The organism is Streptomyces sp. MA5143a (genome assembly GCF_900290235.1).
Lineage (GTDB): Bacteria > Actinomycetota > Actinomycetes > Streptomycetales > Streptomycetaceae > Streptomyces.
Map to the genome: position 1 here is coordinate 166,188 of NZ_OLMK01000068.1, position 43,193 is coordinate 209,380.

Genomic DNA, 43,193 nt, shown 5'->3' on the forward strand with positions numbered 1-43,193 from the left:
CACGGGGTCCTTGGCCAGCATCGCGGCCAGCAGTGGCTCCAGGGCGCCCGCGCGCAGCACCGGACGCGGTTCCTCCAGGACGACGGCGGTCAGGGCGGCGATCCCGGAGTCCCGGTCGAAGGGGCCGAAGCCCTCCACGGCGTAGTACAGCGTGCAGCCCAGCGAGAACAGGTCGGCCGCGGCGGTCGGCGGCCCGCCCTGGGCCCGCTCGGGCGCCAGATACCCGGTGGTCCCGACCAGCATGTGGGAGCGGGTGTACCGGGTCTCCTGGGTGTCGGGCTGCACGGAGATGCCGTAGTCGGTGAGCAGGACGCGCGCGTACGGCGATCCGGTGCGGTCGGGGGCGAGCAGGATGTTGGCCGGTTTGACGTCCCGGTGCATGATGCCGCGCTCGTGCCCGGCGGTCAGCGCGTCCAGGACGGCGAGCCCTATCCGGGCGCACTCGGCGGGCGCGAGCGGGCCGCGCCCGGTGACGAGCGCCTTCAGATCCAGGGCACCGGGTACGTATTCCATGACGATCCATGGCAGCGCGTCGTGTTCGAGGACGTCGTGCACGGTCACGACGTGGGGGTGGCCGCGCAGCCCGGCGGCGTGCCGGGCCTCCGCGCGGGCCCGCGCGACGCGGGTGGTGCGGTCCTGCTCCTCCTCACCCGGGTCGCGGAACACGATCTCCTTGAGCGCCACCTCGCAGTCCAGCTGCTGGTCGTGGGCGAGCCAGACATGGCCCATACCGCCGCTGCCCAGGCGGTTCAGCAAGAGGTAGCGGTCGGCGATGACCCGGCCGACTCCCGACTCCGGTGCTTCAGACTGCATCGGTCACTCCCCAGGGTTCAGATCCATACGGGCTGGGCCGGGTCCTCGACGGGGTCTCCGTTGTCGCCGCCGGTGCCCCCGGCGGGCCCTCCCGGACCCCCACGCCCTCCCGGACCTCCCTGGTCCTCGGACGGGATGCCGCCGGACGGCTCGGGATCAGTGCTCGTCGGATCGACCGGCGAATCGGCGGGCGGGTCGCTCTCCTCCGTCGGAGTGGGTTCCGGTGAGGGAGGGGCCGCACTCGACGTGGTGGACGTCGGGGTCGGTGTGGGTGTGGGTGTGGGAGTCGGCGTCGGTGTGGGTGTGGGTGTGGGTGTGGGAGTCGGCGTGGGCGTCGGAACGGGCGTGGGCGTGGGCGTCGGAACGGGCGTGGGCGTGGACTCGCTCGGCGAGGGGATCCCCCCGCTGGACGACCCCACCGAACCCGAATCCGACCCTGAACCGGAGCCGGAGCCGGAGCCGGAGCCCGAGTCGGACCCGCTGTCGTCTCCCCTCGAACCCGAGTCGGTGCCGGTGCCGCCGTCCGACGGCGGCCCATCCGTCGGCTTCCAGTCCACCGTCAGCGTCACCGCGTCCCCGAACTCCCGCTTCGCGCCCGCTCCGGGGCTGGACCCCGTCACAGGAGCGTCGCTCGGCGGCATCTCGTCCCCCTCGACGACCACCGCGAGCCCGTCGTCCGCCAGGGCCGCGCTCGCCTCGCCGAACGACTTCCCCGCCACCTGCGGCACCGTCCGCCGTTCACGCGCGTCGAACGTCTCGTCCGACTCTCCCGCAGTGCCGACGTCCCGGTTGATGCCCCGGCCCGGGTCCTCGACGTCGACGAGCTTGATCTCCTTCAGCTGCTCGGGCGCGGGCTTCACCACGACCGTCGCCGACTCGTCGTAGCCGTCCCACTTGTCGTTGCGGTCGTCGAACTTCACATCGACGCGCTCGGGGTCGTCGTCGAACGCCCGCAGCGGATTTCCGCAGCTGCACTTCACGGCGGGCAGGCCCTGTGCGTCCACCAATACGGCGATGCCCGCTTCCAGTAGCGCGTCGAAGGGGACGCCTTCGCCGTTCTTGTAGTCGTGGTTCTTCACGAGCGTGTCGTGGCGCAGGAGAACGGGGGTGAGGTCGTCGAGATAATCGCTGATTCCATCGACTTTCACCCCCACGATGTCGGCCCAGACCTGAGCCTTATTCCGGTTTTCGGGATCGGTCAGAAAACGCTCGAGTTTGTCGATGTCACAGATCTTCGGGCGCTTCCGCGTTCCGCCGTAGAGGCCGGGCGCGTTCCCCTGCTGGAGTCCGCTGTGCGGCTCGCGGGACGTGAGGTTCCTCTGGTCCCGGCCCAGCCCGGCCTCCTCGTCGAAGAAGGGTGCGAGGGAGGCCACGCCCGCGGCGACCGCCCGCACCGGGAGCAGCGCCGGACCGGAGTCGCCGCATCCGCTGAGGACCACCACGCCCACCAGAAGAACGGCGATCCTCCGGACGGCTGATTTCCCGGCATTTCGCAAACACGTTCGCAGGCATACGTGAATTGTCATGACCGCTCCCCCCGGCGGTTTCCCCCGTCACCCCGCAGGGCGGAAGCGGGGCTCACGCATCATGCTACTGAAGGCAAAAGCCTTTCAGTCAAGAAAATTATGAATGTGCGGTCGTGAGGTCGAACAAAAGAATAGGGGTCACGGAAAGGGGGAGTGACCCCGAGACCATGAGAAGGGCTCAGCGGCCGCGTGCGTCGAGTGAGGCCAGATAGGCGTTGTACGCCTCGAGTTCCTTGTCGCCGTCCCGGTCGGCCGCCCGGTCCTGGCGCCGCGCCTGGCGCTGTTCGGAGCCGTACCACTGGAAGAGCAGCGCGAGCAGCACCAGCACGGACGGGATCTCGCTGAACGCCCACGCGATGCCGCCGGCCGCGTTCTGGTCGGCGAGCGCGTCGATGCCCAGCGACGCGGGCGGGTTCTCGTACGACTTCACCATCGGCGTGGACGCCATCATCAGGGCGATGCCGAAGAACGCGTGGAACGGCATGCCCGCGAACAGCTCCAGCATCCGCATCAGATAGCCCGGCCGGTGCGGGCCCGGGTCCACGCCCATGATCGGCCAGAAGAAGAACAGGCCCACGGCGAGGAAGTGCACCATCATCGCGATGTGACCCGGCGTGGACCCCATCAGGAAGTCGAACAGCGGGGTGAAGTACAGCGCGTACAGGCTCGCGATGAACATCGGGATCGTGAACGCCGGGTGCGTGACGATCCGCATGTACCAGCTGTGCAGGAACATCAGCAGCAGCTCGCGGGGCCCCTTGCGGCCCTTGCCGGCCGTCGGCAGCGCCCGCAGCGCCAGGGTGATCGGCGCGCCGAGCAGCAGCAGGATCGGCGCCAGCATGCTGATCACCATGTGCTGCACCATGTGCACGCTGAACATGACCATCCCGTAGTCGTTCAGCCGGGTGCACATCACCAGCAGGATCATCAGCACACCCGCGACGAACGCGACGGTCCGCCCCACCGGCCACTTGTCCCCGCGCCGGACGAGCCGGACGACGCCCCACGCGTACAGCGCGAGCGCCACCAGACAGCCGACCAGGAAGAACGGGTCCGCCGACCACCCGAGCCCCCGCCCCAGGGTGAAGGGCAGGAGATCCGTGCCGTGCCCGCTGTGATCCATTCCGTCGGCTCCTGATTCGTGGGGGTTGAGCGCTGTCTGTCCGGCACCAGACTAGAACCGCCCCCGGCCGCGTCGGCGACCGGGGGCGGTACGGCGCTCATCTCACTCAGAGCACGCACTCGGCTTCGTCGTACCGCTCCTTGGGAACGGTCTTCAGCGTCTCCACCGCCTCGGCGAGCGGCACCATCACGATGTCCGTGCCCCGCAGCGCGGTCATCCTGCCGAACTCCCCGCGGTGCACGGCCTCCACCGCGTGCCACCCGAAGCGCGTCGCCAGCACCCGGTCGTACGCGGTCGGCGTACCGCCCCGCTGCACATGCCCGAGGATGACCGGCCGCGCCTCCTTGCCGAGCCGTGCCTCCAGCTCGACGGAGAGCTGCCGGGCGATGCCGGCGAACCGCTCGTGGCCGTAGATGTCCTTGCCGCCCTCGTCGAAGTCCATGGACCCGGCCTTCGGCTTGGCGCCCTCGGCGGCCACGACGATCGCGAAGCGCTTGCCCGCCTCGAAGCGCTCGCCGACCCGCGTGGCCAGCTCATCGATGTCGAAGGGCCGTTCCGGTACGACGATGGCGTGCGCGCCGGCCGCCATGCCGGAGTGGAGGGCGATCCAGCCGGTGTGGCGGCCCATGACCTCCACGACCAGCACGCGCTGGTGGGACTCGGCGGTGGTCTTCAGACGGTCCAGGGCCTCGGTGGCGACACCGACGGCCGTGTCGAACCCGAACGTCACATCGGTGACCGCGATGTCGTTGTCGATGGTCTTCGGCACGCCCACCACGGGCAGACCGTTGTCCGACATCAGCCGGGCCGCCTTGAGCGTGCCCTCACCGCCGATCGGGATGATCGCGTCGAGGCCGAGCTCCGCGAGATGGCCCTTCGCCCGCTCCACACCGTCCCGCAGATGCGAGGGCTGGACCCGGGAGGAACCGAGGATCGTGCCGCCGCGAGCCAGGATGCCGCTCACCGAGTCGAGGTCGAGCTTGAGGTAGTCGCACTCCAGGAGGCCTTTCCAGCCGTCCCGGAAGCCGATGACCTCGTCGCCGTGGTCGACGACGGCGCGGTGCACGACGGACCGGATGACGGCGTTCAGCCCGGGGCAGTCGCCGCCGGACGTGAGGACACCAATGCGCATAGCCCGAATTACCTTCTCAACGTGGGCAGGATCCGGACCACGCTGTCCGGCGGAATCCCCGCCACCCTACCGGCGCCGGGGGGCCGGACCGTAGCGGGCGTCCGCCTGCTGGACGCCCCCGCACAGGTGAGCGCACGCCTGGTCAGACGGGCTGTCACAGCTGAGCGGGGGCGGTGTCAGACGGGCTTCGGTACGGGCACTGAGGAACCGTTTCTCAGGCTCCTCGGCCCGCCTCGCCGAAGGTGCGCGGACCTCGGCCGACGCCGTCCCGGCCGGCTCCGCGCGGCGGCGTCACGCCGGCTCGGTGGCCGCCGCGATCCGCTCGTTGCGCAGAGCCTCGAACCAGCGGTCGTCGGTCGGCGGCAGTGCGTTGACGTCGAGCGCCAACTTCAGCAGCAGATCGGCGATCAGCGGGTTCCGGGCGAGCACCGGACCGTGCATGTAGGTGCCGAACACGGTGTCGTTGTACGCGCCCTCCGTGCCGTCGCCCGTGCCGTTGCCCTTGCCGAGCCGCACGTTCGCGAACGGGCGGGCGGTGGGGCCGAGGTGGGTGACGCCCTGGTGGTTCTCGAACCCGGTCAGCTGGGGCAGGCCGAGACGCGGGTCGATGTCCGCGAGGACGTCGCCGACGCACCGCTCGCCCTCGCCGCGGACCGTGGTCACGTCGAGCAGGCCGAGGCCCGGCTCGCGCTGACCGAGGTCGTTGACGAACTCGTGGCCGAGGATCTGGTAGCCGGCGCACACCGCGAACACGATCGCGCCGTTGTTCACCGCCTGGTACAGATGCCCGTCGCGGCGCAGCCGCTCGGCGGCGAGCCGCTGCGGACGGTCCTCGCCGCCGCCGATCAGGTAGATGTCGCCGGAGGTCGGGATCGGCTGGTCGCTGCGCACGTCCAGCCGGGCCACGTCCAGGCCGCGCTGCCGCGCCCGGCGCTCCACGACCAGCACGTTGCCCTGGTCGCCGTAGGTGCTGAGCAGGTCCGGGTAGACCCAGACGACCCGCAGGCTGTTGTCACTCATGAGTTCCCCTCGAGTCCTCGTGGTCAGTTGCCGACGCGGCGGCGCAGGTCCTGGAACGCGGTGTAGTTCGCGATGACCTCGATCCGGCCCGGCGGGCACATCTGCACCGCCTGGTCGAGGCTGTCGCAGACCTGGAAGTGCTGGTTCGCCACTTCCAGTCGCACCGCGAGGTCGAGCTTCCGGTCGCCCAGCACGAAGATCGGGTGTCCGGTCAGCCGCGTGTAGTCGACGTCCCACAGCCAGGAGGTGTCGGTGCCGTCGGCGCCGCGCGCGTTCACCGACAGGATCACCGGCGACGGCGGCGGGTCGATCAGCGAGAACGTCTCCAGCCAGCCCGCCGGGTTCTTGGCGAGCAGCAGCCGCAGATCACGCTGCATGAACTGCACCACGTCATAGCGTCCGGCGACGGCCTGCACCTGGTACATCCGCTCCAGGGCGACCTGCGGGGGCACCCCGAACACGGCGGCGACGGCGGCCGACGAGGCGGCGTTCGCCTTGTTGGCGCGGCCCGGCAGCTGGAGGTGGATCGGCCAGGCCGAACCGTGCGGGTCGAGGACGTGGTCGCCGGACAGCGCCCAGCTCGGGGTGGGCCGGCGGAAACCGCACTCACCGCAGAACCAGTCGTCGCCCGGGCGCTGCATCACACCGCCGCACGCCGGGCACGACCAGGCGTCGTCCTTCCACATCTGGCCGACGGCGACCCAGACCACGTTGGGGGAGGACGACGCGGCCCACACCACCAGCGGGTCGTCGCAGTTGGCGACGACGACGGACTTGGTGCCGGCCAGGCCCTCACGCCAGGCCTCCGCCATCATGCGGGTCTCGGCGGCCCGGTCGAGCTGGTCGCGCGAGAGGTTGAGCAGCGCGATGCACTTGGGGTCCGTGTCCCGTGCCACACCGGCGAGGTACTTCTCGTCGACCTCGATCACACCGAACTTGGAGTCGGAGTTGCCGGCGAGCGCCGAGGTGATGCCCGCGGGCATGTTCGCGCCCAGCGCGTTCGACACGACGGGTCCCGCGGCGCGCAGCGCCTCCGCGATCAGCCGGGTCGTGGTCGTCTTGCCGTTGGTGGCGGAGACCAGGACGACGTCCAGGTTCTGCGCCAGTCGTGCGAGCAGATCGGGGTCGAGTTTGAGGGCCACCCGGCCGCCGATCACCGATCCGCTACCGCGTCCCGCGGCACGCGATGCCGCCGCGACCGCCTTGCCCGCCGTCACGGCCAGCTTGGCCCGCGGCGTCAGCGGGTCCGAGTTGCCTGCCATCAGTTCTCGATCCTCCTTGCGTACAGCGCCGCGCCCAGTCCCGGCAACGTGTGGACCAAAGCCTATCGAGATCCACTCACGCGCCCGAATCTCGCCGGGCCGGTAGCACCGGCGGGACCGGCTATATCGGGTCCGAACGTACTCTTGCGCCCATGCGAAGCGGCTCGATTCCCGGCGCCCGAGGGCGCGTTCTCCCCATGACACTGCTCGGGGACCCCGTCCTGCACGCCCCTTGTGAAGAAGTCACGGAGTTCGGTCCCGAACTCGAGCGGCTCGTGGAGGACATGTTCGCGACGATGTACGCGGCGCGGGGCGTGGGTATCGCCGCGAACCAGGTGGGCCGGGCGCTGAGGGTGTTCGTGTACGACTGCCCGGACGACGAGGACGAGCGCCATCTCGGTCATGTGGTGAACCCCCGGCTGGTGTCGGCGGACGGGATCCTGCTGCGCGGGCCGGAGGGCTGTCTGTCGCTGCCCGGACTGGAGGCGGGGGTGGAACGGTACGACGAGGCCGTGGTCGAGGGGTACACGGTCGACGGGGACCGTGTACGGGTGCCGGGGACCGGGTTCTTCGCGCGGTGCCTCCAGCACGAGTGCGATCACCTCGACGGCCGGGTGTACGTGGACCACCTCTCGGGGTGGCGCCGTTCCCGGGTGCGGCGCAAGATCGCGAAGGCGCCGTGGGGCGGCTGACATGCCGACGGGCGCGGGTACGCCGTCGCGCGTCGCGCGGCGCACCGCGCCCTTTCCGGCGCGGCCGGGGTCAGAAGCCCGGGCCGCCCACCTTGTCGCCCGCGGCCGCCAGGCGGCCCCATAGGAGGTCGGCCATGCTGCGGACCAACTCGGCCCTGGTGCAGGGGCGTTCGCCGAGCCACCAGTCGCCCGCGGCGTGCATCATGCCCACGATGCCGTGGCCCCAGATCCGTGCGAGCCGGCGGCTGTCGGGACCGAGGTCGAGGCGCTCTTCTATGACCGTGCCCAGTTCCTCGCCCATGCGCCGCAGCAGGGGCGCGGAGTGCTTGCCGACGTCGAAGCCCTGGTCGCCCCCGGGCTGACCGCCCTCGGCGGGATGCATCAGGAAGCGGTACACCTGAGGGCGGGCCTCGATGGCCGCGAGATAGGTGTCGAGGGTCGCCTCGACGCGTTCCCGGCGCTCCGCCGGGGCGTCCAGGGCGGCCCGCAAGGAGTCCAGGAGGGCATCGGTGTGACGCTGGGCGAGCGCGGCGTAGAGTCCGCCCTTGTCGCCGAAGTGGCGGTAAAGGATGGGTTTGGTGATGCCCGCCTCGGCGGCGATGGCGTTCATCGACGCCCCGGGGCCGTCGCGGAGCACCACACGGTCCGCGGCCTCCAGCAGCTCGCGCCGACGGCGGTCGGCGGACCGTTCCTGGTCGGTCGACTGCGTGGTGTCCATGTCTCTCCCCCAGTACAGATTTCGGTGACGCCTGCGCAAAGTAGCACTGACGTACACGTCACGACCGAACGGGCTACCGAGGGCGGCCCGGGAGTTGACTTTTCCTACCGACCGGTAACAGACTCACGTTACCGCAGGTAACATCTTAGTGCAGTGCTGGAGGCGTCATGGCCGAGTTCACGATGGAACTCAACGAGGAACAGCGAGAGGTCCGCGACTGGCTGCACGGATTCGCCGCCGATGTGATCCGGCCCGCGGCCGCCGAGTGGGACGAGCGCGAGGAGACGCCCTGGCCGGTCATCCAGGAGGCCGCCAAGGTGGGCATCTACTCCCTGGACTTCTACGCCCAGCAGTACTTCGACCCCACCGGCCTCGGCATCCCCATGGCCATGGAGGAGCTGTTCTGGGGTGACGCCGGCATCGCGCTCTCCATCGTCGGCACCGGCCTCGCGGCGGTCGGCGTCCTCGCCAACGGCACCGAGGAGCAGATCGGCACCTGGATCCCCCAGATGTACGGTGACGCGGGCGACGTCAAGGTGGCCGCGTTCTGCTCCTCCGAGCCCGACGCCGGCTCCGACGTCGCCTCCATGCGCACCCGCGCGGTCTACGACGAGGCCAAGGACGAGTGGGTCCTCAACGGCACGAAGACCTGGGCGACCAACGGCGGCATCGCCAACGTCCACGTCGTGGTGGCCGTGGTCGACGCCGAACTCGGCTCCAAGGGCCACGCGTCCTTCATCGTCCCGCCGAACACCCCCGGCCTGTCCCAGGGCCAGAAGTTCAAGAAGCACGGTATCCGCGCCTCCCACACCGCCGAGGTCGTCCTGGAGGACGTGCGCGTCCCCGGCTCCTGCCTCCTCGGCGGCAAGGAGAAGCTCGACGAGCGCCTGGCGCGGGCCCGGGAGCGGGCCAAGGCCGGCGGCGAGCGGGTGAAGAACGCGGCGATGGCCACGTTCGAGGCGAGCCGGCCCGCCGTCGGGGCGATGGCCGTGGGTACCGCCCGCGCCGCCTACGAGGTCGCGCTGGAATACGCCAAGACCCGCGAGCAGTTCGGGCGGCCGATCATCGACAACCAGGGCGTCGCGTTCCAGCTGGCGGACATGCGGACGTCCGTGGACGCGGCCCGGCTGCTGGTGTGGCGGGCCTCCTGGATGGCGATCAACGGCAAGCCGTTCACCGCCGCCGAGGGGTCCCAGTCGAAGCTGTTCGCGAGCGAGACGGCGAAGAAGGTGACGGCGCAGGCCCTGCAGATCCTCGGCGGCAACGGATACACCCGGGAGTACCCCGTGGAGCGGATGCACCGGGACGCGGCCATCTACACGATCTTCGAGGGGACGAGCGAGATCCAGCGGCTGGTGATCGCCCGCACCGTCTCGGGGATGTCCATCCGATAACCCCCCCGGAACCGTCGGTGAGACGCGCCGCGCCCCCCGGGGGGATGGTCACCAGGTGACCGGGAGGGCCTCCGGGCCGCGGATCAGGGCGCCGCGCCGCCAGCGGACCTCGGCGGGCGGCACCGCCGGCCGCAGGCCCGGCACCCGGTCCAGGAGCGCGTCCACGACCAGTTCGGCCTCCAGCCGGGCGAGGCCGGCGCCCACGCAGGCATGGGCGCCGTGCCCGAAGGCCAGATGGGGGTTCGGGTCGCGGTCGAAGTCGATGCGCTCGGGGTCGGGGAAGACGTCCGGGTCACGGTTGGCAGCCAGGTACGACACATAGACCGGCTCGCCGGCCCGGATGCGGACACCGTGGAGGACCACGTCCTCCAGGGCGATCCGGGACAGGCCGACGGCGTTGCGGTGCGGTACGTACCGCAGCAGTTCCTCGACGGCGCGCGGCCGCAGCCCGGGTTCCTCGCGCAGCCGGGCGAGCAGGTCGGGGCGGCTCAGCAGGACGAAGCACATCCGGCCCGTGTTGTGGGTGAGAGCCTCACCGCCGATCTGCAGGGAACCGGCCAGGGTCGACGCCTCCTCCTCGGTGACGTCCCCCCGGGCCACGGCCGCGCCGAGCAGGGAGACGACGTCGTCCCCGCCGGAGCCCCGGTGCTCGGCGACGGCCCTCGCGAAGTACGCCGTCATGTCCCGCTCGGCCCGTTCACCGGCCTCGGTGCCGTCCGTCAGGGACAGGATCCGCCGGGTCCGAACCCGCATCTCCTCGCGGTCCGCGTCCGGGACACCCATCAGGTCGCTGATCACGGTGACCGCGAACGGCTCCAGCACCCGTGCGACGAGGTCCGCCGGCGGGCCGTCGCCCAGCATCGCGTCCACCGTCGCCTCCAGCTTCCGCCGCGCCGTCGCCCGCAGCCGGGCGATGCCCGGGGCGTCGAAGACGGGGGCGAGCGCGCGGCGCAGCCGGGCGTGGTCCGGCGTGTCGGCCAAGGTCATCGCACCCGGCCGCGGGGCGAAGTGCGGCGCCCACCGGGTGACCTGACGACCGGCCACCTCCGCCCGGCTGAACCGGGGGTCGTCCGTCACCAGCCGTACGTCGTCGTGGCGGGTCAGCAGCCACGCCCAGCCCTCGCCGTTGGGCAGCTGGATCCGGTTGATCGGGCCCTCCCGCATCAGCTCGGCCAGCACGGGGTCGAAGTCGACCCCGGTCAGCCTCAGGACGGGCCAGTGCCGTACCGGCGGGGCGCCGAGGGTCTCTTCGCTCGTCGTCATGTGTCGCCACGCATGGGGAACGCCTGCTTTCGCTGTCCGGAAGGGGCCTTCGGGCCGGGCACGCGGTGGTGATGCGGTGGAGTACCCACGATCACCCGTCGGCCCGGCGATCTCGCGCCGGACTACTCCGGACCGGCGAAGCCGGACGGAGCACCGCCCCCTACTCCGGACCGGGCGGCCGTGCCATGGTCGAGGAGGCACAGCGCCGCCGGAACCGACGGGAGTACGCCATGACGCGCACGGCAGGGCATCTGCTGGACACCCTCACCGCGAAACTGGCCCCCGACCCCGGCGACAACCCGCTGCTGCCGCTCATCGCCGCCGGGACGGCCGACCCCGCCACCCTCGCCGTACTGGCCCTGGAGCAACACCAGGTGATCGCCTCCGACCACCGCTCCTTCGCCCGTCTGGCCCAGCTGGCGGCGACCGAGGCCCCCGCGAGCGCCGCGTTCTTCCGGCTGCTCGCGGACGGCGAGGCCGTCGCGGCCGGCCACCTCACCATGTTCGCGCGGGCCTGCGGCGTGGACGAGGAACGCGCCGCCGCCCATGAACCGCTGCCGGGCTGCCAGGCCTACCCGTCGTACGTCGCCCGCCTCGCGCTGGAGGCCGCGCCGGCCGACGCGGTCCTCGCCCTGACCGCCAACTTCGCCTCCTGGGGCGGCTACTGCGCCACGATCGGGCGAGCCCTGCGCCGGCACTACGACCTCACCGACGACGCGTGCGCGTTCTTCGACTTCTTCGCCGAGCCGTCCCCCGACCTGGACAGGAGCGCACGGACGGCCGTGGAGGAGGGATGGCAGGCGGGCCGGCTCGACGAGAGGCTCGCCCAGCGCCACGGCCGACTGCTGCAGAGCTACGAATCCATGTTCTGGAGCACACTCGCCCGCCTGTGAGAGGGGGCGGAAGGGGGCCGGATCAGCCGGAGACGGCCCCACTGCTGTGCGCGATGCACGCCACGTCGATGCGGTCGGCCAGCTTCGCCAGCTCGATCGTCAGCGCGGCCACCGTGTCCTCGTCCAGGTCGTCCGCGCCCGCCTCCACCAGGTGCAGCCACCGTCCGCCCAGCGTTCGCAGCAGCTTGCTGACATCGGCGGCGGCCACCTGAAGGGTCCCGCGGTCGTCGACGATCAGAGGAAGAGTCACTTCGCGGTTCACAACGGGGATGGTAACCGCGGAAGGCTCACGCCCCGTGCCACACGGTGGTGATGTTGCAGAACTCCCGGATTCCGTGTCCGGACAGCTCACGTCCGTAGCCCGACCGCTTGACCCCGCCGAACGGGAAAGCCGGGTGTGAGGCGGTCATTCCGTTGACGAAGACGCCTCCCGCGTCGAGATCCCGTACGAAGCGGTCGACCTCGGCCGCGTCCTGTGTCCATACGTTCGAGCTGAGCCCGAAGGGCGTGTCGTTGGCGATTGCGATCGCTTCGTCGAGGTCGGCGACCCGGTACAGGGTGGCGACAGGACCGAAGGTCTCCTCGCGGTGGACGCGCATCTCGGGAGTGATGTCGGCGAGGACGGTCGGCGGGTAGAACCAGCCGGGCCCGTCCGGGCGCTCCGCGCCGCACAGCACCGTGGCACCGCTCTCCACGGCCTCGTCGACCAGGCCCTCCAGGTCCTCGCGGCCCTGCTCGCTGGAGAGCGGCCCGACGTCGGTGTCCTCGTCCAGCGGGTCGCCGACCTTCAGCGCCCTCATGCCCTCGACGAAACGCTCGGCGAAGGCGTCGTACACATCGGCGTGCACGAGGAACCGCTTGGCGGCGATGCAGGACTGACCGGCGTTCTGCGCGCGCGCCGTCACCGCGGTGCTCGCCGCACGGTCGACGTCCGCGGACGGCATCACGATGTACGGGTCGCTGCCGCCCAGCTCCAGCACCGTCTTCTTGATCTCGTCACCGCCGACGGACGCCACGGACCGGCCTGCGGGCTCGCTGCCGGTGAGGGTGGCGGCCCGGATCCGCGGGTCGCGCAGGACGCCCTCGACGGCGCCGGACCCGATGAGCAGGGTCTGGAAGCAGCCCTCGGGGAACCCGGCCCGGCGGAACAGGTCCTCCAGGAAGAGGGCGGTCTGCGGCACGTTCGAGGCGTGCTTGAGCAGACCCACGTTGCCGGCCATCAGGGCGGGCGCGGCGAAGCGGATCACCTGCCACAGCGGGAAGTTCCACGGCATCACCGCGAGGACCGGGCCGAGCGGGCGGTAGCGGACCAGGACGCGGGAGGCACCGGAGTCCTTCACGTCCGCGTCGGAGGGCTCCACGTCGGTGAGCAGCACCTCCGCGTGCTCGGCGTACCAGCGCATCGCCTTCGCGCACTTGGCGACCTCGGCGCGGGCCTGCTTGACGGGCTTGCCCATCTCGGTCGTCATGACACGGGCGACGTCCTCCGCGTCCTCCTCCAGGAGGTCGGCGGCCCTCCGCAGCAGCCGCGCGCGTTCCGCGAACGACGTCGTCCGGTAGGTGCGGAACGTGCGGTCGGCCGCCGCGAGCCGACGCTCGATCTCCTCCTCGCCCAGGGCCTCGTACGTTTTGAGCGTCTCGCCGCTCGCCGGATTCACCGTCGCGATGGGCATGCCTGACCTCCTGCGTGAGCTGTCCCTCGACCTTCCCGCGCGGCGACGCGCGCCGCAACGCGGGCTCAGCCCGAGTGCTCAGCCAGCCGGTCGAGAAACTCGGTCTGTGCCTGCACGAGCACCGCGCGGGCCCGCTCCGGGGCGCACCACTCCACCCGGTCCAGTTCGGGGAACTCCTGGATCCGCCCCGACCTCGGCGGCCACTCCATCCGGAAGGTCCCCGGCACCACCGTCGACGGGTCGAGGTCGGCCTCGATCGCCCACACGGTGACGATCTTGCCGTTGGTCTGCCGCACCTCACCGAGGGGTACGGCCTCCCCGTCGGGCGGCTCCAGCCCGAGCTCCTCACGGAACTCGCGGCGCGCCGCCTCCCAGGCGGGCTCGTCGGGCTCGTACTCGCCCTTCGGCACCGTCCACGCGCCCGCGTCCTTCCGCTCGAAGTACGGGCCGCCCATGTGCCCCAGGAGCACCTCGACGCCGTGCTCGGTGCGGCGGTACAGCAGTAGACCGGCACTGCGCTTGGGTGTCGTCACCGGGTGACCTCCGGGTGTGCGGCGAGCAGGGTCTCGACCGTATCGGCCTCGGCGGGGGTCTTGTCCTCGCGATAGCGGATCACGCGCGCGAAACGCAGGGTGACACCGGCCGGATAGCGGGTCGAGCGCTGGAGGCCGTCGTAGGCGATCTCGACGACGAGTTCGGGGCGGACGGTCACACCCCAGCGTTTCTCCTCGACGGCCGACTCCCGCAGCCGTTCGGTCTGCCAGGTCAGCATCGCGTCCGTCATGCCCTTGAAGGTCTTGCCGAGCATCGCGAAGCCGCCGTCGGCGGTACGCGCGCCGAGGTGGAGGTTGGAGAGCTTGCCGGTGCGCCGCCCGTGGCCCCACTCGGCGGCCAGCACCACCAGGTCGAGGGTGTGCACGGGCTTCACCTTCAGCCAGGAGGCGCCGCGGCGGCCCGCGCTGTAGGCGGCGTCCAGGGCCTTCAGTACGACGCCCTCGTGGCCCCGGGCGAGCGTGTCCGCGAGGAAGCGCTCCGCCTCGGCGAGGTCGTCGGGGCCGTGGACGAGGGCGCGCCGGACCCGCATCGGCTCCGGGACGAGCCGGGCCAGCTCGGTGTGGCGTTCGGTGAACGGCAGGTCGAGGAGGTCCCGGCCGTCCATGGAGAGCGCGTCGAAGAAGACCGGCGACACCGGCACCTGCTCGGCCGCCGTCGCCACGTCCAGCCGCGAGCCGACCCGCCCGGCGGTCTCCTGGAAGGAGCGCGGCCGTCCCGTCTCGTCGAACGCGATCACCTCCCCGTCGAGGATGAACCGCTCGCCCGGCAACTCCAGTGCCGCCGCCGTCAGTTCGGGGAGGCGGTCGGTGATGTCGTCGAGGGTCCGCGTGTACAGGCGTACGTCGGGGCCGTCACGGTGGACCTGGACCCGGATGCCGTCCAGTTTCTCCTCGACCGCGCAGGCGCCCAGCTTCTCCACGGCGTCCGCGACCGAGGAGGCGCTGTGCGCCAGCATGGGCAGAACCGGTCGCCCCACCGTGAGCCGGAACCGCTCCAGGGCCGGCGGGCCGTCCGCGAGCAGCGCCTGCGCCACCGTCTGGAGCGAGCCGGCGAGCATCACCGCCCGGCGGACGTCGGCGGGGGGAGCGCCTGTCGCCGAGGCGAGGCCCTCGACGGCCACCGCGTCCAGCGCGCCCTGCCGGACCTCGCCCGTGAGGAGCCCGAAGAGATAGCGCTGCTCGACATCGGTGGCCGCGGCGAGCAACTCGCCCACGAGGCGCCGGCGTTCCGCCTGCGAGCCGGCGCCCGTGACGCCGCCGATCTCCGTGAGACGGGCGTCGACGTCGCGTACGGTCAGGGTGGGCTCGGCGGCGGGGGCGATGTCCTGGTCGAGGACCTTCCAGCCGATGCCGAGACGGCCCTGGGGGAGTCGGCCCGCGAGGTACGGGATGACGATCGGCACGTCCTCGGCGTCCGCCTCCCGGAACAGCTCGGCGAGCAGCGCGGTCTTGCGGGAGCGGGCCGAGGTGGCGGCTACCTGGTGGGACAGGTGGGCTAGCTGGGCGAACAGCATGCAGCCATGGTCCTACGGAGTTTGGCCGGGTGCCTATTGGGTGGGGGTGCGGGGGCGTGTTGGCGGGTGCGGGTGGGTGGGGGCTGGTCGCGCCGTTCCCCGCGCCCCTCGATGGCCCTTCGGGCCGATCGGTCGCGCCGTTCCCCGCGCCCCCGGCGTCATCCCTCGGCTCACGTGTTCACGCCGGTCGGTGTCTGTCCAGGTCTGTCATCAGGAGGTCTCCGTTGATCGTGGCTCCTGCTCGGTAGCCGGAGGAGGCCGCGTTGATGACCTGTTCGGAGAAGGCCATGGCGTTGCCCGCTGCCCAGATGCCGGGGATCGAGGTCTGGCCGGTCGCGTCCACCACGGGGTAGGCGCCGAAGGGCGTCTCGTGGAGGTCGGCGCCCAGGTGGTCGAGGAGGGCGGTCTGGGGGAGGGGACGGGGGGCGGCGAAGAGGACCTGGCGGGGGTGGGTGGTGCCGTCGGCGAGGCGTACGCCGGTGAGGCGGTCGTCCTCGGTCAGCAGGGCCGCCACCTCGCCGGGGACGACCGAGACACCGGCCGCGGCGAGCCGGCGGAGGTCGTCGTCGGAGAGGTCGGTCTCGGGGACGGTGTGCAGGAACAGGGTGACGTCCTTGGACCACTGGGAGACCATCAGGGCCTGGTGCACGCTCATGGGGGTCGTGGCGAGCACGCCGAACGCCTGGTCCCGCACCTCCCAGCCGTGGCAGTACGGGCAGTGCAGCACGTCCCGGCCGAAGCGCTCGGCGAGGCCGGGTACCGGCGGGAGCTCGTCCTGGAGGCCGGTGGCGACGACCAGGCGCCGGGCGTGGAAGGTGCGGCCGTCGGCCAGGGTCACCGCGAAGGCGGCGTCGTCCGCGTCCTCGTCGCGGGTGACGTCCACCGCCCGGCCCCGGACGAGGTCGACGCCGTAGCGGGCGATCTCCTCGCGGCCCACGGCCAGGAACTCCCGCGGCGGCATGCCGTCCCGCGACAGATAGCCCTGCATGTGGGCGGCGGGCGCGTTGCGGGGCTCCCCGGCGTCGACGACCAGGGTCCGGCGGCGGGCCCGGCCGAGGACCAGGGCCGCGGACAGTCCGGCCGCGCCGCCGCCGATCACGATCACTTCGTACTGCTGGGTCATGGTGACCACCTCCACGGACAAGGTCGCCCGAGAGCTGCCGTATTGACAAACCTCTTTGCCGAAACTGCAATGGCCGCATGAGTGAGAAGAGTGACGGGGCGGGCGGCACGGACGAGGTGCTCGCCGGGGTCGGGCCGAGGCTGCGGGCCCTGCGGAAGGAGCGCGAGGTGACGCTCGCGGGCCTGTCGGAGGCGACCGGGATCTCCGTGAGCACCCTGTCCCGGCTGGAGTCGGGGCTGCGCAAGCCCAGCCTGGAGCTGCTGCTGCCGATCGCGCGGGCCCACCAGGTCCCGCTGGACGAACTGATCGGCGAGCGGCCCGTCGGTGATCCGCGGGTCCGGTCCAAACCGATCGTGCGGCACGGGCGCACGTACTGGCCGCTCACCCGCCAGCCGGGCGGCCTTCAGGCCTTCAAGGTGCGCGTCGAGCCGGAGGGGCCCCAGGTCCCCGACCCGCGCACCCACGAGGGGTACGAGTGGCTGTACGTGCTCTCGGGGAAGCTGCGGGTGGTGCTCGGTGAGCACGACGTGGTGCTGACCGCCGGGGAGGCCGCCGAGTTCGACACCCGGGTGCCGCACTGGTTCGGGGCGGCGGGCGAGGCTCCGGCGGAGTTCCTCAGCCTGTTCGGGCCGCAGGGGGAGCGGATGCACGTCCGGGCCAAGCCCGCCCGCCCGTGACGCACGCTACTGTCCGCCGAGTGTTCCCCGGAGGGCAAGCGACCGCTTAGTATGCGGATGTCAGTCGACCCCGGTCCGACGAAGCAGTCCCGTGGAGGCACCGCATGCAGGCATGGCAAGTGCACGAGAACGGCGAGCCGAGCGAGGTGATGCGGCTCCAGGACGTGGAGCGGCCCACGCCCGGCGACGGCCAGGTCCTGCTGAAGGTGCGCGCCGCGAACATCAACTTCCCGGACGCCCTGATGGCCCGGGGCCACTACCAGGTCCGCCCGCCGCTGCCGTTCACGCCCGGCGTGGAGATCTGCGCCGAGACCGAGGACGGCCGCCGGGTCATCGCCACCCCGGCACTGCCGTACGGCGGTCTCGCCGAGTACGCCGTGGCGGACGCCGCGGCCCTGCTGCCGGCGCCCGACGCGCTGGACGACGCGGAGGCCGCCGCGCTGCACATCGGCTACCAGACCGGCTGGTTCGGCCTCCACCGCCGGGCCCGCCTCGAAGCGGGGGAGACGCTGCTCGTCCACGCCGCCGCAGGAGGGGTCGGCAGCGCGGCCGTGCAGCTCGGAAAGGCCGCCGGCGCCACGGTCATCGGGGTCGTCGGTGGCGCCGACAAGGCCGCCGTCGCCCGGGAGCTGGGCTGCGACGTGGTCGTGGACCGGCGGAGCGAGGACGTCATCTCCGCAGTGAAGGACGCCACCGGGGGCCGGGGCGCCGACGTGATCTACGACCCCGTGGGCGGCGAGGCCTACACGCAGTCGACCAAGGTCGTCGCCTTCGAGGGCCGGATCGTGGTCGTCGGCTTCGCCAGTGGGACCATCCCGAGCCCCGGCCTCAACCACGCCCTCGTCAAGAACTACGCGATCCTCGGCCTGCACTGGGGCCTGTACAACACCAAGAACCCGAAGCTGGTCCAGCACTGCCACGAACAGCTCACCGAACTGGCGGCGCGTGGCGTCGTCAGGCCCCTGGTGAGCGAGCGGGTGCCGCTCGACGGGGCCGCGGCCGCCGTCCAGCGCGTCGCGGACGGTGTCACCACCGGCCGGGTCGTCGTGGTGCCCGCACCGGAGAACGGAGCCGCAGCATGACCGACGCAGCCGAACTGAGGCGCCGCACCGCCGAGTTGCTGGCCGCGCACCCGCCCGCCACCACCGACCGGCTGGACTTCCTGCGCGCCCGCTTCGACGCCGGGCTCGCCTGGGTGCACTACCCGGAGGGCCTCGGCGGCCTCGGCGCCCCCCGCTCCCTCCAGGCCGTCGTGGACGCGGACCTGGCGGCGGAGGGCGCCCCCGACAACGACCCGCGGCGGATCGGCATCGGCCTCGGCATGGCCGCGCCGACGATCCTCGCCTACGGCACCGAGGAGCAGAAGCAGCGCTTCCTGCGGCCCCTGTGGACCGGCGAGGAGGTCTGGTGCCAGCTGTTCAGCGAGCCCGGAGCCGGCTCCGACCTCGCCGCGCTCGGCACCCGCGCCGTCCGTGAGGACGGGGGGGACTGGGTGGTCAACGGGCAGAAGGTGTGGACGTCCAGCGCCCATGTCGCCCGCTGGGCCATCCTCATCGCCCGCACCGACCCGGACGTGCCCAAGCACCGGGGCATCACCTACTTCCTCTGCGACATGACCGACCCCGGCATCGAGGTCCGGCCGCTGCGCCAGATCACCGGCGAGGCCGAGTTCAACGAGGTCTTCATCACCGACGTCCGCATCCCCGACTCCCGCCGCCTCGGCGACGTCGGCGACGGCTGGAAGGTCGCCCAGACCACCCTCAACAACGAACGCGTCGCCATCGGCGGTATGCGGCTGCCCCGCGAGGGCGGCATGATCGGCCCCGTCTCCAGGACATGGCGCGAACGGCCCGAGCTGCGCACCCACGACCTCCACCAGCGGCTGCTCAAGCTCTGGGTCGAGGCCGAGGCCGCCCGCCTCACCGCGGAACGGCTGCGCCAGCAGCTCGTCGCCGGACAGCCCGGCCCCGAGGGCGCCGGCATGAAGCTCGCCTTCGCCCGCCTCAACCAGGAGATCAGCGGCCTGGAGGTCGAACTCCGCGGCGAGGAGGGCCTGCTGTACGACGACTGGACCATGCGCCGCCCCGAGCTGGTCGACTTCGTCGGCCGCGACGCCGGCTACCGCTACCTCCGCTCCAAGGGCAACAGCATCGAGGGCGGGACCACCGAGGTCCTGCTGAACATCGTCGCCGAACGCGTCCTGGGCCTGCCCCCGGAGCCGCGCACCGACAAGGACGTCGCCTGGAAGGACCTCGCCCGATGACCGACCTGCTGTACTCGGAGGAGGAAGAGGCCCTCCGCGCAGCCGTCCGCGACCTGCTCGCCGACCACTGCGACGCGGCCGGAGTCATCGCCCGCGTGGAGACGGACGCCCCGCACGACCTGGCGGCCTGGAAGGCGCTCGCCGAGGGCATGGGTCTCGCCGGACTCCTCGTGCCCGAGGACCGGGGCGGCCAGGGCGCCACCCACCGCGAGGCCGCCGTCGTCCTGGAGGAACTGGGGCGCGCCGTCGCCCCCCTGCCGTACCTCACGAGCGCCGTCGTCGCCACCGAGGCCCTGCTGGCCTGCGCCGCCGACGACCTGCTCGCCGAGCTGGCCTCCGGCCGCAGGATCGGCGCCCTCGCGGTCGCGCTGAACGTCCCCGCCGGCGGCGCCTACAAGGTCGTACGGTTCGAGGGCGGCGCCCTGCACGGCGAGCTGACCGGCATCGCGGACGCGGCCGTCGCCGACGTGCTGCTCGTGCCCGCCGACGACGGCGGCCTGTACGCGGTCGACGCCTCCGCCGCGACCGTCACCCCGCAGCCGTCCCTGGACCTGACCCGGCCCCTGGCGACGGTCGCGCTCGACGGGGCGCCCGGCCGCCTCCTCGGCGACGCCGAACCCGCCGTACGCCGGGCCCTGCGCGCCGGGGCCGGGCTGCTCGCCTCCGAGCAACTCGGGCTCGCCGACTGGACGCTGACCGAGACGGTCCGCTACCTCAAGGAACGCAAGCAGTTCAACCGGCCCGTCGGCGGCTTCCAGGCGCTCAAGCACCGGCTGGCGCAGCTGTGGCTGGAGGTCGTCAACCTGCGGGCGGCCGCCCGCAACGCGGCCGACACGCTCGCCACCGGCGGCGACGACATCGACGTGGCGGTGGCCGTCGCCCAGGCGTTCGCCGCGCCCGTGGCCGTCCACGCGGCCGAGGAGGCGCTGCAACTCCACGGCGGCATCGGCATGACCTGGGAGCACCCGGTCCACCTGTACCTCAAGCGGGCCAAGGCCGACGCGATCGCGTACGGCACCGCGGGGGCCCACCGGGAGGCACTGGCCGAACTGGTCGACCTGCGCGCACCCTGAGCGGCCGTCAGCCACCGTCAGCCGCCGTCAGCCATCGACGGACGGCGCCACGGCAGCACGCGGCGGCGTGCGGCGGCGTGCGGAGAGCCCGTCCCACCTGGGGCGGCTTTTCCGCGCGCCCCGCGCGGACGGGGTGAACACACGACGGCGGTCCGGCCAACTCCTGTCCCGTACATGCTCTTCGCGCGGTACGGGACCCCATACTCGCTGGGGTCCCGTACGCCACCAGGGGAGGCAGAGCATGGCCCTCACCACCCGCCGCAGAGCCCTCACCACCCTCGGCGCCGCACTCGCCGGCCCGCTCGCCCTGCCCGCCGCCGAGGCCCTCGCGGCGCAGGAGCGCGGGCAGGGCCCCCGACCGCTGTGGCGGGCCCACGCGCACAACGACTACGAGCACCCCCGCCCCCTCCTCGACGCCCTCGACCACCGCTTCGGCAGCGTCGAGGCCGACATCTTCCTCGTCGACGGCCAACTCCTCGTCGCCCACGACCCCGAGGACCTCGACCCGACCCGCACCCTGGAATCCCTCTACCTGGCGCCGCTCGCCGCCCGCGTCCGCGCCCACCACGGCTCCGTGTACCGGGGACACCGCGGGCCGCTGCAACTCCTCGTCGACATCAAGACCGAGGGCGCCGCGACCTATCTCGAACTCCACCGGCAACTGCGGCGCCACCGGCCCCTGTTCACGACGTACGCCCACGGCCGGGTGCGCCCCGGACCGGTGACGGCCGTGATCTCCGGGGACCGGGCCGCCCGCGTCCCCATGGAGGCACAGACCGTGCGGCACGCCTTCTACGACGGGCGGCTCGCCGACCTGGTGAGCGCGACACCCGCGCCCGCCTCCCTCATCCCGCTGATCTCCGACAACTGGTCGCTGAACTTCACCTGGCGCGGCGCCGGCCCGTTCCCGGACGCCGAGCGGGCCAAGCTGCGCGCCATCGTCTCCACGGCGCACGGGCGCGGACAGCGGGTCCGGTTCTGGGCCACGCCCGACGTCGCGGGTCCGGACCGGGACGCGGTCTGGGGTGAACTCCTCGTCGCGGGCGTGGACCACCTCAACACCGACGACCTCGCGGGCCTCGAAGCCTTCCTCGACGCCCACCGGTCACAGCCCTAGCGACACCACACGTTCGGCGGACACGTCAGCCGCACGGACCAACCCTCCGCTACGCCACACTTGCGGCCGAATGCCGCGAAGTGGGCGTGGCGGAGGAGGTTGACGATGGCCATTTCCATCTCTGTGGTGCTGTTGCTCCTGATCCTGGCGGTGGTCTTCATGCGCAACGGCGCGCTGAAGCTCTCGCACGCCGCCATCTGTGTGCTGCTCGGGTTCTCCATGGCGAGCACGAGCCTGGCGCCGACCATCCACAACGGCCTCACGGCCACGGCGGACATCGTCAGCAGCCTCAAACCCTGAGCCGGGTCCCCGCCCGCCGCTCCGCCGTCACGGCTTGGTGAACACCCCGATCCCGTTCGGCACGGGGCGTTCCTCGCCCGCGCTGGGGTGGTTCCGTACGGTCACGGCGCTCTCGTCGGCGGCGCGGGCGACCAGGGTGGAGGAGCCGCCGCCGTCCAGGCTGAACGCGTCGTCCGAGCCCAGTCCCCGCATCACCTCCGCGACCTCGGTGACGGTGAGACCGGACCGGTGGGCGGGGGCGCCGTCCAGGGCGAGCAGCAGCAGCCGGTGGCCGTCCTCGGCGACACCGGCGGCCGTGCGCACCGCCGAGACCGTGTCGTCGAGGCCCGGCAGCGGTCGGCCGGACCGCAGGACCGGGTAGCCGCCGAGCGCGAAGGCGTAGGCGGTGCGGGCCGTCGCCGCCACCAGGCGGTGCCGTACCTGGACCGGGTCGCCGGGGGAGAGCTTGCGCAGCCACCGGGCGCCCGCCTCACGGCCGACGAGGACCGTGGCGCCGGGCGCGACGGCACCGCTGCCGGGCGCGGGCGCGACGGAGACCACCCGGCCGTCGGCGACCAGCACCTCGTGGACGTCGGCGCTGCACGGTGCCGCCCGGTCGGTGTCGGTGCCGCACACGGCTCGCTTCCGGGAGACGGTGCCCCAGTCGGAGGTGAACGCGCCGACGGAGCCGACCGGCAGGGCGTACTGGTTGAGGCCGCCGAGCGGGAGGGCGCCCCCGGCGGTGGTGACGGAACCGTCGAGGGCGATGCTGTCGAGGCGGGCCACGCCGTCGACCGTGACGCCGAGCACGTCCTTGGTGCCGGTGCCGGGCGGCGGGGCTGGGCCGAAGCGCTGGCCGTCCGGCACGGCGGCCTTGAGGGCGTGCCCGAGGGCGATCGCCGGGCCCACGGCGGCGCCCGTGGCGGTGACACCCGGATGCTGGACCTCGGTGATGTTGAAGAAGTCGCCGTTCACCCCCGCCACGGCACCCGCGGCGGTCGCCATCCGGGACACCGTCTGCCGTGCGGCCACCGCCCCCGGGTACAGCAGGCCGACGCCCACCCGGCGATCGCGCAGATCGACGCTCAGCACATGGGCGTGCGCCACACCCTGCGCGCCCGTCACGTCGAACTCCCTGTACGCGACGCCCGGCGCGAGGTCGGCGGCCCGGGGCGCGCCGGTGGCCGGCGCCGCCCCCACGAGGGCGGCGCCGGTGAGCACACTCCATGCCGCGAGAACCGCCAGAACCGTCCTGAACCGTCCGCCACGACGTGTCACGGTGCCCCCTGATGTCTCGTCAACCGTCCCAGGACCCAGGGGAAGTGCACCAGACGACTACCGGCCGGGCGGCGGCTCCGGGCCGACGACGCGGGAACGGATCAGGAAACGCACTCCTTCGGGTGCCTCCAGGGAGAAGCCGCTGCCCCGGCCGGGGACGACGTCGACGATGAGCCGGGTGTGGTTCCACACCTCGTACTGGCCGCGGGACATCCAGAAGCCCACCGCCTCGTCGACCCCGTCGACCTCCAGTTCCGCGAGGAGGACGTCCGAGTCCCCCGTACGGAACTCGCCGTCCGGGTAGCACATGGGGGCGCTGCCGTCGCAGCAGCCGCCCGACTGGTGGAACATCAGCGGGCCGTGGGCCGCCCGCAGCCGCCGGAGCAGGTCGGCGGCCGCGGGGGTCAGCTCTACACGCGGGACCACATCCATGGCCGCAGTCAACGCCCTGTCAGGTTGCGAGGACGTTGCGGGCCGCCCCGTCACGGCTGTCACGTGCGGGCCGCGGGGCCCGGGGCTCCTCGGCCGGGGGGCGTCAGGCGCCGGGCGTCCAGCCGGCCAGCCAGTCCGCGATCTCCTGGTCGGCGGCCTGCGCGTCGGTCAGATGCGGGCGGTCACCGCTCGCGCCACCCGCGCCGGGGCCCTTGTTCCTGTACTCGGCGAAGCGGTCGTCCTTCCAGGAGAAGCCGCTCATGTCGGTCCACGGGGTGGTCTTCACGGCGGCGCTGAGAGTGGTGTCGCGGACCGTCGTCTGCGGGTCGAGGGAGGCGTCGCCGCCCGCGTGCCAGGGGCGCCCGAGGTAGAAGCTCCGGTCGGAGACGTCGCCGTTGACGGTGGAGTTGGCGATGAGGATGCCCTTGCGGCCCGCGGCCGTGCTCGGGGCGGTGATGTAACCGGCCGAGGTGCCGTTCCAGCGCTTCTTGAGGGTGATGACCGACCGGTCGATGACGGCGGTGGCCCTGCCGAAGATGAAGTCGACGTTGCCGATGACGTAGGAGTTCGAGACGTGGACACGGCCGAGCCTGTCCTTCGACGCCGTGTCGAGCAGCAGGGTGTCCTGGTCGCCGGTGACGATGACGCCGTCGAGGACGACCTTGTCGGCGGCGGTGCGCAGGGCTACCGCCTGGTGGCCGTCGAGGGACTGGTGGGCGGCCTCGTCGAAGTCGTTGGAGATCGTCAGGTTGCGGGCCTGGAAGTCGTCGGCCTCGACGGCGACGGTGGCACTGCCGCCGGTGCCGTAGGTGCCGCCGCCCGGCTTGGGCGTGCCGGACGCGTTGTTGTAGACGATCACCGTGTCCTTGCGGCTGGCCCCCGAGCCCTGGATGGTGACGTGCGGCTTGTTGGACGGGACCTTGACGAGCTCCCGGTAGGTGCCCGGCTTGACCGAGACGACCACCCGCGAGGGGTTGTTCGCGGGCACCGCGTCCACGGCCTTCTGCACGCTGGTGAACTGGCCGCTGCCGTCCTTGGCGACGGTCAGCGTGGTCACCGCGGCGGCCCTCGTCGCGGCCGTCGTGCCGATCGAACTCCCGTGCCCCGCAGCGGACTTGAGGAGGCCGGGCGCATCAGCGGCCTGGTCGAGGGTGTACGGGTAGTACGCCTTCGGGGCGAAGGCGGTGCCGCCGCTCTCGGGGCGGCCGGAGGCGCCCGAGAAGACGTTGCCGCGCGCGTAGTCGCCGTATGACGAGGCGATGTCGGTGCCGGAGACGTCCTCCTCGCCGAACGCTCCGAGGACGGAGCCGTACGCCATGGTTCCGGCGGCGGTCAGGGCCAGGGGGAGGCCGGCCGTGAGCGCCTTCCTCCTCCTGCGGTGGCGGGCCTTGCTCCGGGTCTCAGTCACGAGTCGCTTCCCTTCCATGCGGGGGATGGCCGGTCAGCCGAGCAGTCGCCGCCGCGGGGGAAGAGGTTGCCGCCCTTCCGGGCGGGTTCCGGCCATCCGGAGAAGGCCCGACAGGACGGGGGAGTTGGCCGGATCCGAGCGGAGCCGGATGTGCGGAATTCCCGTGGGTGACACGTGTGCGCCGGTCGCGTCCGACCTGTCACAGCAGTACATCGATTTCGATGGTCACTTGACTACCGGGCGTCACACGCGATTGGCTCCGCCCAGCGAAAGTCAGCCAGTCGCCGCACGTCAGCGCGGTATCGCCGTGTTTTCGCCTCCCCGACGTCCCGCCTTGGTCGCACAGCGAGGTGCCGCACCCTCATGAACCCAGCCCCCGCCGCCCGCCGTTCCTCCCTCCTGTTCCGTGCCGCGGTCCTCGCCGCCGCCCTCTGTCTCACCGTCACCGGCTGCTCCGTCCTCACGGGCGCCGACTCCGACACGGGTGACGGAGCGTCGGGCGGGTCGGGCGGAGGCGGGATGAAGGTCGCCCTCATCGCCCACGGGGCGGAGGGGGACGTCTTCTGGGACCGGGTGCGCAAGGGCGCGGAGGCCGCGGCGGCCAAGGACGGCATCGACCTGACGTTCGTCAGCGACCCCGACGGGGCGGGCCAGGCGAAGCTGGTGCGGAACGCGATAGCCGACAAGGTCGACGGGATCGCGGTGACCCTCGCCAAACCCCGGGCCATGCGCGGCGCGGTCGCCGAGGCCCGCGCGGCCGGCATACCCGTCGTCGCCCTCAACTCCGGTATCGACGCCTGGCGGGCACAGGGCCTGCTGGGCTTCTACGGCCAGGACGAGTCCGTCGCCGGACGGGCGCTCGGCAAGGAACTGGACGCCCGCGGCGCCCGGCACGCCGTCTGCGTCATCCACGAACGCGGCAACGTCGCTCTGGAGGCCCGCTGCGCCGGCGTCCGCAAGACCTTCGGCGGACAGACCGAGAACCTCTACGTCGACGGCGCCGACATGGGCCAGGTGACCGGTGTGATCGCCGCGAAGCTCCGTCAGGACCCCTCCATCGACGAGGTCGTCACCCTTGGCGCGCAGTACGCGCTCGCCGCCGTCGAGTCCGTCAAGGACGCGGGGGACCGGGCCGACGTCGCCACCTTCGACCTCAACGCGGACATGGTGAAGGCCGTCAGGAGCGGCGCCGTGCAGTTCGCCGTGGACCAGCAGCCGTACCTCCAGGGCTACCTCGCGGTCGACGGGCTCTGGCTCTACCGCACCAACGGCAACATCAGCGGCGGCGGTGTGGAACCGGTGCTCACCGGCCCCGCGTTCGTGACCAAGAAGAACATCGCCGGGATCGAGAAGTTCGCCGCCAACGGCACCCGCTGACGCGATGCCGACGCCCCGCGTGGACACGACGCGAACGGTGCGCCCGCACACCGGGCGCACCGCCCTCACCCATCCGCCGCGACCATCGAACGGAACTCTCCGTTCGGACACGGGTTCGCCACGGATCCCAACCATCCGGAACGGTCCGGTAACGGCGGCACCAAGCTTTGGACCTCCCCGGACGCACGCCTTCACTTGTGCGGATAACATCCTGCGCATCCCCTGTGCGCCGTACTGACGGGTGGCCACCCACCACCCACCACTCGCCGCCCCAACCCGCTCCCCAGCTACCCTTCCGCTCCCCGCAACCGCCCAAGGACGACGATGCCCTCAAGGACCGGCGCCCGGCGCCGTCTCGGCTCCATACGTCTCTCGCTGATCCTGCTGGCTCTCATCCCCAGCGTCACGCTCACCGCGAGCTGGGCCATGACGACGACGCAGATGTTCTCCGAGGGGCTGCGGCTGCGGGCGCAGACGGGGCTGAGCAAGTCCACCGGCGCCATGGGCACCGAGGCCACCCTGGCCCTCCAGCGGGAGCGGGCCCTCTCCGCCGCCTACATGGCCGCCCCCGGCAGCTCCATGGCGGCCCTGGAGGAACAGCGCGGGAAGACGGACACGGCGGTCACCCGGCTCGCCGCGAAGGCGGACGCCATCGAGGACGCCCCCGACCGCATCGGCGAGCGGCTGTACTCGGTGATGGCCGGCTCCGGCAGCCTGGAGTACTACCGGGGCCAGGTGGACAACCCCACCGACATCACCCCCGAGCAGATCCTGGACCAGTACACCGAGATCATCGACGGCCAGATCCACGCCTTCCAGGAGCTGTCCCAGGTCGACGACGGCGATCTCACCTCCCAGGCCGGCCCGCTCGTCACCCTCGAACAGGCCGCGGAGCTGGTCTCCCAGGAGGACGCCCTCCTCACCCTGAACTGGCCCGCCGGGGAGCTCGACGACGCCTCCCGTCAGCGTTTCGCCCAGGTCGTCAACGCCCGGCGCTGGCTCGTCGACAACCAGCTCGTGCCCTCCCTCGAAGGGGAGGTGAAGAGCGAGGTCGAGCGCATCGTCCGGGACAAGGACTGGCAGAACCTCCAGGCGGTGGAGGACCAGGTCCTCTCGGCCCACGCCACCGGCACCGGCAAGAACCGCAGGACCGCGCTGCCCGACTCCCAGGACCGCTGGGACACCGCCATGACCAGCCTCTCCGTCCAGTACGAGAAGCTGATCCGGGAACAGACCAGCGCCCTGCTGGACCGCAGTGGCGCGGAGGCCCGCGGACTGCTCATCAAGGCGGGCTCGCTCAGCGCCGCCGGGCTCGCCGCGCTGCTGCTGTGCGTCGTGATGTCGTGGCGCATCACCCGCTCCCTGTCGCTGCGGCTGCGGGGCCTGCGGTCCGCCACCCTGAGCCTCGCCCAGGAGCGGCTGCCCGACGTCGTCGCCCGCCTGGAACGCGGCGAGAAGGTCGACGTCGACACGGCGGCGGCCCCGCTGGACTACGGCACCGACGAACTCGGCCAGGTCGCCAAGGCGTTCAACGCCGCCCAGCGCACCGCCGTGCACACCGCCGTCGAACTCGCCGACACCCGGCGCGGCTTCCAGCGCGTCATCCTGGGTATCGCCCGGCAGAGCCAGAACCTGGTCAACCTCCAGCTCACCAAACTCGACAAGCTGGAGCGCCAGCACCAGGACCCGGAGATCCTCAAGGGCCTGTACGAGCTGGACTCCACCGCGAGCCAGCTGCGCCGCTACGAGGAGAACCTCGTCATCATCAGCGGTGAGCGGCCCGGCCGTACCTGGACCGAGCCGGTCGCGCTGATCGACATCCTGCGCAGCGCCGTCGGCGAGGTCGCCCAGTACCAGCGCGTCGAGGTGCACACCGAGGACGACGTGTGGATCGCCCCGCCGGCCGTGGCCGACGTCATCCACCTCCTCGCCGAGCTGATCGACAACGCCACCTCGTACTCGCCGGCCCCCAGCCCCGTGAGCGTGCGCGCCGCGATCGTGGCGAAGGGCCTGGCCCTGGAGGTCGAGGACCGCGGCCTCGGCATGTCCGAGGAGGACTACGAGGCGTTCAACGCCCAGCTGGCGGTGCCCCCGCAGTTCGACGTGGTGGCCCTCGCCGACGACCTCCGGCTCGGCATGTTCGTCATCGCCCGGCTCGCCACCCGGCACGGCATCGCCGTCACCCTGCGGGCCTCGCCGTACGGGGGCACCACCGCGATCGTGCTGATCCCGCACGACATCGTCGCCCACGAGGCCCCCGAACCCGAGACGGACGGCGCCGACGAGGACGAGCCGCCCGCGCGGTCCTCCCTCGTGGCCCGGCGGGTCGCCGCCGTCGAGCCCGAACCCGTACGGGCCGAGCCCGAGCCGGAGGACCGGCCCGCCGCGTCCGTCCGGACCCCCGGGGCCCCCGCGAACGGCACCGGGAGCGCGGCCCGCACGTCGGCCCGGACGAACGGCGGCCGGATCCCGCTGCCCCGGCGGGTGCCGCAGACCAGCCTGGCGGCCGAGCTGAAGGAGGAGACGGCGCCCTGCCCCGACGGGGACGACGACTTCACGGCGGAGCGAGCCGCCTCCTCGCTCGCCGGTTTCCAGCGCGGAACACTTCAGGCACGTGACGACGAGGCGGAACCCGAGTACGAACCGGGGGAGGAATCCGCACCCGTCGACCCGAAAGACCGGATCCCCGCCTCCGGCACCTGACGTCCCCATCGCCTCCCCCGCCGCAGCCCGCTCATGAAGGACACACAGATGACACGCCCCATCCCCGCCACCCACAGCCAGCTCGACCAGCTGCTCACCGGACTGGTGGACCGGGTCGCCGAGGTCGACCACGCCGTCGTGCTCTCCGAGGACGGGCTGGTCGTCAGCAAGTCCACCGCGTTCCTGCGCGACGACGCCGAGCGGCTGGCGGCGACCGCGTCCGGGCTGATGAGCCTCAGCAAGGGCGTCAGCATGGACTTCCGCGGCGGTCCCGTGCGCCAGCTGCTCATAGAGATGGGCAACGCCTTCCTCATCCTCACCAACGCCGGGCCCGGCGCCAACCTCGCCGTGCTCACCCGGCAGGGCGCGGACGTCGGCGTGGTGGCGTACCAGATGAACATGCTGGTGAAGAAGATCGGCGAGCACCTCAGCGCGGCCCCGCGCGCGGGCGTGGTCGTCGCGGACAGCGGCGAGTGAGGTGAACGGAGGCGACGCGGCGGGCCGGCTGGTTCGCCCGTTCACCCTGACCGGCGGCCGGACCAGACCGAGTCGGAGCGACTTCACCCTCCTCACCACGGTGACGGCGGTGGACCCGCAGCCCGACGGCGGGGCCCGGCCGCAGCCCGAGCACACCAGGATCCTCAGACTCTGCGCCGAGCCGATCGTGGTGGCGGAGCTGGCCACCGGCCTCGACCTCCCGGTGAGCGTGGTGGCGATCATGCTCTGCGACCTGCTGGAGGCGGGCCGGATCACCGTACGGCAGCCGCGGCTGATCTCCCGCACTCCCGACCTGGACCTGCTGAAGAAAGTGAGGGACGGCCTTGGCCGCCTCTGACCCCACCCCTCAGGGGATGCCGGCTCCCGACGCGGTGAAGATACTCATCGCCGGCGGATTCGGCGTCGGCAAGACGACCATGGTCGGGTCGGTCAGCGAGATCGTCCCGCTGCGCACCGAGGAACCCCTCACCACCGCGGGACTCGGCGTCGACGACCTCGACGGCATCCCCGACAAACAGGCCACCACGGTCGCCCTCGACTTCGGGCGGATCAGCATCGGGGACGACCTCGTGCTGTATCTGTTCGGTACCCCCGGGCAGCAGCGGTTCTGGTTCATGTGGAACGACCTGGCGATCGGCGCGCTCGGCGCGGTCGTCCTCGTGGACGTCCGCAGACCGGAGTCGAGCTTCGCTGCGATCGACTTCTTCGAGCGCCGGAAGATACCGTTCGTCATCGGCGTCAACGGGTTCTACGGCGAGCACCCGTACGAACCGGAGGAGATCCGCGAGGCGCTCGCCCTGCCCGAGCGCACCCCGGTCCTCCTCTTCGACGCCCGCGAACGCGCCTCGTGCCGAGACGTGTTGATCGCCCTCCTGGACCAGCTGATCGCGACCTCGGCCCGCTGAGGGGTCAGGGCGCCGCCGGCGTCGCGGTTCTCAGGGGCGGGCCTCCTCGCGGACGAGGCCGGACACGTGGTCGGTGATGGTGTCGAGGATGCTCGTCCAGGCCGTGTCGTCGCCCAGGACCAGGAAGTTGAGGGTGAGGCCGTCCGTCATGGCGGCCAGATAACGGGCCAGGACGGGTACGGGGACGGTCAGTTCGAAGTCCGTCGTACGGCGCAGGTGCTCGATCAGTTCGGTGTACGTGTCGCAGTACATCTCGTACTGGCGCCGCGCCAGGTGCTCGAACCCGGGTTCCCGCAGGGCGTACTGGGTCAGCTCGTAGGTGAGCATGTGCTCGCCCGGGTGGGCGGACACATGGTCCCAGTACGCCTGGAAACCGGCCCGGACGGTCTCCCTGAGCGTCTCCCGAGGGCGGAGCGCCTCCCGCACCAGCGCCACGTAGTGGCCGGTGATGGTGGTGATGACGGACTCGATCAGCTCCTGCTTCGAGGCGAAGCAGTAGTGGAAGACGCTCAGCGACACGCCTGCCTCGGCCGCGATGGACCGGGTCGTCGTCCTGGGGACGCCGTCCCGGGTCATCGCGCGGATCGCCGCTTCGGTCAGCTGTCTGCGGCGTTCGGCCGACGGCAGGCGTGCCATGTGGTTCCCTTTCCCCCGTGGACTGCGGTCAGCTGCTGTAGACGCCGACCTCGTAGAGGGAGTAACCCCAGTCCGTACCGCGGTCGGTCCCCAGCATCCGAACATATCGGGCCGTCACCCCGGAGAACTTGGCGGTGTCGAGACCGCCGTCACCCGAAGTGGTGGACCACACCGTCTTCCAGGTCGAGCCGTCGGTGGAGACGTCGATCTGGTACGCCTTGCCGTAGGCCCGCTCCCAGTCCAGTGTGACCTTCCGGATCGTGTGCGAGGTGCCGAGGTCCACCTGCCACCACTGGGAGTCGCTCCAGTCGCTCGCCCAGCGGGTGCCGCCGTCACCGTCCACGGCCCGGCCTGGCTGGTAGCTGGTGAAGGGGTTGGACTCGGACGCACTGGCCGTCGCCGTCTTCCCCTTGGCCAGGTTGACGCCCGCCTGGTGGTCCTCGGAGGAGCCCCAGGTGTCGAGGTAGGACTCGGCGCCCTCGAAGAGGTCGTCCACGACGCCCTGGCCGCTGGTCTGCCGGATGTCCTCGATCCAGTCGGGGATCATGCCGACGTGGGCCGCGCCGTCGGTGTTGTAGTCGAAGGTGCGCTGACCGGTGGTCTGCCTGTCCACGGTCGAGCCGCCGTCGACGGTCTTGAAGGGGTACTTCACCGGGTTGGAGGTGTTCGCGCCGCGCGGGGCGGGGTGGTCGCCGATGCCGTTGAAGTCCGTGCCGTAGCCGTAGCCCACGTCGTACTTCGTCCGCAGCGCGTCGGTGCGCGCGGCCTCCTTGCCGAACTCCTCGGAGCCGTGCATGTACTGGGCGACGAAACCGCCGAGGGAGTAGACCCGCTCGGTCCAGTTCAGGTCCATCCAGCTGTGCGAGGAAATGACGCCCGGGTAGGACGCGGCCTCGAACATGTCCAGGACCTGGCCGGTGGCCTTGACGCTCATGTGGTCGATCTCGAGCATCATCTTGCGCTTCATCATGCCCTGCACGGCGTACTCGCCGAGATCGGTGAGCCCGCGCACGTTGCACTGCGCGTTGTCGTCGTACTCCGGCACCTCGGTGCCCTCGGGCAGATCCTTCTCGGCCTTCGTCGCCGCGTCACCGATCGGGTTGTCCTTCTGCGGGCCCTTGCACTTCTCCGTCTGCCAGAAGGTGCCCGTCGACAGGAACTGACCGACGTTGATCGCCGTACCGAGACCGTGCTCGTCGAACCGGACGCCGCACAGCGCGTTGTCGAACTTGTGGCACAGGAACATGCTGCGCACGCCCAGGCCGTACAGCTCGTCGAGGCCCTTGTCGATGTCCGCCTTGCTGCACTGCGCGATGTCGAGGATCTGCTTGCAGCCGAACGGCTCCGAGGTCTCCACACCGAGGACGACGGCGAGCTTGCCCTGCTTGATCACCTCACGGGCCTGCGCGCTGTCGGTGACGATCCGGAACCAGCCCTTGCCGGCGCCGCCGTACTGCTTGTCGATGTAGTCCTGGAGGTCGTACGTCAGCTTCGCCTGGAGCCGGATCGAGGTCATCTCGTCGCAGCTGCGGTCCTTGAACGGGTAGATCGAGCAGATCATCCCGTTGGTCACCAGGTCGTTGACCAGCACCCGCTGGCCGCCCCTCCAGGCGCGCTCGACCCAGGCGTAGTAGTTGGCCTGGTGGGTCATCGAGTCGTACGCCGGCCAGTCCTTGAACGTCGGGTAGCCGACCGGGTCGTGCTTGCCGTCGCCGCCGTGGGTGATGTAGTCGAAGATCGCGAGGGTGCCGTCCGGGTAGTGCTCGGGACAGTCCTTCAGCGCGTCGGCGATGCCCGACGTCGAGAAGACCTTGCCGCAGATCAGCCGGCCGCCGAACGCCTCGTTGGAGAACAGGTGGTTGTGCGCGTCCACGAATCCGCGCACCTCGCCCGCCGCGTTCGTGCCCTTGAACGGCTCGCCCGTGACGTTGATCTGGGAGTCGGGCGTCGGCCGGGCGGTGGGCTGCCACCAGTCGCCGGTGGCGGCCGAACTGGCCGACGGGCTGAGCAGCATGCCCATCGCGGTCAGGAACAGCGTCAACACCATGAGGGGTCTGCGTCTGTGGTGGGCGCGTCGGGTCCGGGGCATCGTTCACGTCCTTGGTCGAGGGAAGCGCGGTCGATCGGCCAGACCCTGCGGGACGCGCGCACACCACGACGCCATAGCCCGGTTGTCATGGCTGGCACAAGCGATGTGACGAGAATCGCCACTGTGGTGATGCGAGTCAATAGTCCGGGACAGATGACCTGATGGTGATCGTGTGGTAGGCGTCGAGATGACGTCCCGTCAAACAGCGTGTCCCGCACTGTCGTCAGCGGCGATCTCCGGCAATTCGGGTCGGTGTGCGGCCCGTTACGGTCGACCCGGCGGTCGTCGCGCAGTCGAGGGCGACCGGAGGTCCCCGGCGTTTCGGCCACTTCCGGCCGGCCCTCGTCCCCGGACAGCGACATGTGCTGTACCGGATCGTGTCCGGGCAGGTGGCGGGTCTGCCCCCGGGCCTGGGGAGCTTCCTGAGGGGCGACGACACCGCGACGTCATGGTGCCCGAGCCCAATCGGAGGGCGCCGAGTTCGTGCCGGTGTCCATATGCCCCGGCTCCTGGGAAGGGCAGCCTCGTGGAGACGCATGAGGAGGAAGCGCAGTGATCCCTGAGACGACGCGCATACGCGCTCCCCGGCCCCGAGTGGCCGCGCTGGACGAGTACGCCATCGATGACGTGCACGGGTTCGTGCCCGCCGAGGACCCGGTGGACGCCCTGCCGGCGTACTACGAACCGTGGGAGCGGCTCGGGCGGAACATCGCGGCCCTGATCATGACAGGGCGGATGCGCCCTGCGGTCGAGTCGATGCCCGTCCTCGCACCGGACCGGCTGCGCTCCGGCGGGGAGCAGGAACGGGCCATGCTGCTGTTGTGCTCTCTGGCGAACGCGTACGTGTGGGCCACCGACACACCCGCCAACACGCTTCCGGCACCGGTGGCAGGGCCGCTCCACACGCTCGCCGAAGCCCTGGACCGGGCGCCGATCGTCTCCCACGCCTCCATCGTGCTCCACAACTGGCGGCGCATCGACACCGGCGAACCGCTGAGCATGTCGAACATCGACACCCAGGTGACGTTCCTCGGCGGCGTCGACGAGAAGTGGTTCTATCTGGCGACGGTGGGCGTCGAACTCGCCGGCGCTCCCGGGCTGCCCCTGCTCGTGCGGGCCCAGCACGCGGCGGCGGACGAGGACCAGGCCGGTCTCACCGAGGCGCTGCTCGGTATCCGCGATGTCGTCGACAAGGTGACCGACGCGTTCCTCGACGTCGAACGCTGGTGCGATCACTACGTCTTCTACCATCGCATCAGGCCGTTCCTCACGGGATGGTCCGCGCCGGGGCTGCGCTTCGAGGGCGTGGACCGGGAACCGCTGGTGCTGGCCGGCGGGAGCGCCGCCCAGAGCTCCCTCATCCAGGCCTTCGACGCAGGACTCGACATACCGCACCCGCACGGGATGACGGCGGGATTCCTGACCGGCATGCGCGCCTACATGCCCGCGCCGCACCGTCGCTTCCTGGAGGACCTCGAGGCCGGTCCGTCGGTCCGTGAACGCGTCGAGCGAAGCCGCGGCGCCCACCCCCGGCTCGGCGACGCGTACAACGCGGCGGTGGACGCCCTGGTCCGGCTCCGGGCCCAGCACATCGGCATCACCGGGCGCTACATCAAGCGGTTCGAGAGCGACCGGGAGACCGCCAAGGGAACCGGCGGCAGCGACTTCGTCGCCTTTCTGAAGAAGTCGCGGGAGGAGACCACCGATCGGCTGCTGCCATGACAGCACCTGTGTACGGGGACTTCGACCAGGGCCGGCTGGACGCCCAGTACTCGCCCAGCAGCATGGTGGACGACATCCGGCCGTTCCTGGACGACTACGCGGACCGCAGCCGTCTCGCCCGACAGGAGCTGGCCGCGGTGGCCCGTCGCGACCTGCGCTTCGGACCGGGACACGACGACCGGCTGGACGTCTACGGCCCCTCGGGACCGGGCACGGGAAACCGGCCCGCCCTGTTCTTCGTGCACGGCGGATACTGGCAGCAGCTGTCCAAGGAGGACACCGCGTTCCCGGCTCCCGCCCTGGTGGGGGCGGGAGCCGTCTACGCCACTCCGGACTACACCCTCGCCCCGCACGCCCGGCTCTCGGACATCGTCGACCAGGTGCGCAGGGCCTTCGTCTGGCTGTGGCGCCGGGCGGCCGACCATCGCATCGACCCCGAGCGGATCGTGGTCTCCGGATCCTCGGCCGGCGCTCACCTGGCCGCCATGCTGCTCGCCACGCCGTGGCGGCAGTGGGGTCTGCCCGCCGACCCCATCGCGGGCGCGGTGCTGTTCGGCGGGATCTACGACCTGACCCCGGTGCGGCAGACCTACGTCAATGACGTCGTGGGCATCGACGGCAGCGAGGTACGAGACTTCAGTCCGCTGTTGCTGACCCCCTCGGTCCGCTGCCCCGTGGTGATCGCCTGGGGGGAACGTGAGACGGACGAGTTCAAGCGGCAGTCGCGCGCGTTCACGGAGCATCTGCGCCGGCAGGGCTGCCCGGTCACCGCGTTCGAGCAGTCCGGGCGCAACCACTTCGACTCTCCCGTGGAACTCGCCGTGCCCTCCGCCCGAGTCCATGCCGAGACCCTCCGTCTGATGGGTCTGGCCGCGGCTTCGCACTGACCGCTTCCCCGGCCACCAGAGCGACCGGCCCACTCAGGACCACCTTCCGGCTCATGTCCACCCTCCGGGCCCACGCGTGCCGCTTCGGCGCCTCCCTCGACCCGCCTGCGGTCATCCGGCTCCATCTCCCAGAAGGGCATTGCCTTGCTCGCGCGACCCACCGCCTCCGAAGCCGAGGCCCATCAGCTCGACCAAGCCCTCCCGGGGCACCGCGAGCTGTTCCACGTACCGCCCGCCGACGGCGGCCGGTACACCGACACCGCGTACCTCGCGGGCAACTCCCTCGGCCTACAGCCCAAGGCCACCCTCGCGGAGCTGACGGAGGACCTGTCCGACTGGAGCCGCTTCGGCGTCGAAGGCCATCACGACGCCGTACGCCCGTGGTTCGGCTATCACCGCCTGCTGACCCAGCCGGCCGCGCGGCTGGTCGGGGCGCTGCCCGAAGAGACCGTCGTCATGAACTCCCTGACGGTGAACCTGCATCTGCTGATGGTCTCGTTCTACCGCCCCGAGGGGGAGCGGACACAGATCGTGATCGAGGACAGCGCCTTCCCCTCCGACAGCTACGCGGTGCGCAGCCATGTGCGCTTCCGGGGCCTCGATCCGGACCGGGCGGTCACCAGACTGCGTCCGCGTCCCGGGGAGGACTGCCTGCACACGGAGGACGTCGTCGACTTCCTCGACCGGCAGGGACACACCGTGGCCCTGATGCTGCTGGGCGGCGTCAACTACCTCACCGGCGAGCTCATGGACATCCCCGCCATCACCGCGGCCGGCCACGCCGCGGGAGCGACGGTCGGCTGGGACCTCGCCCATGCGGCGGGCAACGTCCCGCTCCAGCTGCACGACTGGGACGTCGACTTCGCCGCCTGGTGCTCCTACAAGTACCTCAACTCCGGCCCCGGCTCGCTGTCGGGGGTGTTCATCCACCAGCGGCACGTCACCGACCGCGGTCTGCACCGCCTGGAAGGGTGGTGGAGCACCGACGCCGCCACCCGGTTCCGGATGGAACCGGTCTCCCGGCCGCCGGCCACCGCCGACGCGTGGGCGATCTCCAATCCGCCCATTCTCGCCATGGGCCCGGTGCGCACCTCGCTGGAACTGTTCGACGCCGTCGGCATGGCGGCGCTACGGGGGCGCGGCGAGAAGCTGACCGGGTACCTGGAGGGGCTTCTCGACGCGATCACCCTCACCCGTCCACTGACGATGATCACTCCCAGGGACCCGCAACGCCGAGGTGCCCAGCTGTCGCTGCGCGTCGGCCGTACGAGCGCGGCTGCCCTGGCCCGCACGCTGCGCCACGAGCACGGAGTCGTCGCCGACGCCCGCGAGCCGGACATCATCCGGCTGGCGCCGGTGCCCCTCTACTCCACCTTCCACGACTGCTGGCGGGCCGCCGACGCGCTGGCCCACTCCGTTCCGGAGGAGAGATGACCCGGACCGGGAAGCGGGCGACCCCGAGCCTCAGGAGGCACCCCGTGCCAGCTGAACCCCTCCCCGTCATGCGCAACTTCGTCGGTGGCACCTTCGCCGAACCCGAGGAGGAACGCTGCTTCACCAAGACCGACCCGGCCACCGGCATGCCCCTGTCCCGGGTGCACGAGGCGGACCGGACCCTGGTCGACCGCGCGGTCCGCTCGGCGCGTGGCGCCCTGGCGGACGGCTGGGCCCACGCCCCCGTACGGGAACGCACCGCGCTGCTGCGCCGGGCTGCCGACCTGATCGAGCAGCGCTTCGAGGAGTTCGTGGCCGCGGAGGTCGGCGACACGGGCAAGCCCGTGACCCAGGCCCGCGAACTCGACGTCGCCCGCGCGATCGCCAACTTCCGTACCTTCGCCGACATCGTGGCCGCGGCCGGCCAGGACTCCTACCTCACCGACCTGGCGGACGGGCGCCAGGCCCTCAACTACGCCGTGCGCAAACCGCTGGGCGTGGTGGCCGTGATCGTGCCCTGGAACCTGCCGCTGCTGCTGCTCACCTGGAAGGTCGCCCCCGCGCTCGCCTGCGGCAACGCGGTGGTCGTCAAGCCCAGCGAGGAAACCCCGGCCACCGCGGCCCTGCTGGCCGAGGTGCTGGCCGACGCCGGTCTGCCCGCCGGGGCCTACAACGTCGTGCACGGCTTCGGCGCCGGTTCCGCGGGCGAGTTCCTGGTGACCCACCCGGGCGTGGACGGGGTCACGTTCACGGGATCGTCCGCCACCGGGACCGAGGTCATGCGGGCGGCGGCGCCCGGAGTGCGCCCGGTGTCCTTCGAACTCGGCGGCAAGAACGCCGCGATCGTCTTCGACGACGTCGATGTCGACGAGGCGCTCGACGGGCTGTCCCGGTCGGTGTTCACCAACACGGGCCAGGTGTGCCTGTGCACCGAGCGGGTCTACGTCCAGCGGACCGTGTTCGTGGACATCGTCGACGGGCTCGCCGAACGGGCCGCACGGCTGCGGCTCGGCGACCCGTTCAGCGCGCACACCACCACCGGCCCGCTGATCTCCCAGGAGCACCGGCGCAAGGTGCTGCGCTCCTACGACCTCGCCGAACAGGCCGGCGCCAAGGTCGTCACCGGAGGCGGCACACCGCACCTTGGCCCGGCCCTCGACGGCGGCGCCTGGATCGAACCCACCTTGTGGACCGGGCTCACCAACGCCGACCGCCCCGTACGCGAGGAGATCTTCGGCCCCGTCGCCGCGCTCATCCCCTTCGACACCGAGGAGGAGGCCATCGCCCTGGCCAACGACACCGACTACGGTCTCGCCGCCGCCGTGTGGACCAACGACCTGCGCCGCGGTCACCGTGTCGCCCAACGCATGGACGTGGGCATGGCCTGGGTCAACACCTGGTTCCTGCGCGATCTGCGCTCGCCCTTCGGCGGTGCCGGGCTCTCCGGCATCGGCAGGGAAGGCGGCGCCTCCTCCCTCCACTTCTACACCGAGCCCACGAATGTGTGCGTGCAGCTATGACGACCGACACCGACACCGGCCCGGACACACCCGTCCCGCCGACGGGAGGCGACGCCATCGGAGCGGCCGTCTCCCGCCTGACCCGCGCAGCCGCCACCGCAACGCCCTGCGCCCCCGTCCGCGACCTGCTCGGCGACACCGGCATCGACACCGCGTACGAGGTGCAGAGCCGCCACGCCTCCGCGCGGCTGGCCGCGGGAGCACGAAGGGTCGGTGCCAAGATCGGCCTGACCGCGCCCGCCGTACAGGAGCAGTTCGGCGTCTTCGAACCCGACTTCGGGGTGCTCTTCGACGACATGGTCCTCGCCCACGGCGAGCCCGTCGCCCTGGACCGCTTCATACAGCCGCGCGCCGAGGGGGAGATCGCCTTCGTCCTCGACCGTGACCTCGACCGGCCCGGTGCCACCGTCGCGGACGTCCTGCGGGCCACCGCCTTCGTCCTGCCGGCCGTAGAGATCGTGGACTCCCGTATCGCCGGATGGGACCTGACCATCACCGACACCGTCGCCGACAACGCCTCCAGCGGCGCCGTCGTCCTCGGGACCGTCCCGCACACCCTGACCGGACTCGATCTGGCCCGGGTCGGGATGACGCTGTACCGCGACGACGAGCCCGTCTCCTTCGGCGCCGGTCACGCCTGCCTCGGCTCCCCGGTCGTCGCCGTCACCTGGCTGGCGCGCGAACTGGCCCGCCGGGGCCGGCCCCTGTGCGCCGGAGACGTGGTGATGTCCGGTGCCCTGGGACCGATGACGGAGATCACCGACGGTGGCCGCTACCGCCTGGAACTGGACGGACTCGGCACGGTCGAGGCCCGGATCGAGCCGCGCACGGAGGACAGCGCATGAGCACCGAGACCGCGACCCGAGCCGACGGCGTCAAGGTCGCCGTCCTGGGCTCGGGGAACATCGGAACCGACTTGATGATCAAGGTGATCCGGCAGTCGGAGACCCTGGACATGGCGGTCATGGCGGGCATCGATCCGGCGTCCGAAGGGCTGGCCCGAGCCCGGCGCCTGCACGTGGCCACCACCCCCGCGGGAATCGACGGTCTCGTGGCGATGGACGAGTTCGCCGACGTCCGGATCGTGTTCGACGCGACATCGGCCGGTGCCCACGCACGTCACGCCGAACTCTGCCGCGCCCACGGCAAACTGCTCGTCGACCTCACGCCGGCCGCGTCCGGCCCGCTCACCGTCCCCTCGGTGAACCTGGAGAAGCACCTCGGCGCCGACGACGTCAACATGGTCACCTGCGGCGGGCAGGCCACCGTACCCGTCGCCGCGGCCGTCTCCTGGGTGGCTCCGGTGGCCTACGCCGAGATCGTGGCCTCCCTCTCGACCCGCTCCGCCGGGCCCGGTACCCGCGCCAACATCGACGAGTTCACCGAGACCACCGCCCGGGCCCTGCGCGAGGTCGCGGGCGCGGCCACCGCCAAGGCCGTCATCGTGCTCAACCCGGCCGATCCGCCGGTGTCCATGCGCAACACCGTCCACTGCGTTGTCGAGGACACCTCGGCCGGCACGCTGCGCGCCATCGAGGACTCGGTGGGGCAGGCGGTCCGGGACGTCCAGGAGTACGTGCCCGGCTACGAACTCGTGCAGGACGTGCAGTTCGACGCCCTGCGGGAGGTGTGGATCCCGCACCTCGGCCGGCATGTGACAGGCACGCAGGTCACCTGCTTCCTCCAGGTCCGCGGCGCCGGCCACCACCTGCCGGAATACGCCGGCAACCTCGACATCATGACCTCCGCCGCACTGCGGACAGCCGAGCGCATGGCCGAACTCCGAGGATGGGTGAGCAAGTGAACCTCTACGTCCAGGACGTGACCCTGCGGGACGGCATGCACGCCGTCGGACACCGCTACACCACCGCACAGGTCCGCGACATCGTGGCCGCACTCGACCGGGCCGGGGTGGACGCCATCGAGGTCGCCCACGGCGACGGCCTCGGCGGCTCCAGCGCCACCTACGGCTTCGGGGCCCACACCGACGAAGAATGGATCCGGGCCGCGGCCGAGGTGATCGAGGACGCCGTCCTCACCACCCTGCTGCTTCCGGGCATCGGCACCATCGCCGACCTCCGCCGGGCCCGTGCTCTCGGCGTGGGCAGCGTACGCGTGGCCACCCACTGCACCGAGGCCGACATCAGCGCGCAGCACATCGCCTGGGCACGCGAGAGCGGCATGGACGTCGCCGGGTTCCTGATGATGAGTCACATGGCCGCCCCGGCCCGGCTCGCCGAACAGGCACGGCTGATGGAGTCCTACGGAGCCAATTGCGTCTACGTCACCGACTCCGCCGGCCGGCTGACCATGTCCGAGGTGGCCGAACGGGTCGACGCCCTGCGCCAGGTGCTCGCCGACGACACCCAGATCGGCATCCACGCGCACGAGAACCTGTCGTTGTCCGTCGCCAACAGCGTCACGGCCGTCGAGCACGGGGCGCTGCGCGTGGACGTCGCTCTCGCCGGGCAGGGAGCGGGCGCCGGGAACTGTCCCGCGGAGCCGTTCGTCGCCGTGGCGGACCTGCTCGGCTGGCGCCACGGCTGCGATCTGTTCGCCCTCCAGGACGCCGCCGAGGACCTCGTCCGGCCCCTGCGGGAGCGGCCCGTCCAGGTCGACCGCGACACCCTGACCCTCGGCCGCGCGGGTGTCTACTCCAGCTTCCTGCTGCACGCGGCACGCGTGGCCGCACGGCACGGGCTCGACTCCCGCCTGCTGCTCCAGGAGGCCGGCCGCCGCGGTCTGGTCGGCGGCCAGGAGGACCTTCTCACCGACATCGCCCTGGACCTGGCCCGTGTGCCCGCCGAGGCAGGAGGAACGGCATGAGCACCCCCGACCGCCTGGAACCGGCCCTGCGTCTGCACACGGCCGCTCGCCGACGCACCCCCGTTCCCGGCCTCGCCGACACCCACTCTCTCGGCATCGACGACGCCTACGCCGTGCAGGAAGCCCTGGTCGGTCTGCGGCAGGCCGGGGGAGAGCGGCTCACCGGCGTGAAGCTGGGCTTCACAAGCAAGGCCAAGATGGCGCAGATGGGTGTCTCCGAGATCGTCGTGGGACGCCTGACCGACGCCATGCGCATCGGCGACGGCGCGGAGGTGGACCTGTCGGCCTTCATCCATCCGCGGGTCGAACCGGAAGTGGCGTTCCGGCTGAGCCGCCCGGTCGACCTCGACGACCCCGTGACCGACATCGCCTCGTGCGTGGACGCGGTCGCACCGGCCATCGAGGTCATCGACTCCCGCTACCAGGACTTCCGCTTCACCGTCACCGACGTCATCGCCGACAACACCTCGGCCGCCGGGTACGCCGTCGGCCCCTGGCGTCCGCTCACCGACGTCGCGAACAAGGCGGTGCGGCTGCGCACCCCCGGGGCGGAGGCCGTCGGATCCACCGCGGCGATCCTCGGAGCACCCCTGGCGGCCCTGCACGCCCTGCTCGACATCTGCCGCAGGCGCCGTATCCCCCTAGCCCCCGGACAGATCGTCCTGGCCGGCGCCGCCACCGCCGCCCTGCCGCTCACCCCCGGCGTCACCTCCTGCGACATCGCGGGGCTCGGCACCGTCACCCTGAAGGGCCGCTGATGAACACCGCACACGTGGTCGACGGGCAGGCCGCCCCCCGAGGACGGTTTCCGCACGTCAAGGTCGTCGGCGACCTCGTCTTCGTCTCCGGCACCAGCTCCCGCAGGCCGGACAACACCTTCGAGGGCGCCGAGGCCGACGCCCTCGGCACGACCACCCTCGACATCCGGGCCCAGACCCGCGCCGTCATCGACAACCTGCGCGCCATCCTGCGGTCGGTCGGCGCCGACCTGGAGGACATCGCCCAGATCACCACCTACCTCGTGAACATGAACGACTTCGGTGGCTACAACGAGGTCTACGCCGAGTACTTCGACGCCCACGGCCCCACCCGCACGACGGTCGCCGTCCACCAACTGCCCCACCCGCACCTGCTCATCGAGATCCAGGCCGTCGCCGTCCTTCAAGGAGACCCGTCATGACCGCCCTCCCCGAGGTCATCCACTTCCAGAAGTGGATCGACGACCACGCCCACCTGCTCAAGCCACCCGTGAACAACCGCACCATGGCCCTGGGATCGGACTTCATCGTCCAGGTCGTCGGCGGCCCCAACCAGCGCACCGACTACCACGTCGACCCGTACGAGGAGTGGTTCCACCAGGTGCGCGGCT

40 protein-coding genes and 2 pseudogenes (1 of these 42 only partly in view) are annotated in these 43,193 nt (G+C 71.6%); 24 read left to right on the forward strand and 18 right to left on the reverse strand.

The features are described from left to right. From SMA5143A_RS28025 to SMA5143A_RS28050, 6 genes are all read right to left on the reverse strand, one after another. Positions 1 to 813: the 5' end (the start) of a serine/threonine-protein kinase gene (locus SMA5143A_RS28025; protein ID WP_107465595.1), read on the reverse strand. The gene continues 1,116 nt to the left of window position 1, outside the view; only the first 813 of its 1,929 coding nucleotides appear in the window; it begins with the start codon at positions 811 to 813; its stop codon lies beyond the left edge, outside the window. 17 nt (positions 814 to 830) lie between these two features. Next, positions 831 to 2,261: a PASTA domain-containing protein gene (locus SMA5143A_RS28030; protein WP_258193783.1), complete on the reverse strand. Its 1,431-nt coding sequence runs from the start codon at positions 2,259 to 2,261 to the stop codon at positions 831 to 833. A 256-nt stretch (positions 2,262 to 2,517) separates the two neighbouring features. After that, on the reverse strand, positions 2,518 to 3,462 hold the full coding sequence (locus SMA5143A_RS28035; protein ID WP_107465596.1) for a cytochrome c oxidase assembly protein: 945 nt from the start codon (positions 3,460 to 3,462) through the stop codon (positions 2,518 to 2,520). 106 nt (positions 3,463 to 3,568) lie between these two features. After that, positions 3,569 to 4,594: a 6-phosphofructokinase gene (locus SMA5143A_RS28040; protein WP_107465597.1), complete on the reverse strand. Its 1,026-nt coding sequence runs from the start codon at positions 4,592 to 4,594 to the stop codon at positions 3,569 to 3,571. A gap of 291 nt (positions 4,595 to 4,885) precedes the next feature. Further along, on the reverse strand, positions 4,886 to 5,614 hold the full coding sequence (locus SMA5143A_RS28045; protein ID WP_055522331.1) for a type 1 glutamine amidotransferase: 729 nt from the start codon (positions 5,612 to 5,614) through the stop codon (positions 4,886 to 4,888). 23 nt (positions 5,615 to 5,637) lie between these two features. Beyond that, on the reverse strand, positions 5,638 to 6,876 hold the full coding sequence (locus SMA5143A_RS28050; protein WP_055540952.1) for a Mur ligase family protein: 1,239 nt from the start codon (positions 6,874 to 6,876) through the stop codon (positions 5,638 to 5,640). Positions 6,877 to 7,028: 152 nt separating this feature from the next. Between SMA5143A_RS28050 and def the strand changes: the two genes are divergently transcribed. Beyond that, on the forward strand, positions 7,029 to 7,568 hold the full coding sequence (gene def, locus SMA5143A_RS28055; protein WP_181362043.1) for a peptide deformylase: 540 nt from the start codon (positions 7,029 to 7,031) through the stop codon (positions 7,566 to 7,568). 70 nt (positions 7,569 to 7,638) lie between these two features. Here def and SMA5143A_RS28060 read toward each other — a convergent pair whose 3' ends face one another. Beyond that, positions 7,639 to 8,286: a TetR family transcriptional regulator gene (locus SMA5143A_RS28060; RefSeq protein ID WP_107465599.1), complete on the reverse strand. Its 648-nt coding sequence runs from the start codon at positions 8,284 to 8,286 to the stop codon at positions 7,639 to 7,641. 167 nt (positions 8,287 to 8,453) lie between these two features. Between SMA5143A_RS28060 and SMA5143A_RS28065 the strand changes: the two genes are divergently transcribed. Next, positions 8,454 to 9,680, forward strand: a complete 1,227-nt coding sequence (locus tag SMA5143A_RS28065) for an acyl-CoA dehydrogenase family protein (protein WP_107465600.1) — start codon at positions 8,454 to 8,456, stop codon at positions 9,678 to 9,680. A 48-nt stretch (positions 9,681 to 9,728) separates the two neighbouring features. Here the strand turns inward: SMA5143A_RS28065 and SMA5143A_RS28070 are convergent, their stop codons facing one another. Next, entirely contained in the window at positions 9,729 to 10,943 is a 1,215-nt protein-coding gene (locus SMA5143A_RS28070; RefSeq protein WP_107465601.1) for a cytochrome P450, read from the reverse strand. Between the two features lie 230 nt (positions 10,944 to 11,173). Between SMA5143A_RS28070 and SMA5143A_RS28075 the strand changes: the two genes are divergently transcribed. After that, complete coding sequence (locus SMA5143A_RS28075; RefSeq protein WP_107465639.1) at positions 11,174 to 11,836, forward strand: transcriptional regulator; 663 nt, start codon at positions 11,174 to 11,176, stop codon at positions 11,834 to 11,836. Positions 11,837 to 11,858: 22 nt separating this feature from the next. Here the strand turns inward: SMA5143A_RS28075 and SMA5143A_RS28080 are convergent, their stop codons facing one another. The 5 genes from SMA5143A_RS28080 to SMA5143A_RS28100 form a co-directional block, all read right to left on the reverse strand. Next, positions 11,859 to 12,098, reverse strand: a complete 240-nt coding sequence (locus tag SMA5143A_RS28080; RefSeq protein WP_055715409.1) for a DUF6213 family protein — start codon at positions 12,096 to 12,098, stop codon at positions 11,859 to 11,861. 25 nt (positions 12,099 to 12,123) lie between these two features. Beyond that, on the reverse strand, positions 12,124 to 13,509 hold the full coding sequence (locus SMA5143A_RS28085; RefSeq protein WP_107465602.1) for an NADP-dependent succinic semialdehyde dehydrogenase: 1,386 nt from the start codon (positions 13,507 to 13,509) through the stop codon (positions 12,124 to 12,126). Positions 13,510 to 13,574: 65 nt separating this feature from the next. Then, the gene (locus tag SMA5143A_RS28090) at positions 13,575 to 14,042 is read right to left on the reverse strand and encodes an NUDIX domain-containing protein (protein ID WP_107465603.1); all 468 of its coding nucleotides are present in this window, start codon (positions 14,040 to 14,042) and stop codon (positions 13,575 to 13,577) included. Next, positions 14,039 to 15,577, reverse strand: coding sequence for an ATP-dependent DNA ligase (locus SMA5143A_RS28095; protein ID WP_107465604.1), 1,539 nt, complete (start codon positions 15,575 to 15,577; stop codon positions 14,039 to 14,041). The genes SMA5143A_RS28090 and SMA5143A_RS28095 overlap by 4 nt, the downstream gene beginning before the upstream one ends. Before the next feature lie 178 nt (positions 15,578 to 15,755). After that, positions 15,756 to 16,700 (reverse strand): NAD(P)/FAD-dependent oxidoreductase, encoded by a 945-nt coding sequence (locus tag SMA5143A_RS28100; RefSeq protein WP_107465605.1) that lies wholly within the window; start codon positions 16,698 to 16,700, stop codon positions 15,756 to 15,758. A gap of 77 nt (positions 16,701 to 16,777) precedes the next feature. Between SMA5143A_RS28100 and SMA5143A_RS28105 the strand changes: the two genes are divergently transcribed. The 6 genes from SMA5143A_RS28105 to SMA5143A_RS28130 all read left to right on the forward strand — a co-directional run bounded on the left by SMA5143A_RS28105 (position 16,778) and on the right by SMA5143A_RS28130 (position 22,130). After that, positions 16,778 to 17,377 (forward strand): helix-turn-helix domain-containing protein, encoded by a 600-nt coding sequence (locus SMA5143A_RS28105; protein WP_107465606.1) that lies wholly within the window; start codon positions 16,778 to 16,780, stop codon positions 17,375 to 17,377. A gap of 104 nt (positions 17,378 to 17,481) precedes the next feature. Then, positions 17,482 to 18,459 (forward strand): NADPH:quinone oxidoreductase family protein, encoded by a 978-nt coding sequence (locus SMA5143A_RS28110; protein ID WP_107465607.1) that lies wholly within the window; start codon positions 17,482 to 17,484, stop codon positions 18,457 to 18,459. Next, positions 18,456 to 19,640 (forward strand): acyl-CoA dehydrogenase family protein, encoded by a 1,185-nt coding sequence (locus tag SMA5143A_RS28115; RefSeq protein ID WP_107465608.1) that lies wholly within the window; start codon positions 18,456 to 18,458, stop codon positions 19,638 to 19,640. The genes SMA5143A_RS28110 and SMA5143A_RS28115 overlap by 4 nt, the downstream gene beginning before the upstream one ends. Continuing rightward, positions 19,637 to 20,713 (forward strand): acyl-CoA dehydrogenase family protein, encoded by a 1,077-nt coding sequence (locus SMA5143A_RS28120; protein WP_107465609.1) that lies wholly within the window; start codon positions 19,637 to 19,639, stop codon positions 20,711 to 20,713. The genes SMA5143A_RS28115 and SMA5143A_RS28120 overlap by 4 nt, the downstream gene beginning before the upstream one ends. A gap of 241 nt (positions 20,714 to 20,954) precedes the next feature. Further along, positions 20,955 to 21,830 carry a phosphatidylinositol-specific phospholipase C/glycerophosphodiester phosphodiesterase family protein gene (locus SMA5143A_RS28125; RefSeq protein WP_107465610.1) on the forward strand — a complete coding sequence of 292 codons (876 nt, stop codon included), beginning with the start codon at positions 20,955 to 20,957 and terminating at the stop codon, positions 21,828 to 21,830. Between the two features lie 105 nt (positions 21,831 to 21,935). Next, positions 21,936 to 22,130, forward strand: coding sequence for a hypothetical protein (locus SMA5143A_RS28130; RefSeq protein ID WP_099965186.1), 195 nt, complete (start codon positions 21,936 to 21,938; stop codon positions 22,128 to 22,130). 27 nt (positions 22,131 to 22,157) lie between these two features. Here SMA5143A_RS28130 and SMA5143A_RS28135 read toward each other — a convergent pair whose 3' ends face one another. The 3 genes and pseudogenes from SMA5143A_RS28135 to SMA5143A_RS28145 all read right to left on the reverse strand — a co-directional run. Then, complete coding sequence (locus tag SMA5143A_RS28135) at positions 22,158 to 23,387, reverse strand: phosphodiester glycosidase family protein (RefSeq protein WP_375136552.1); 1,230 nt, start codon at positions 23,385 to 23,387, stop codon at positions 22,158 to 22,160. Between the two features lie 57 nt (positions 23,388 to 23,444). After that, complete coding sequence (locus tag SMA5143A_RS28140; RefSeq protein ID WP_107465612.1) at positions 23,445 to 23,819, reverse strand: DUF779 domain-containing protein; 375 nt, start codon at positions 23,817 to 23,819, stop codon at positions 23,445 to 23,447. Between the two features lie 103 nt (positions 23,820 to 23,922). Further along, positions 23,923 to 25,101: pseudogene (locus SMA5143A_RS28145) on the reverse strand (pectinesterase family protein); the annotation flags it as partial. Positions 25,102 to 25,590: 489 nt separating this feature from the next. On the opposite strand from SMA5143A_RS28145, the gene SMA5143A_RS28150 reads away from it, so the two are divergent. From SMA5143A_RS28150 to SMA5143A_RS28170, 5 genes are all read left to right on the forward strand, one after another. Continuing rightward, positions 25,591 to 26,604: a substrate-binding domain-containing protein gene (locus tag SMA5143A_RS28150; RefSeq protein ID WP_107465613.1), complete on the forward strand. Its 1,014-nt coding sequence runs from the start codon at positions 25,591 to 25,593 to the stop codon at positions 26,602 to 26,604. Positions 26,605 to 26,928: 324 nt separating this feature from the next. After that, positions 26,929 to 29,307, forward strand: a complete 2,379-nt coding sequence (locus tag SMA5143A_RS28155; RefSeq protein WP_107465614.1) for a sensor histidine kinase — start codon at positions 26,929 to 26,931, stop codon at positions 29,305 to 29,307. 48 nt (positions 29,308 to 29,355) lie between these two features. Then, positions 29,356 to 29,784, forward strand: a complete 429-nt coding sequence (locus SMA5143A_RS28160; protein WP_055514289.1) for a roadblock/LC7 domain-containing protein — start codon at positions 29,356 to 29,358, stop codon at positions 29,782 to 29,784. A 1-nt stretch (position 29,785) separates the two neighbouring features. Further along, positions 29,786 to 30,142: a DUF742 domain-containing protein gene (locus SMA5143A_RS28165; RefSeq protein WP_107465615.1), complete on the forward strand. Its 357-nt coding sequence runs from the start codon at positions 29,786 to 29,788 to the stop codon at positions 30,140 to 30,142. 16 nt (positions 30,143 to 30,158) lie between these two features. Continuing rightward, positions 30,159 to 30,710, forward strand: coding sequence for a GTP-binding protein (locus SMA5143A_RS28170; RefSeq protein WP_107465616.1), 552 nt, complete (start codon positions 30,159 to 30,161; stop codon positions 30,708 to 30,710). Between the two features lie 30 nt (positions 30,711 to 30,740). Here the strand turns inward: SMA5143A_RS28170 and SMA5143A_RS28175 are convergent, their stop codons facing one another. Both SMA5143A_RS28175 and SMA5143A_RS28180 read right to left on the reverse strand, forming a co-directional pair. Beyond that, positions 30,741 to 31,346 carry a TetR/AcrR family transcriptional regulator gene (locus tag SMA5143A_RS28175; RefSeq protein WP_107465617.1) on the reverse strand — a complete coding sequence of 202 codons (606 nt, stop codon included), beginning with the start codon at positions 31,344 to 31,346 and terminating at the stop codon, positions 30,741 to 30,743. 28 nt (positions 31,347 to 31,374) lie between these two features. Next, complete coding sequence (locus tag SMA5143A_RS28180) at positions 31,375 to 33,393, reverse strand: galactose-binding domain-containing protein (RefSeq protein WP_107465618.1); 2,019 nt, start codon at positions 33,391 to 33,393, stop codon at positions 31,375 to 31,377. A 594-nt stretch (positions 33,394 to 33,987) separates the two neighbouring features. On the opposite strand from SMA5143A_RS28180, the gene SMA5143A_RS28190 reads away from it, so the two are divergent. The 10 genes and pseudogenes from SMA5143A_RS28190 to SMA5143A_RS28235 form a co-directional block, all read left to right on the forward strand. Then, positions 33,988 to 35,157 (forward strand): indoleamine 2,3-dioxygenase, encoded by a 1,170-nt coding sequence (locus SMA5143A_RS28190; protein ID WP_107465620.1) that lies wholly within the window; start codon positions 33,988 to 33,990, stop codon positions 35,155 to 35,157. Beyond that, complete coding sequence (locus tag SMA5143A_RS28195; RefSeq protein WP_107465621.1) at positions 35,154 to 36,044, forward strand: alpha/beta hydrolase; 891 nt, start codon at positions 35,154 to 35,156, stop codon at positions 36,042 to 36,044. The genes SMA5143A_RS28190 and SMA5143A_RS28195 overlap by 4 nt, the downstream gene beginning before the upstream one ends. A gap of 144 nt (positions 36,045 to 36,188) precedes the next feature. Beyond that, on the forward strand, positions 36,189 to 37,478 hold the full coding sequence (gene kynU, locus SMA5143A_RS28200; RefSeq protein ID WP_107465622.1) for a kynureninase: 1,290 nt from the start codon (positions 36,189 to 36,191) through the stop codon (positions 37,476 to 37,478). A gap of 68 nt (positions 37,479 to 37,546) precedes the next feature. Beyond that, positions 37,547 to 38,998, forward strand: a complete 1,452-nt coding sequence (locus tag SMA5143A_RS28205; RefSeq protein WP_107465623.1) for a 2-hydroxymuconic semialdehyde dehydrogenase — start codon at positions 37,547 to 37,549, stop codon at positions 38,996 to 38,998. Beyond that, positions 38,995 to 39,843 (forward strand): 2-keto-4-pentenoate hydratase, encoded by an 849-nt coding sequence (locus SMA5143A_RS28210; RefSeq protein ID WP_107465624.1) that lies wholly within the window; start codon positions 38,995 to 38,997, stop codon positions 39,841 to 39,843. The genes SMA5143A_RS28205 and SMA5143A_RS28210 overlap by 4 nt, the downstream gene beginning before the upstream one ends. Beyond that, positions 39,840 to 40,802 (forward strand): acetaldehyde dehydrogenase (acetylating), encoded by a 963-nt coding sequence (locus SMA5143A_RS28215; RefSeq protein ID WP_107465625.1) that lies wholly within the window; start codon positions 39,840 to 39,842, stop codon positions 40,800 to 40,802. Before SMA5143A_RS28210 ends, SMA5143A_RS28215 begins: the two co-directional genes overlap by 4 nt. After that, the gene (gene dmpG, locus SMA5143A_RS28220) at positions 40,787 to 41,824 is read left to right on the forward strand and encodes a 4-hydroxy-2-oxovalerate aldolase (protein ID WP_107465626.1); all 1,038 of its coding nucleotides are present in this window, start codon (positions 40,787 to 40,789) and stop codon (positions 41,822 to 41,824) included. The genes SMA5143A_RS28215 and dmpG overlap by 16 nt, the downstream gene beginning before the upstream one ends. After that, entirely contained in the window at positions 41,821 to 42,582 is a 762-nt protein-coding gene (locus SMA5143A_RS28225; protein WP_107465627.1) for a 2-keto-4-pentenoate hydratase, read from the forward strand. Before dmpG ends, SMA5143A_RS28225 begins: the two co-directional genes overlap by 4 nt. Further along, the gene (locus tag SMA5143A_RS28230) at positions 42,582 to 43,004 is read left to right on the forward strand and encodes a RidA family protein (protein WP_107465628.1); all 423 of its coding nucleotides are present in this window, start codon (positions 42,582 to 42,584) and stop codon (positions 43,002 to 43,004) included. Before SMA5143A_RS28225 ends, SMA5143A_RS28230 begins: the two co-directional genes overlap by 1 nt. Beyond that, positions 43,001 to 43,193 (forward strand): annotated as a pseudogene (locus SMA5143A_RS28235) (3-hydroxyanthranilate 3,4-dioxygenase); the annotation flags it as partial. The gene SMA5143A_RS28230 and the pseudogene SMA5143A_RS28235, both read left to right, overlap by 4 nt.

Coding starts and splice junctions, on each gene's coding strand:
- SMA5143A_RS28215 (WP_107465625.1), top strand. CDS start 39,840: ATGAGCACCGAGACCGCGACCCGAGCCGACGGCGTCAAGGTCGCCGTC.
- SMA5143A_RS28065 (WP_107465600.1), top strand. CDS start 8,454: ATGGCCGAGTTCACGATGGAACTCAACGAGGAACAGCGAGAGGTCCGC.
- SMA5143A_RS28070 (WP_107465601.1), bottom strand. CDS start 10,943: ATGACGACGAGCGAAGAGACCCTCGGCGCCCCGCCGGTACGGCACTGG.
- SMA5143A_RS28050 (WP_055540952.1), bottom strand. CDS start 6,876: ATGGCAGGCAACTCGGACCCGCTGACGCCGCGGGCCAAGCTGGCCGTG.
- SMA5143A_RS28205 (WP_107465623.1), top strand. CDS start 37,547: ATGCGCAACTTCGTCGGTGGCACCTTCGCCGAACCCGAGGAGGAACGC.
- SMA5143A_RS28110 (WP_107465607.1), top strand. CDS start 17,482: ATGCAGGCATGGCAAGTGCACGAGAACGGCGAGCCGAGCGAGGTGATG.
- SMA5143A_RS28125 (WP_107465610.1), top strand. CDS start 20,955: ATGGCCCTCACCACCCGCCGCAGAGCCCTCACCACCCTCGGCGCCGCA.
- SMA5143A_RS28195 (WP_107465621.1), top strand. CDS start 35,154: ATGACAGCACCTGTGTACGGGGACTTCGACCAGGGCCGGCTGGACGCC.
- SMA5143A_RS28120 (WP_107465609.1), top strand. CDS start 19,637: ATGACCGACCTGCTGTACTCGGAGGAGGAAGAGGCCCTCCGCGCAGCC.
- SMA5143A_RS28150 (WP_107465613.1), top strand. CDS start 25,591: ATGAACCCAGCCCCCGCCGCCCGCCGTTCCTCCCTCCTGTTCCGTGCC.
- SMA5143A_RS28115 (WP_107465608.1), top strand. CDS start 18,456: ATGACCGACGCAGCCGAACTGAGGCGCCGCACCGCCGAGTTGCTGGCC.
- SMA5143A_RS28175 (WP_107465617.1), bottom strand. CDS start 31,346: ATGGCACGCCTGCCGTCGGCCGAACGCCGCAGACAGCTGACCGAAGCG.
- SMA5143A_RS28095 (WP_107465604.1), bottom strand. CDS start 15,577: ATGCTGTTCGCCCAGCTAGCCCACCTGTCCCACCAGGTAGCCGCCACC.
- dmpG (WP_107465626.1), top strand. CDS start 40,787: ATGGGTGAGCAAGTGAACCTCTACGTCCAGGACGTGACCCTGCGGGAC.
- SMA5143A_RS28035 (WP_107465596.1), bottom strand. CDS start 3,462: ATGGATCACAGCGGGCACGGCACGGATCTCCTGCCCTTCACCCTGGGG.
- def (WP_181362043.1), top strand. CDS start 7,029: ATGCGAAGCGGCTCGATTCCCGGCGCCCGAGGGCGCGTTCTCCCCATG.
- SMA5143A_RS28230 (WP_107465628.1), top strand. CDS start 42,582: ATGAACACCGCACACGTGGTCGACGGGCAGGCCGCCCCCCGAGGACGG.
- SMA5143A_RS28170 (WP_107465616.1), top strand. CDS start 30,159: ATGCCGGCTCCCGACGCGGTGAAGATACTCATCGCCGGCGGATTCGGC.
- SMA5143A_RS28210 (WP_107465624.1), top strand. CDS start 38,995: ATGACGACCGACACCGACACCGGCCCGGACACACCCGTCCCGCCGACG.
- SMA5143A_RS28225 (WP_107465627.1), top strand. CDS start 41,821: ATGAGCACCCCCGACCGCCTGGAACCGGCCCTGCGTCTGCACACGGCC.
- SMA5143A_RS28140 (WP_107465612.1), bottom strand. CDS start 23,819: ATGGATGTGGTCCCGCGTGTAGAGCTGACCCCCGCGGCCGCCGACCTG.
- SMA5143A_RS28160 (WP_055514289.1), top strand. CDS start 29,356: ATGACACGCCCCATCCCCGCCACCCACAGCCAGCTCGACCAGCTGCTC.
- SMA5143A_RS28130 (WP_099965186.1), top strand. CDS start 21,936: ATGGCCATTTCCATCTCTGTGGTGCTGTTGCTCCTGATCCTGGCGGTG.
- SMA5143A_RS28100 (WP_107465605.1), bottom strand. CDS start 16,700: ATGACCCAGCAGTACGAAGTGATCGTGATCGGCGGCGGCGCGGCCGGA.
- SMA5143A_RS28060 (WP_107465599.1), bottom strand. CDS start 8,286: ATGGACACCACGCAGTCGACCGACCAGGAACGGTCCGCCGACCGCCGT.
- SMA5143A_RS28045 (WP_055522331.1), bottom strand. CDS start 5,614: ATGAGTGACAACAGCCTGCGGGTCGTCTGGGTCTACCCGGACCTGCTC.
- SMA5143A_RS28085 (WP_107465602.1), bottom strand. CDS start 13,509: ATGCCCATCGCGACGGTGAATCCGGCGAGCGGCGAGACGCTCAAAACG.
- SMA5143A_RS28040 (WP_107465597.1), bottom strand. CDS start 4,594: ATGCGCATTGGTGTCCTCACGTCCGGCGGCGACTGCCCCGGGCTGAAC.
- SMA5143A_RS28075 (WP_107465639.1), top strand. CDS start 11,174: ATGACGCGCACGGCAGGGCATCTGCTGGACACCCTCACCGCGAAACTG.
- SMA5143A_RS28155 (WP_107465614.1), top strand. CDS start 26,929: ATGCCCTCAAGGACCGGCGCCCGGCGCCGTCTCGGCTCCATACGTCTC.
- SMA5143A_RS28180 (WP_107465618.1), bottom strand. CDS start 33,393: ATGGTGTTGACGCTGTTCCTGACCGCGATGGGCATGCTGCTCAGCCCG.
- SMA5143A_RS28105 (WP_107465606.1), top strand. CDS start 16,778: ATGAGTGAGAAGAGTGACGGGGCGGGCGGCACGGACGAGGTGCTCGCC.